This window comes from Myxococcus sp. RHSTA-1-4 (assembly GCF_020037125.1).
Classification (GTDB): domain Bacteria; phylum Myxococcota; class Myxococcia; order Myxococcales; family Myxococcaceae; genus Myxococcus.
The window spans coordinates 1-42686 of the sequence record NZ_JAIQDG010000058.1 but is presented as its reverse complement, the minus strand read 5'-3'; the positions used below and the strand labels follow the sequence as shown (position 1 = coordinate 42686).

The window sequence follows — 42686 nt, the reverse complement described above, 5'->3', positions numbered from 1 at the left end:
CATGGGTAGGCAAGCGCATCACGCCCTTGCCTACGCCTCAAGTAGGTTCTTGCCGTTACTCCAACACGCTCCTAGCGGTTGCGGCGGACGATTTCGGCGTTCAGCACGTTGGCGAAGCCCACCCAGGCCAGGTAGGGCACCATCATCCGGGCCGCGGGCCGGTCCACCTTCCGCGCGTTGGCGGTGTAGGCGCCGATGCTCCCCAGCAGCGCCACGATGTCCACGAGCGCGCGGCGCGGCTGGTGGCGGTTGAAGAAGAGCCAGGACCAGGCGGCGTTGAGGCCCATCTGTACGCCCCACCAGCCCAGCGCCTTGGAGCGGGCCGGCCCCGCGGGTGCCGTCCACACGCGCCAGCCAGAGATGGCGATGAGGCCGTACAGCACCGTCCACACCGGGGCGAACACCTTCGCCGGCGGCTGGAAGGGCGGCTTGTGCAGGCGCCGGTACCACAGCTGGTCCGCGGGGCGCTGCCGGCCTCCCGCCACCGCCGTGCCGAGGGTGAGCGCGCTGAAGGCGCCCAGCGCCGCCACGGACTCCTTGCGCAGCGTGGGGTTGAGGGCCGTGCGCTTCACGGGGCCCGGCACTGTCCGCGTCGTCGGCTCCATCGTCGTCCTCCCGTGGCCCGCCCCCCCCTGGGGCTCCGCCACTGTCTTCTGGAAGGTGGTGTCCGCTCCGCCCCGCCGCCAGTCCGGCGGCTGGCGGTGTAGAAAAAGCAGGTCCCCCATCAAGGACCTGGAGGTCCGTCATGGCGAGCGCGGAGGAAGTCCTCGGCTTCTGGTTCGGCCAACCGCCGGACCCCATCCTCAACCCCGCCAGCGCCCACCCCCGCGAGCGGTGGTTCCTGCGGAACGCGGCCTTCGACGAGGAGTGCCAGCGCCGCTTCCTGGACGCCCACGAGGCCGCCGCGGCCGGGCTGCTGCGCGACTGGCGCGAGGAGCCGCGAAGCTGCGTGGCGCTGCTGCTGCTGCTGGACCAGATACCGCGCAACGTCTTCCGGGGCACGCCGCGCGCCTTCGCCACGGACGCGCTGGCGCGCGAGGTGGCGCGCTACGCGCTGGCGCGGGGGCTGGACGTGACGCTGCCGCCGGTATGGCGGTGGTTCATGTACCTGCCCTTCGAGCACAGCGAGGAGGTCCACGACCAGCGGCTGGCCGTGGCCCTCTTCGAGATGCTCGCGCTGTACCACCCGGACAGCCGCGAGTCGCTCGACTATGCCCGGCGGCACCGGGACGTCATCGAGCGCTTCGGCCGCTTCCCCCACCGCAACGCCGCGCTGGGGCGCCCGTCCACCCCGGAGGAGGAGCGCTTCCTCCAGGAGCCGGGCTCGTCCTTCTGAGCTACACCAGCGGAGCGGGGCGGGTGGCCTCGGCCTGGGGCATGGGCGCCGCGCGCGCTTCCAGGGTGACACCCGAGGACAGCCAGCCGCGCACCATGGACAGGTGCTGCGCCTCCGCGTCCAGCGCGAGCTGGAAGCGGTCGGCGAGGGTGTCATGGCCCACGCCACGCGCCAGCTCGATGAGCATCTCCCAGCAGGCGTTGTCCGTCAGCTCCGCCACCAGCAGCGCCGACAGTGTGTCGCGCAGATTCATGCGCGGGTCGCTGACCACGGCGGGAATGCCCATGGACGCCACCGCCACCACGTCCGCGCTGGGCGTCACCGCCGTGGGGTCCGCGCCGAGCTTCGTCAGGGCCTCCGTCACCAGGCCGAAGTGGGACAGCTCGTCGTTGAGGATGCGCTCCAGCCCCTCGCGGGTGGGGCCTCCCTCCCAGCTCCCGAGCGCCTCGAGCTTGCCGAGCGCGCCCTGGTAGAGCCGGACGCCGGTGCGCTCGAAGGCGGCGCGCTCCCCGAGCTTGTCGATGAAGACGGTGGGCTTGGAGCCCTTGAGCATGTCCACCGCCGTCTTCGCCACGCCCTTGAGGCTGACCGGAGGCGGCACGCTGCCCACGCCTTCCGACTCCAGCGCGTACTGCTGGCGCACCTTGAGGATGAGGGACTCGTCACCCAGGTGGCTCGGCTGCCGCGCCAGGGCCGCCTGGGTGATGTCCGCGCTGTCGATGGGCGAGGTGGCGATGCCCGTCCTGTTCATGCCGATGTCGCTGGTCGTCTTCTTCATGTCAGTGAACCTTCTTTCCCTCGTACACGGAGCCCATGCGCGCCGCGCGCGCGGCGAGCTCCGTCCCGGGAATCCATTGGTAGCCGGCCGCCACCGTCTCGGAGGGCGAGCCGTCGGAGTTGAGCTGGTCGCGGTACACGAACGAGCGGTGGTCCCTCGGCACCTCCGCCAGGCGCACGTAGTCCGTGCCGATGGAGGTCAGGTCCTCCTCCTCGTTCAGCGTCTTGCGGACGAACTCGCGGTGCTCCTTGAAGCCGATGGGCTCCGGCAGCGTCTTCGGCAGGATTTCCGCCGCGTCCCGGCCCTCGGCCTTCTGGAAGAGCTGAATCACGTGGTGGAGCTGGCCCAGCTCGTAGTCCAGGAAGCGCTGCCATATCTCCTTGATGCGGGGGTTCTTCTCGTACGCGAGGCAGGAGTAGAAGTTGTAGACCTGCATCGCTTCATGCAGCACGCACCGCTCCAGCAGCGTCTCGTCCGGGTCCAGCAGCGACTCGTACATGGAGGTGTGCTGCTCCTCGATGGCGGCGATTTCCGCGTAGAGCTGGCGCGCCACCGGGTCGGAGAAGAACGGCCCCACCGTCATGTAGTAGTCGTGCGTCTGGTTCTCCGCGGCGGTGATGCTCATCGCGTGAATCTTGGTGAGCGGGTGCGCGGTGCGCCTGTCATACGGGCGGCGCAGGTCATCCACCGGGTAGCGGTGCTCCACCGACGTGGGCCGGCCGACGAGGATGTCCGTATAGGACTGGGTGATGTTGTTGGGGTCCTTGCCCTCGAGCCTGTCGTAGAGCGCGCCGTAGCGGTACAGGTGGTCGAAGTCCTCGAGCAGGCCGAAGCGGTACGTCTGGGCCAGGTACGGGTCCGGCTCGCGCAGGGCGACGCTGGCCGTCACCTCGATGGCCACCTGCTCGAAGCCGAGCGTGGTCTCCAGCGGTGTCTGGTCCGGCGGGTTCAGCCAGTTGATGAGCGTCTGCTCGAACTGCTCCACGCGGCGGATGATGGCGAGCTGCTCGCGCAGCTCCCGGTTCATGCGGGACATGGCGTGCTTGGTGCGCAGCGCGTCCGACAAGATGCCGTTCATGTAGATGACGCAGACGCGGGTGAAGGCGTCATCGTCCAGCTTGCTGTAGGGACGTCTGACGAGGTCCTTCCACGTAAAGACCTGGCGGTCGAGTGGGACTCCTTTTTCTTGGAAGATATCCAGGGCCACGTCTGACTCCTTTGCGCGGGGCGTGAGCGGTGGAAGGCGGTGTGCCTCCCGCATCGGCGCTAAAGGTCCGGTCGCCCATGGAGACCGGCAAACCCCGGGCGTGCCGCCGCCCGGGTGCCGCCAGGGGCTGCGGCGGCTCGGCTGGCCAGCCGCATCCGGTGGACTCCCCGCGGAAGGACTTCATGGCGGGTGGAGGCATCGAGGCGCCGGGAGCGCGCCCGCCCGCCCGGCTGGAGGACAGGCAACGGCTCTAGAAGGTTTTGCGGGAGTGTCAGGGCGCGGCGTGACGCCGCTCCGAGGCACGGGTGCCGGGCAGGACGGGGACTGAGGTAGTGTGAAACACCGTACGCTTCGCAAGAGGGGGCCGTGGCAGGCGAGCGCTGGAAACTCATCCGGTTGCGATGGCGCAACCATTGGCGGCTGATGCTGGGCGTGGCGGTGCTGGCCACCGCGCTGGCGGCGGCCTGCGAGCTGTTGGGTGATTCGCTGGGAGGCTGGCTGGAGGAAGCCGAGCGCGACGCCTACGACAAGATGGTCACCACCTTCACGAACGGGCGCGGCAAGTCGGCGCACGTGGTGGTGCTGGCCATCGACCAGCCGAGCCTGGACGCCATCCGCGCCAACCCGCAGTACGCGCGCAACTTCGGCAACTGGCCCTACAGCCGGAACCTGTGGGCGCGGGTGGTGGAGCAGCTCGAGGCCGAGGGCGCGCGCGCCATCGTCTTCGACGCGGTGATGGACGAGCGCTCCACGGACCCGGCCATGGACCTGGCCTTCGCGCAGGCGCTGCGCGATTCACCGGTGCCCTTCTTCCTGGGCATGTCCACCAATGCGAGCGCCGCGCCCCTGCCCCGCGCGGACTTCAGCGCTCCGCCCGCCGCGCCCGTGGCCTCCGCCCAGGAAGCGCTGCCCGCGGAAGCCCTCCCCCCTCCCGGCGAGGCGCCACCTTCCGAGGAGACGTTCCCCGAGTCCGGCGCGGAGGACACGTTCGAGGACGTGGAGGACGGGGAGCTGCTCCCGCCCGTCACGCCCGAGCAGATGGCCCGCGCGGTGGCCTTCCCGGTGCGCGCCGAGAGCCATGTGCTGCCGGTGCTGTCGCACGAGGTGGACGGACGGCGCGAGCCCCAGTACCCGGTGACGCCCATCCCGGTGCTGGTGGACGCGGTGGACGGCTTCGGGCTGGTGGACCCGGAAGCGGACCCGGACGGCTTCATGCGGCGCACGCACTTCGCGTACACGGACGGCGTCAACACGTACGCGACGCTGCCGGTGCGTGTGGCGGCGGGACTGCTGGGCGCGAGCGAGGTGGTGCTGTCCGGGGGAGCGCTGCGGCTGGGCGGGCGCACGTACGCGGTGGACGCGGAAGGGGGCACGCGCATCGACTTCGGCGGCGACTTCCACGACCGCTTCCAGGTGGTGTCACTCATCCAGGTGCTGGACGCGTGGGCGCTGCGCAACCAGGGCCAGCCCACGGGCCTGACGCCGGGCCTCTTCCGGGACAAGGTGGTGGTCATCGGCGGCAACGCGGTGGGCCTCAACGACGTGAAGGCCACGTCCTTCTCCCCCGCCGCGCCCGGCGTGGTGAAGCAGGCGGCGGTGCTGGACTCGCTGCTGGGCGACGGCCGCTTCTTCGTCCAGGCGCCGCTGTGGATGAGCCTGGTGCTCGTCTTCGCCGTGGCGCTCGCGTCCGTGGTGCTGCTGATGACCACGCGGTGGACGCCGCTGGAAATCGCGTGGCCGCTGGCCCTCTACCTGGGCATGCATTGGGTGACGGGCCCCGTCCTCGCCAAGACGGGCACGTACCTGCTCACCGCCCTGCCCTCGCTGGCGGGCATGCTGGCCAGCGTGGCCGCGGTGGCCTTCAACCACCTGGTGGCCAACAAGGAAGCGGAGTTCATCCGCCAGGCCTTCAGCCGCTTCATGGAGCCGAAGCTGGTGGAACAGATGATTTCCGAGCGCCAGCTCCCGAAGCTGGACGGGGAGAACGTCGAAATCTCCGCCTTCTTCAGCGACATCAAGGGCTTCTCCACCTTCAGCGAGCGCTTCAAGGAGGACCCGCGCAGCCTGGTCCGCATCCTCAACACGTATCTGACCCGGGTGAGCGGCGCGTTGCTGAAGGAGGGCGGTTGCCTGGACAAGTACATCGGCGACGCGGTGGTGTGCCTCTTCGGAGCTCCCATGCGGCAGCCGGACCATGCACTGCGAGCCTGCCGCGGGGCGCTGGCGGCGAAGGCGGAGGTGGACCGGATGCGCGAGGAGTTCCGCGCGAAGGGGATGCCGGACGTCTATACGCGCATCGGCGTCAACAGCGCGGTGAACTTCGTGGGCAACTTCGGCAGCGAGCAGCTCTTCAGCTACACGGCCATCGGCGACGGGATGAACCTGGCCGCGCGGCTGGAGGGCGCGAACAAGGCGTACGGCTCGGTCATCATGATTGGCCCGCGCACGTACGAGCTGGCGAAGGAGCACATCGAGGTGCGGGAGCTGGACCGTGTGCGGGTGGCGGGCAAGACGGAGGCCGTCACCGTGTACGAGCTGCTGGCGCTCAAGGGCGGCCTGGACGTGCGCAAGCGGGTGACGGTGGAGCGCTACCACGCGGCGCTGGCGCTCTACCGCGAGGCGCGCTTCGCGGAGGCCGCGGCGGTGCTGGAGGCGCGAAGGCTGGAGGACCCGGAGGACGGGCCCACGCAGGCGCTGCTGGAGCGCTGCCACAAATACGCCAAGGCGCCCCCTCCGGAGTTCGACGGGGTGGCCAACCTGGACAAGTGAGCTGAAAGGAGTCGGGGAGACATGGGGATGAAAACGAGCGCGGCGCTGGCGGCCGCGATGCTGGCGCTGGGCCTGCCGGGTATGGCGGGGGCCGCGAAGGTCGGCGACCCGCTGTACGTGAAGGCGAAGAACACGCGGGTGATGAAGAGTCCGTCCCCCACGGCCGACGCGGTGGTCATCCTCCAGCCCGGGGAGCAGGTGAAGTGGGAGGGCGCGGACCCGAAGCAGAAGCAGTGGCACCGGGTGACGGCGCCAGGCGGGAAGAAGGGCTTCGTGTTCCAGACGAACCTGTCCACCACCCCGCCCAAGATGGAGCTGGTGACGGACCCCGGCGGCAAGCGCCAGGTGGACCCGAAGAAGTTCGTCGCGAGCGGCGCCGCGGTGAAGGCGCTCAGCCCCGGGGCCGAGAAGTACGGCAACGGCAAGAAGGGTGACTACGCGAAGGCCGTCGCGTCCATCAAGGCAATGGAGGCGCGGAGCAAGACGGTGACGCCCGAGCGAATCGCGGCGCACGTGAAGGAGGCCGGGCTCTTCCCGGTGGTGGGGCCCAGGGACTCGGTGGCGAAGACGAAGGGGGGCCGGTGATGGACGCGCGGTTGAAGGTATTCGCGGTGCTGGGCCTGGGCGTGCTGGCATCGTCCTGCCGCGGCATGGACCTCAACACCATCGCCAGGGGTGTGACCACGGCGGGGGGCGTGGCGGAGACAGTGGGGGGCGGCGTGGCGAAGGTGAAGGAGTGCGGGAAGCTGGATGTCGAGCCGAGCGTGGCGGAGGAGTACGCCCTGGGTGGCGCGCTGACCATCCACTTCGTGCAGCGCGGCAACGGGCTGATGTTCGCGACCGAGGGCGACAAGAAGCTGCACGACTACCTCAACATCGTGGGCAAGAACCTGGCGGCGCAGTCGCTCCGGCCCACGCTGGAGTGGACGTTCGGCGTGCTCAACGACACGGAGCAGTTCAACGCGCTGTCCGCGCCCGGCGGCTACGTCCTCGTCACGCGGCGGTTGCTCATGGAGCTGGACAACGAGGGACAGCTCGCCGGTGTGCTGGCGCACGAAATCGCCCACGGCGTGCTCAAGCACGCCATCCACAAGTACACCGCCCAGAAGGTCAAGACGTGCCGGTTGGTTGCGGGGGGAGAGACCCTCCTCTCCGCCCTCGGGGCGAAGGCCCTGCTCGCCGCCCTGGACGGTGATGGCACGCTGGACCTGGACAACGAGCCAGAGTTGCTCGCCCACCTCGCGGAAAAGACCGTGAACTCCTTCGACGACGGCAACGGGCCGGAGCTGGAGTTCGAGGCGGACCAGATGGCTGCGCGGCTCATGTTGTCCGCGGGGTACGACCCGAAGGACTACCTCGGCCTCATCGACAAGATGACCGACGTCAAGAACCAGAAGAACCACCCGAAGAAGGAGACGCGGAAGAAGAAGCTCGTCGCCTACCTCGAGACGCTGAAGGGCGACGAGGGCGAGTTCCCGGAGTACGCCTCCGAGGGCCTGCGCTCGCCGCCGCTGAAGCAGCCGGACTACGCCGTCATCAAGTCCACCACCGGCGTGGCGAAGGACACTCCGTAGCAGCAGTGCGGCCGGGGCGCGTGGCTACAGCAGGCCGCCGCCCCCGCCCGTCCCGGGCTCGAAGTGCTTCACCTTGAGCACCGGGTCCAGCTTGTAGGCGCACGTGGCGCCATCCAGCTTCGCCGAGTCCTTGATGTTGAGGTTGATGAGCGCGCGGTGATGGCCGCCGGACTCGATGCGCATCGCCTCGACGGAGCCGGAGAGCTTCAGGCCCGGGTCGAAGGCGCTCGCCGACAGGTTCAGGTCGCACACCGAGCCGTCCTGCTCCACCACGGCGCCCGGGAGGTACGCCCGCCCTCCCGTCAGCGCGACGTCGGGCTTCAGCTTGAGGCGGATCTGCGTCACCTTCCCCGCGGGCAGGGAGAAGTCTCCGAGCGACAGGGTGGCGCCGTTGCGCACCGTCATCAGGTCGAGGGACTGGTCCACTTCCGTCAGCCGCAGCCACCCCTCCGAGCCCTCCTCCACGTCCGCGCCCTGCACCACGGCCGGGGCGTCGCCATCCGCCAGGTGGACCCAGACTTCATCCACCGTGAGCTTCAGCGACCTCACGGTGGTGAGGTCCGTGTGCTCGTCCAGTGCCAGGACGCTCGCGCCCAGGTCATCGCTGGTGATGGACAGGCCGAGTTGCCCTCCGCCACAGGCGGTGAGCAACAGCGGAGCGATGAGGAACAGGCGCTTCATGGGGACCCCCAGGGCATCGCGAGGTCGCGATACGGGGGAGACCCCGGGCCTGGTGCGCCGGCCACCCGGGCGGGTACTGCCTGGGGGGGCTTCAGGGACCCGGGCTCCGGCGGTGAGACGCTCAGCGCACCGTGGCCTGGCTGAGCGCGCGGTGCACGGACTCCAGGGCCTTGCGGGCCTCCAGCAACTCGGCGCGCTCGGCGGTGAGCGAGGCCACCTGCTGCGCGAGCACGTCGCGCTCGCCCTGGAGCGCCTCCACGGTGCGGCGCAGCGAGGCGGACTCGTCCTTGGCGGCCTCCAGCTCCCCGGCGAGCCGCTCCTCCTCCGCGAGGCTGTCCACCAGGGCCTGCTTGCCCCGGGCCACCTCGTCCTCCAGCGCCTCGCGCTCGCGGGCCGCGGCCTGCAGCGCCTGCCGCGTCTCCTGGAGGGACAGGAGCGCCTCGTCGCGCTCACCCTCCAGCGCGGACAGCTCGCGCTCCAGGTCGGCCAGGAGCTTCACCCGGCCCTCCATCTCCGAGGACAGGCGGCGCGCCTCGTCCATGCGCAGCCGGGCTTCCTCGGTGGCCTTCTCCGCCTGACGGCGCGAGACCTCGAGCTCCTGGGTGAGCGAGAGGTTGAGCGCCTTCACCTTCACCAGCTCCCCCTGGAGGTGGGTGATGCGCTCCACCGCGCGCTGGCCCGCCTCGGCCACGGTGGCCGGCAGCGGCTCCGGGCGCGGATTCTCCCGCACCGCCTTGAGGCGCGCCTTCAGCCGCTCGCGGCGGGCCGCGGAGTCGTGCGCCTCCTCGCGAGGCGGAGCCGGCGTCTGCACCTCCACCTCCGCGGGCGGCGCCTCCACGCGGGCCACGGTGGGCTCGGTGATGGCGGCGGTGACGTGGGGAGGCGCGGCGTGGGCGGAGGCCTGCGTCATGGGGTGCGCCTCCGGCGTGTGCGCGGCCGCGAGGCCGTCCAGGTGCAGCGCCGTGGGCGGCGCGGCGAAGGTGACGGGCGTGGCGGCGGGCGCCGGTGCCTCGAGCTGGGCCTCCGGGGCCGGCGACGCGTAGGTGACGGGCGCGCGCGCCACGGCCGGCTCGGAGTGCGCGGGCTCGGCGGTACGCAGGGCCGCGTCCATGGCCTCGGCGGCGGTGGGGCGCGGGGCGCGGGCGCGCTCGATGCGGGCACGCACCTCGGTGGACAGGTCGGGCGCCTCGGCGGCGGGGGCCGGCGGGGCCTCGGCGGTGACCTGCGGCTCCTCGGGGGCGGGCTCGGCCGCGGGGTCGATGAGGCCGGTCAGCGCACCCAGGCGGAGGCGGGGCTTGGCGCGGGACACGTTCTGTTCGAAGGCTTTCTTCATGGCGGTTCTCAGCCGGCCTGCTGGGTGCCCTTCTTCTGGGCGGCGGCTGCCGCGGCGACGAGGCGCGGCAGGATGTTGTCAATCATGGCCTGGATGTCGTTGGCGCCCTTGGAGGTGGGGTCCGCGACGAACACCGGGCGGCCCTCGCTGGAGGCCTGCGCGAACTTGGTGCACTGCCGGATGATGGTGGGCAGCAGGAACTCCGGGTAGTGCGTCTGCAGCGCCTCCAGCGCCTCCTTCGCCAGCTTGAAGGTGGCGTTGAAGGAGTTGACCACGATGAAGACGTGGTCGAGCACGTGATTCAGGTCCTCCTCCAGGCTCTGGACGGTCTCGAACAGCAGCTTGAGGCCGTGGAACGACAGGAAGTCCGCGAGCACGGGGACGAACAAGTCGTTCGCCGCCATCAGCGCGTTGAGGTTGAGCAGGCCGAAGGACGGCGGCGCGTCGAAGACGATGATGTCGTACTGCGCCTCCACGTCCTTGAGGGCATTGCGCAGCTTGAACTCGCGGCCGGCCATGGGCATCAGCGCGAGGTCCACCGTGGACATCGTCAGGTTGGAGGGGATGAAGTCCAGGTTGGGCAGGGTGGACTTCTGGATGACCTTGGCCAGGGGCGTCTTGCGGACGAGGACGTCCAGGAGGGTCTTCTCGAAGTCCTCGCCCTCGTAGCCCAGGCACTTGGTGGCGTGGCCCTGGCTGTCGAGGTCGATGAGGAGGACCGCGTAGCCCAGCTCCGCCAGGCGCCAGGCGTAGGAGGTGGACAGGGACGTCTTGCCGGTGCCGCCCTTGAAGTTGAGGAAGAGCTGCCGGCGGTGGCCCACGCGCGCGGGGAACGCGTTCAGCGTCGTGCGCAGTTCCCAGATGTCATCCGGGGTGTAGGCCTCCTTCCGCGCGTCCTCCGGAATCTGCTTCGGGGACACGCCGAGCATCTCGGCCACCTGCTTGGAGCTGTACGTCGGCGCTTCCATGGACGACCCTTCGAAAGACCTGCGGAACGGCTACCTTGCCTCAAGCGGCGAAGTATTTGTGCCCCCTTCGGACGATGGCACCCCGGGCGGACAGGAGGGTGAGTGCTTCCTGGGCGAGCTCCGCGGGGGCCGACAGGGCGACCGCCAGCTCGACGAGCGAGCGGCCCCGGACGGCGGACCGGACCTCCGCCAGCATCTGCGAGCACAGCGCTTCCACCGGGGAAGCGGCGGGCCGGGACTGGGTGGCACGCGGCTCCACGGGCGCGGGCACGGAGGCCCGGGGCGCGGGCGCGGCCTGCCCGGGCACGGCGCCCATGGCCACCAGCGCCGCCTGGACGGGAGACAGGCGTGAGGCCGCGGGCTGGGCCGCCGGAGGAGCGGCGCGGGCCACGGGCGGCGGAGACGCGGGACGGGCACTCGGGGCGGCGGGCGCGGAGGCCGCGACCATGGCATGAGCCGAAGCGCCCACGGCGACCAGGGCGGGCGCCGCGACCTGCACGAGCTCGGCGGCGGCCGGAGCCACGGCCTGCACCTGGGCCACGGCCTGCACCGGCGCGGCGGCCACGGGACGGGGCTGGTCCAGGCGGGCGCGCACCGGCTTGATGGGCAACGTCGCCAGCCGGCGAATCTCCCGGCGGCGGTGCGTCTCGTCCAGCTCCACCACGGAGGACACGTCCTGCCCGAGGATGCGCGACAGGCTCTGCGCCGCCGCCTTGCGCACGCGCGGCTCGCGGTCCGCCAGCGCGCCCAGCAGCAGCGTGCGCGCGTTCTCTCCACTGCCGGCCCCGAGCGCCAGCGCCGCCAGCGCGCGCACCTCCGAGTCCGAGTCGTGGATGGCCTCCTCGCCCAGCCGGCGCGCCGTCTCACCCTCCAGCCCCAGCGCCAGCAGCGACGCGCGCCGTCGCACGGAGCGGTCCGGGTCCTTCATCGCCTGCGCCAGGTGCGGCGCCGCGTCCGTCGGCGCCAGCGTCAACAGCGCCTTGAGCGCCGCGATGCGCACCTCCGGCACCGGCGACGACAGGAGCGGCGACACCACCGAAGCCCCCTGCTCCCGGCACAGCGAGGCGAAGGCCTGCAAGAGCGCCACCTGCGCCGTGGCATCCGTCTCCGCGTGCAGCGCGGCGGCCAGCGCGGGCGCGGCGGCCGGCTGGGCCAGCGCCTTCAGCCGCTCGGCGGCGCGCACCCGGGCGGCCGCGTCCGGCGCGGACAGCTCACGCACGGAGAAGCCGAACAACGACTCATCCGCGGCCCCAAAGCCCGCGTGCGCGGACAGCTCCGCGTGCTGCGCCGCGCTCACGCCCAGCCGGCCCGCCTGGAGGAAGCGCTGCGCCTCTCGCGCCACCGGGGACAGGTTGTCCTCCGGCACCTTCTCCGCGAGGGATGGGACGGGCGGCTCGCTGTCGGAGACGGCGCTGGCCGCCTCGCGCAGCGGCACGGCCGGGCCACGCGCCGGAGGCACCACCACGCCCTGCGCCACCGGGCCCGCCTCGCCGCGCAGCAGCACCTCGCTGCGAAGCTGGGAAATGAAGGAGGCCAGGTCCAGCCCGAGGTCGTCGTCCTCGTCGTCGCGCTCCTGCCCCGTCGCATGGATGCGGCTGGCGTCCAGCAGCTTGTCCATGAGCTGGTTGCGCTCGCCGCGCAGCGCCTGGTTGAGCCGCGTCAGCTCCTCGCGCTCCGTCTGCATGCGGCTGATGCGGACTTCCAGCTCCGCCACCTCGCGCCGCAGCTCCAGCTCGCGCTGGTGCGTCTCCGCCAGCTCGCGCCTCAGGTGCGCCATCTCCTCGCGCGTCGAGTCCAGCTCACTGTGGAGCTGCTCCGCACGAGCCTCGAAGTAGACGATCTTCTCGAGTGCGCTCTTGAGCAGCGCGTCCGGACGCTCGTCGCTCACGACCTCAACAGCCCTCCCCGCGAGGCGCGTTGCACCCCCGGTTCCGAGTCACCGGAAGCGGATGCACCGGTATCCCGGTACCCACCGGGGGGCCCAACCTACGCCAGACGTCCCGCCTTCGTAAACCCCGGAAACACCAGGGCTTTTCCCAACCCCGCCCAGCACGCCATTGACAACGCCGCCCAGGCCGATTTTTCGGGCCCCCGCGCCGCTCCGCGCCACGCGCTCCGAGTGTCCTCGCGAGGCGGCAAACCCGGCCGACTCCGGACGCTTCCGCACGCCCTTCCGGGAACGCCGGAATGTCAGACCCGACTCGTAGTCTGTGTTCCACGAGGCAGCCGACGGTTGTCACTTCTCCCCGGAGCCTCTCCGCCCGAAGGCGGGGGGTGAAGCCCTCTTTTCGACAGGTTTCCGCACGCCATGGAACAACGACTGGCAACCATCATTGGCAACGCAGTGCGCACGGCGCGGCAGCGGCTGGAGCTGACCCAGGCCGACGTGGCCGAGCGCGTGGGCATCGCGACCGAGGTGTACGGCCGGCTGGAACGCGGCCACATGCTCCCCAGTGTCCGCACGCTGCGCAAGCTGTGCCTGGTCCTCAACTGCTCCTCGGACGTCCTGCTCGGCATGGCCGGCGTCGAGGCCGCGCCCGCGCTGGCGGAGGACCCGCCCGAGTACCGCGAGCGTCCCGAGGTCCGCCGCCTGCTGCGCACGGTGCGCAAGCTGGACGCGCCGCAGCTGCGGCTGTTGGGGCAGGTCGCGCACGCGCTCGAGAACTGACGTCCCGGCTCCGGGACGCCACCGCCCACTGCTTCCGCCGCGCGCGGAAGAGCGGGAGCCGCAACGGACCGGGTATGGGGTGAAGGGGACCCCTTCCGGCCCACCAAGGGGGAAACAGGGGGCGGCTTTCGTCTTTGCGCAAGCGCTTGGCGCGTGGAGTGAAGCAGCGGGTGACGGGCAGGCGTACTTAGAGTCTTCATGACTCGCGCCCGCCCCCCGCCGCCCACCTTCGACCTGCCGCAGCTCGCGGTTCTCGCGTTGTGGTGGGTGTGGTTCCCCACCTTCATCCTGAGCTGGGAGCACCTGGGCTGGGCGGGGCGCGTGGGGATGAGCGTGCTGGGCTGGGCGGTGCTGTTCTGGAACTACGCCGTCCTGCACAACCACATGCACGTCTCCATCGCCCGGCCGAAGCTGGCGCACTGGGTGGTGTCGCGGACGCTGGGCATGGCCTGTGGCTTCCCGTACCGCGGCTACTACATCCACCACTTCAACCACCACCGGTACAACGACGGCCCGGGGGACTGGGGCCAGCGGCGCAGGGGCGAGGGAGCCCTCCGCTACTGCCTGCGCGCGGCGCTGTCCCCCTGGTTCTGGCCCTTCGAGACGGTGCCCCAGGTGTGGCGCTGGGCGAAGAAGCGCAACCAGCGGCTGGAGCTGGTGCTCGACTTCCTCTTCGTGGACGGCACGCTGCTGGCGCTCGTCCTCTGGAGGCCGGCGCTGGGGCTGGCGTGGTGGGCCATCCTGCTGGTGGGGCAGGTGTGCATCCTCTGGCTCAACCTGGCGGCCCACTTCGAGACGGACTCCACCCAGCGTGACGCGCTGGGCAACACCTCCACCTCGCGCCTGTACAACCTCTTCTTCTTCAATGCCGGCTACCACCAGGCCCACCACCTGAAGCCCCAGGCCCCCTGGTACGAGCTGCCGGAGCTCACCCGGGAGCTCGCCGCCTCGTCCCTGGTCCGGCCTGCCCTCATCACCCCACTTTCACCCATCAATCCCTACTGGGTGGCCCGCGTGGTGAAGCGCTATTCTGCCGAGCCGTGCGATCGGCAGACGGAGTCGACGATTACCTCCGGGACCCCCTCGGCCGTTACCTAGTCGGGGAGGGCTACCTCCACTGGTACGCCTCGGAGGACCTGTGTGGCTTCATCCTCTGGGGACGCCCCGGAGAGACACAGGTGCGCCGGCTCGTGCAGGTGCTGGACGTGGAGCTGGCCCCCGCGAAGCCACATGCCTCGCTGGTGGACGCGCGCCGGCTGGAGGCCGCGGACCCGTCCGCCTTCACGGTGCTGGTGAAGTACATGCAGCCCCGGGAGAAGTCCTTCGGCACCTCCGTGCTGCGGCAGGCGCTGGTGCGCCCGGAGGGCGTCGTCGGCGCGGTGGTGGGCGGCTTCTACACGCTGCTGTCGGGGGCCTACCCCAGCCGTGCCTTCTCGGACCCGGCGCAGGCGCTGGAGTGGCTGGGCCAGCCGGACACCCTGGCGGCGCCGCTCCTGTCGAAGCTGAATGACCTGGTGGCGGAGGCCACCGGCCAGTCACCGCTGCTGCGCGAGCTGCACCAGGTGATGAAGGGCAAGCTGCCGGAGGTGAACCTGTCGGACGTGGCCCGGGAGATGGGCATGTCCGAGCGGACGATGCAGCGGCGGCTGAAGGAGGCGGGCACGTCCTTCCAGGCGGAGCTGAATGCCGTGCAGGTGCGCATGGCGCAGTCGCTGCTCCTGGAGACGAACATGAAGCTCACCGCGGTGGCGGTGGAGGTGGGCTGCGCCTCGCTCCAGCACTTCAGCAGCCTCTTCCGGAAGATGGTGGGCGAGTCCCCCAGCGCGTGGCGGGACAGGCAGCAGGGCAAGACGCCCTCGGAGCCCGAGGCCGGAGAGAGCGGCCATGGCCACGCCGAGGAGGGAAGCCTGGAGCCCGCGGGCGCCGCGCCTCACGCGTCCGCCCAGGGCGGTGACGAGGTCGTCGGGGATTGAACCCCGGCGGACGCCGGGACACCTAACGCCGAATCATCCGCGGGACTCGGAGGTGTGGCGCCGCAGCCGGCGGGCCTTGCCCAGCCGCGCCTCGCCCCGGGTGCCCCGCTTGGGTGACACCCGCTTGCTGGCGGGCAGGATGGGGTCCGGGCACACCGCTCGCAGCTTGCACGTCCGGCACTCGGCGCCGCTCCACACCGCCTCGTAGAGGGCCGTCACCCGGTCGATGACGTCGAAGTCCTCGGTGACGAAGCCCAGCTCGAAGTTGCGCGCCGTGTCGCCCTTGGCGCCCAGCCCCGCGCCGGTGAGGTTGGCGCTGCCCAGGTAGGCCCACGCCCCGTCCACCACCACCGCCTTGAAGTGCACGCGCGGGCAGACCTTGAGCCCCAGCCCTCCCTCGACGAGCCGCGCCCGCGCGTCGAACGCGGCGCGAAAGGGGCGGCTCGGCAGCTCCGCGTGCAGCAGCCGCAGCGCCACGCCTCGCGCGGCCAGCCCGTCCAGCACCTCCACCAGCGGCACGAAGCGGCCCTTGTGCTCCACGTACATGGCCTTCACGTTGGCCGTGGCCATCCACACCGACTCGCGCGCGTGGAGCAGCTTCTCCAACACCACCTCCCGGTACAGCGCGCTGCCCGACAGGAGCTCGGCTTCAATGGGACGCATACGCCCGAGCCTCGCACACCCACCCACACCCAGCCAATCACCGGCCGCCCAGCCCTGCGCAGCAAGTGACTCAAAGTCATTTGACGGGTGACTCCGGGTCACCTATATCTGACTCATGGTCAGCCACACAGCGGCGAAGGCGAAGCGGGCGCTGCCCCAGCGGGCGCGGAAGGACGAGGACAAGGAGGCGCGGCGGCGCGTCATCCTGGACGAGGCGCTGAAGCTCTACGAGGCCACCTCGTACGCGGCCGTGAAGATGGCGGATGTGGCGGAGCGGGCGGAGCTGGCGAAGGGGACGGTGTTCCTCTACTTCCCCACGAAGGAGGCGCTGTTCCTGGCGCTGCTGGAGGACCTGCTCTTCGCGTGGTTCGCGAAGCTGGACGGGCTCCTGGAGCACGGCGAGGGCCGGTGGACGGGCCCCCGGCTGGCGCGCACGGTGGCCGAGTCGCTGGAGGGCCAGGAGTCGTTGACGCGGCTGTTGGCGCTCTTGCAGACGGTGCTGGAACAGAACGTCACCGTGGAGCAGGTGCGGAAGTTCAAGGAGCACCTGCTGGAGGCCCTGCTCCACACCGGCGCGACGGTGGAGCGGCGGCTGCCCTTCCTGAAGGAGGGCGAGGGCCCCCGCGTCCTCATGCACCTGCACGCGCTGGTGACGGGCCTGCGGCAGATGGCGGACCTGGCGCCGGTGACGCGCGAGGTGCTGGCGCTGCCGCACATGGCCCCGCTGAGGGTGGACTTCACCGGCGAGCTGACCGCCGCCCTCACCACCCTGCTGCGCGGGCTGGAAGCGCGCTGATTCCCCGCTGTCCGAACACCCCTGTCCTTCCCTTTCGAAGCCGGAGCATCCCCATGCTTGAAGCCCTCTCCTCCCCTGTCGAGACGACGCCCACCGCCGACGTCGCGCGCATCCGCGCCGCGTTCGAGGCCCAGCGCGCGCACCGCTGGACGATGTCGCGCACCACCGCCGCCGAGCGCATTGCCCGGCTGAAGCGGCTGCGCGAGGCCATCCTGGCCCGGCGCCTGGAGCTGGCCGAGGCCATCCACCAGGACTTCCGCAAGCCCGCCATGGAGGTGGAGCTGACGGAGGTGCACCCCACGCTGGAGGAGCTGAACCACACGGTGAAGCACCTCAAGTCGTGGATGAAGCCCACGCGGGTGGGCACGCCGCTCTTGCTGGCGGGCTCCTCCAGCCACGTGCGCTACGAGGCGCGGGGCGTGGTGCTGGTGCTGTCGCCGTGGAACTACCCGTTCCAGCTCCTGATGGCGCCGCTGGTGGCCGCCATCGCCGCGGGCAACACCGTCATCTGCAAGCCCAGTGAGAAGACGCCGCACACCTCGCGCTTCCTGGCGCGGCTGGTGAAGGACGTCTTCCCGGAGAACGAGGTGGCCCTGTTCGAGGGCGGCGCGGAGGTGGCGGAGGCGCTGCTGGAGCTGCCCTTCGACCACATCTTCTTCACGGGCAACCCGCGCATCGGCCGGAAGGTGATGGAGGCCGCGGCGAAGCACCTGGCCAGCGTGACGCTGGAGCTGGGCGGCAAGTCGCCGGCCATCATCGACCCGTCCGCGGACCTCGCCGCCACCGCCGAGACGCTCGCGTGGGGCAAGTTCCTCAACGGCGGCCAGACGTGCGTGGCGCCGGACTACGTCTTCGTCCATGAGTCCCGGCAGCAGGCCTTCCTGGACGCGCTGAGGGCCGTCATCTCCCGCTTCTACGGCGCCACGGAGGCGGAGCGGCAGGCGAGCCCGGACCTCGCGCGGCTGGTGGACCCGGTGGCCTGGAAGCGGGTGAAGGACCTGGTCGACCGCTCGGTGGCCGCGGGGGCGAAGCTGGAGGTGGGCGGGGTGGCGGACGGGGCCTCGCGCTACATCGCCCCCACCGTGCTGTCGGGCGTGACGCCGGACATGCCCATCATGGAAGGGGAGATTTTCGGCCCGGTGCTGCCGGTGATGACGTACCGGACGCGGGAGGAAATCTACGCCCACATCCAGGCGGGCGGGAAGCCGCTGGCGCTCTACCTCTTCAGCGAGGACAAGCGCATGGTGGAGGAGGTGTTCCAGAACACCACGTCCGGCGGGGCGGTGGTGAACAACGTCCTCATCCACGTGGCCAACCCCAACCTGCCCTTCGGCGGGGTGGGAATGAGCGGCCTGGGCCACTACCACGGCGTGTACGGCTTCCGGACCTTCAGCCACGAGCGGGCCGTGACGGTGCAGTGGATGAAATCGCTGGCCGCCGTGTTCTTCCCGCCGTATCGCGGAAAGGCCCAGGAATGGGCCTCCCGCGCGACCCGGCTGTTGGAGTAGGCAAGGACACCCCCGGGAGGAGCCGGTCCATGCGCGTCGTCAAGCTGGTCGAGGGACAGATTCCCAAGGGCGTGCAGGAGGCGTTCGACCGCCTCCAGGCGCGCCGCTGGGACGTGGCACGGCGCGGAGCGAAGGAACGGCTGGCCCGGCTGGAGAAGCTCAAGGAGCTCATCGTCGCCCGGCGCGAGGCGCTGGCGGACGCCATCCACCAGGACTTCCGCAAGCCCCGCGCCGAGGTGGAGGCCACCGAGGTGCTGCCGGTGCTGCAGGAGCTGGCGTACGCACGGAAGCACCTCAAGGCGTGGATGAAGCCCCGGAAGGTGACGACGCCCATGCTGCTCGCCGGCACCTCCAGCCACGTGCAATACGAGCCGAAGGGCGTGGTGCTCGTCATGGCGCCGTGGAACTTCCCCTTCAACCTGATGGTGTCGCCGCTGGTGGCGGCGGTGGCCGCGGGCAACACCGTCCTGTGCAAGCCCAGCGAGAAGACGCCGAACACGGCGCGCTTCCTGGCGGAGCTGGTGAGGGACGCCTTTCCCGAGGACGAGGTGGCGCTGGTGGAGGGCGGCCCCGAGGTGGGCGACGCGCTGCTGCGGCTGCCGTTCGACCACATCTTCTTCACGGGCGGCGCGCGCGTGGGGCGGCGGGTGATGGAGGCGGCGGCGAAGCACCTGGCGGGGGTGACGCTGGAGCTGGGAGGCAAGTCGCCCGTGGTGGTGGACGCGACGGCGGACCTGCGGACCACCGCCGAGCGCGTGGTGTGGGGCAAGTTCCTCAACGCGGGGCAGACGTGCATCGCCCCGGACCACGTGTGGGTGCACGCGTCGAAGGAGGAGGCGCTGCTCGCGGCGATGCGGGAGACGCTGGAGCGCTTCTACGGCAAATCCGAGGAGGCGCGGCGGGCGAGCCTGGACTTCTGCCGGCTGGTGGATGACGCGGCCTTCACGCGGGTGCGCGGATTGATGGACCGCGCGGTGACGGCGGGGGCTCGGGTGGTGGTGGGCGGCGGAGTGGACGCGGAGACACGCTACATCGCGCCCACGGTGCTGGCGGACGTGACGCCGGAGTCTCCCATCATGGAGGAGGAGATTTTCGGGCCGGTGCTGCCGGTGCTCCGCTACGAGTCGCTGGACGAGGTGGTGGCGCACATGCGCGCGGAGGGCACGCCGCTGGCGCTCTACGTGTTCAGCCAGGACGAGGCCGCGGTGGAGCGGCTGCTGCGCGAGACACGCGCGGGCGGCACGTGCATCAACACGGCGCTGTGGCACTTCGCGAACCCCAACCTGCCCTTCGGGGGCGTGGGGCCCAGCGGCCTGGGCGCATACCACGGCGAGACGGGCTTCAGGACGTTCAGCCACGAGCGCGCGGTGCTGCGCCAGGGGCGCACGTCGCTGGCACACCTGTTCTTCCCGCCGTACTCGGACAAGGCGCGGAAGCTGGCGCGGCTGGCGAGCCGGTTGTTCGAGTAGGACGGTGCAATGGGCGCCCCCTGGCGGCGTAGAGTCGGGGTGGACTCTCTCGACATGACCAACGCGCGCCTGCCCTCGCCAGCTCCGGTGTCGTCCTCCACGGACGTGGCGTTCCTGTCGCGGCTTCCCACCGTGCTGCACCCGCACCGGAACCTGCTCACCTACTACGTCCTCACCTCGTTCCTGGCCGGGCCCGGCTTCCCCATCCTCCTGCTGCTGCACGTCTTCAAGTTCCAGACGCTGCGCTACGAACTGGACGAGGAGGGCATCACCGTCCGTTGGGGCATCCTCTTCCGGCGCGAGGTCTCCCTCACCTACGCCCGCATCCAGGACATCCACCTGAGCAGCAACGTGGTGGAGCGCTGGCTCGGGCTCGCGAAGGTCCAGGTGCAGACGGCCAGCGGCAACGCCCAGGCCGAAATCACCATCGAGGGCGTGCAGGCCTTCGAGGCCATGCGGGACTTCCTCTACTCGAAGATGCGTGGGAGCCGGGGCCGGCCCGCCACGCACGCGCTCGCGCCGGCCGGGGAGGATGCGCTGGCGTCCACACTTCGCGAGGTCGCCGCGGAGGTGCGCGCGCTCCGGCTCGGGCTGGGCGGCGGCGAGGCCGTGACTCCGGAGAAGAAGGATGGCTGAGCTCCCGCACGCGTGGCTCCTGCGACTGCTGAAGGTGCCTCCTCCACCCCAGCTTCCCTCGGGCGACGAGGGGCGCGTCTTCCGCTCCGCGCCGGGTTACCAGCGCTACCAGTTGCTCATCTGGGGCTTGAGACAGCTCGGTGTGGCGGCGGGTCTGGTGGCCGGCGCGCTGTTCATCGAAATGTTCATCTTCCGGGTGAACTACCCCCTGGCGGACGAAATCGCCTGGGCCATCGAAGGGCTCGCCTGGGCGGGCTTCCTCGTGCAGCTCCCCATCGGCTTCCTCGTCCGGCGCCTGGACTACGCGTTCCGCTGGTACATCCTCTCCGACCGGAGCCTGCGCGTCCGGGAAGGCCTCGTCTCCCTCCAGGAGAAGACGATGACCTTCGCCAACGTCCAGCAGGTCTCCCTCCAGCAGAACCCCCTCCAGCGCCTGTTCGGCATCTCGGACGTGAAGGTGGAGACGGCCGGAGGCGGCGGCTCCGGCGGAGGGAAGGGCTCGGACGGCGCCACCCGTGAGCACATGCACGAGGCGTACTTCCGTGGCGTGAGCAATGCCTCGGAGATTCGCGACGCCATCCTCGCCCGCGTGCGGCTGCACCGAGATACGGGCCTGGGCGAGCCCCAGGCGCCGGAGCCTGTCGAGCCGGGCAGGACGTCCGCCGCCGCGCTGGAGGCCGCGAGGGAGCTGCTCACCGAGATGCGAGCGCTCCGACAGGCGCTGCCGCCGCGCCAGGGGCAGAAGTAGCCGGGCCCCACCGCCCCGCGCGGCGACGAGGCGTCCCCTCGCGGTGGCTCTCCCGGCGGAGGCGCGGCGGGAACGCACTGTCGCCGCGCCGGAGACGAACACGGGCGCGGCGGGAACGCACTGTCGCCGTGCCGGAGACGAACACGGGCACGGCGGGAACATGCCTCGCCGTGCCGGAGACGAACACGGGCGCGGCGGGGAACGTGCCTCGCCGCGCCGGTACGGCGTCTCAGCTCCGCAGGCCGGGGGCCTCGTGGCCCGTGCGCGCCACGTACTCCGTGTAGCCGCCGCCGTACTGGTGGATGCCCTCCGGCGTCAGCTCCAGCACGCGGTTGGACAGCGCGCCCAGGAAGTGCCGGTCGTGCGAGACGAACAGCATGGTGCCCTCGTACCGGGAGAGCGCCGTAATCAGCATCTCCTTCGTCGCCATGTCCAGGTGGTTGGTGGGCTCGTCCAGCACCAGGAAGTTCGGCGGGTCGTAGAGCATCTTCGCCATGACGAGCCGCGCCTTCTCACCACCGGACAGCACGCGGCACTTCTTCTCCACCTCGTCGCCGGAGAAGCCGAAGCAGCCGGCCAGCGCCCGCAGCGAGCCCTGCCCGGCGCGGGGGAACGCGTCCTCCAGCGACTGGAACACGGTGCGCTCGCCGTCCAGCAGGTCCATGGCGTGCTGCGCGAAGTAGCCCATCTTCACGCTGCCGCCCAGCGCCACCGTGCCGTCGTCCGGCTGCGTGGAGCCCGTCACCAGCTTCAGCAGCGTGGACTTGCCCGCGCCGTTGACGCCCATGACGGCCCAGCGCTCCGTGCGGCGCACCAGGAAGTCCAGCCCATCGTAGATGGTCCGCTTGCCGTAGGCCTTGCACACACTCTTCAGGCTGACCACGTCCTCGCCCGAGCGCGGCGCCGGCAGGAACTCGAACAGCACCGTCTGCCGGCGCTTGGGCGGCTCCACCCGCTCAATCTTCTCCAGCTTCTTCACGCGGCTCTGCACCTGCGCCGCGTGCGAGGCGCGCGCCTTGAACCGCTCGATGAACTTCAGCTCCTTGGCGAGCATCGCCTGCTGGCGCTCGAACTGCGCCTGCTGCTGCTTCTCGTTCATCGCCCGCTGCTGCTCGTAGAAGTCGTAGTTGCCCGTGTACGTCGTGAGCGAGCCGGCGTCGATTTCGATGACCTTGTTGACGATGCGGTTCATGAACTCGCGGTCGTGCGAGGTCATCAGCAGCGCGCCCTCGTAGCCCTTGAGGAACTCCTCCAGCCAGATGAGGCTCTCCAGGTCCAGGTGGTTGCTGGGCTCGTCGAGGAGCATCGCGTCCGGACGCATCAGGAGGATGCGGGCCAGCGCCACACGCATCTTCCAGCCGCCCGACAGCGCGCCCACGTCGCCGTCCATCATCTCCTGGCTGAAGCCCAGGCCCGCGAGGATTTCCCGCGCCCGGCCCTCCAGGGCGTAGCCACCCAGCTCCTCGAAGCGCCCCTGCACCACGCCGTAGCGCTCGACGAGCTTCTCCATGTTGTCCGCCTGGTCCGGGTCCCCCATGGCGGCCTCGAGCTCCTTCAGCTCCGCGGCCACGGTGCTCACCGGGCCCGCGCCGTCCATCACCTCGGAGGCGGCGCTGCGGCCCTTCATCTCGCCCACGTCCTGGCTGAAGTAGCCGATGGTGACGCCCCGGTCGACGGCCACCTGGCCCTCGTCCGGCTGCTCCTGGCCCGTAATCATCCGGAACAACGTCGTCTTGCCAGCGCCGTTGGGGCCGACGAGGCCCACCTTCTCCCCCTTGTGGAGCGCCGCGGAGGCCTCGATGAAGAGAATCTGCTGGCCATTCTGCTTGCCGATGTTGTCGAGACGAATCATGTGCGTGCCAAGGGAGCCCGGGTGCGGTTGCGGCGCCCTTATGCCATGGGAGGCGCCCCGGGAAGAGTGTTCCGAACCATCAGGGAGCGGGCTTTCTTGCATGAGGGGAGGCCGGCAAGGGCCCGCCCGCCCGCCAGTGCCAGCGTAGGTGTCCTACTCCCGCGTACTTCCAAGGAGCCCCTGCTCACGGGCCCAGGGAATGAACTCGCCCGGACGGAAGGGGAAACGAGCGCCGGCACGAATGAGGTCATCCGCGAGGAGCTGCGCCTCGGCATCGTTCAGCATGCCTCGCTTGACCCCGCGTGCCACCAACGCGAGCGTGCGCAGGACCCGGACGCCCCTGTTACGCGCAATCTGGACCGCGACGTTGTCGTCCGTGAACGCGATGCCGCCATGAGCCTCTGCCCAGGCCATCACGCTGGCCTCCCCCACGTTACGCCGTCCCGCCCCCAGCGGCTGCACATACTGGGCAAAGAGGCTCAGCACCTCCAGCGTGTCCACCGGCTCAACCCGGAGCCACTGCAGGTCGAGAACGGCTTGAAGCTCGGGATGTTCACGCACGCCGGCACCGAGCTCATCCCGCACGGCGCGCGTCGTGACCCGCTCATCGCCCTGCGTGAGCAACTCCAGCAGCGGGAGCCGCTTCGCCCTGGCAAAGCAACTCAGGGGCGCGCTGTCGAATACCAGGATGGCCATGCCTTCAGTCCAGGTCGAACTGCGAGCGCATCGACTCGAGCGGTATCCGATCCTGGGGGGGCAGATCACCAGCGCTGAGTGCGCCATGGAGCAGCTCCAGGGCCCGCTCTGCACTCACCTTGTGGCGCTTGTAGGCCCGTACCACGGCCTGCGCGAAGCGTGGAGGAATGGATGGGGGAGCCAGTTCCTCGCGCAAGGTGACGCCCCCATCGAGGTAGTCGGCCTTCCGTGGACGTTCGGCGTCAAGCCGGTCACGCATGCCACTGTCGATGAGGTCGAGATTGCAAAGATGCCCGAGGACTGCCGTCCAGCTCACGCCGTATTCGGCTCCGAGGACGATGGCCGCCGCTCGTGCGTTGGCACGACCCTCAAGCTCCTGCCACCGTGAGCGGATGGACTCCCTCGGCATCAGGAAGTGGATGGCGAATGCATTGATGAGACGCTCACGGTCATCACCATCCGCGCCGACAATCCACTCCGACGAGAAGTCGTCGGCGAAGATGTGGTGCCCCAGCTCGTGGACCAGGGTGAACCGGCGGCGCCCTGTCTGGGCACGCCCGTTCACGAGCGCGACGCCCCCCTGGTCGAGCCGCAGATACGACCCATCGAGTGCGTCGTCTTGAAGGTCCAGGGCAAAGGCATAGAGCCCCACCTTCTCAGCGAGGGCCTGGACCTCCCAGATGGGCCCGAGCGGAAGCCCCAGGTTCTTGCGCAGCTCGCGTGCCGCAGCCTCCGCGCTCGTGACGGAGTCGATGCTCCTGGTGCGCGGGGGCAGCGGAGGTTCAAGAACCTTCAGCTCAACCAGCAGGTTGACATCCCGAGCAAGACCTTCCAGCAGAACATCCGCTCGCGAGTCATCCGCCAGGTCTCGGCTCTTCCGGCGGCTAACGACGGCGGGCGGTGACGGAACAAGGAACCAGTCGAGGGGCCGATTCAGCCGCTCGGCGATGCGCGTCAGTTCGATAGCGTCGAGCTTCCGCTCACCAGCCTCAAGCTTCGTGATGACTGTCCGGTCGAGGTTCAGCGCAGCGGCCAGTTCGGCCTGACTCAGGCCCGCGGCCTTGCGCGCTTCAGCAAGGCGTGCCCCGAGCTGCTGCCATGTCGTGACCATTCCCTGACCCATGGTGCGAAAATAGCACATGCACCAGCGACAGGCCACTTGATGGCGTGTGTTTCGCCTGTCATTCCAGGCTCTTGAGACGAAAACACCACACTCGACCTCCTTCTCTTCCACCGCGCCAACCGGGGTGGCGAGTGCCCGCTCCTCGGCTGCGATAACCGCTTCGAGTCCCGGCGCTCCGGCCTGTCCAGCCCTCCAGACCGACGTTGCTCACGCCGCCACTCCGGGCCCCGCGCCTCACGCCCTGGCACGCCGCGTGTCGTAGAGTCACCGTCGTGCTGACCGTCGACCCGCATCCGTCCCTGGATACCCTCGCCTTCACCACCACGTTCCCCGCCCCGCTGGGCTCGCTGCCCTCACCGGAGTGGCTGGTGGCCCTGCTCCAGCCGGGCGCCACCGCGCCCCTGTCCAGCGACGACACCGTGCGCGGCACCGTGCGCGACATGCTCCGCCACGGCGGCTACAAACCCACCGGGCGCGGCAAGCCCGCCTCCGAGTACCTCGTGCGCGCCTCGGGGGACGGCTCGCTCGGCTCCATCAACACCGCCGTGGATGCCTGCAACGCCGTGTCCCTGCACAGCGGCCTGCCCATCAGCGTGGTGGACCTGGACCGCGCGAAGGCGCCCTTCCGCATCGGCATCGCCCCCGCCGGCTCGCAGTACGTCTTCAACGCCTCCGGTCAGAGCATCGACCTGGAGGGGCTGCTGTGCCTCTTCGACGCGGAGGGGCCCTGCGCCAACGCCGTGAAGGACGCGCAGCGCACCAAGACGAACGCCGAGACGCGGCGCACCCTCACCGTGCTCTGGGGCGCGAAGGGCCTCGGGGACCGCACCGCCCGCGCCTTCGACTGGTACCGCGAACTGCTGGAGCGCGCGGGCGCCACCGTGGAGCGGCTCCCCTGAGCACACCGGACCTGGCGCTGCTCCTCGCGGACCGGTAGGGCCTCAACCGCCAGAAGGCGCGGGCTGCCTGCCCGGCGCCAGCATCAGGTTCGCGCTGCCGTAGAGCGTGTAGACGAGCCCCAGCGGGTTGTACCGGGCCAGGAGCGCGCGGCGCGCCTCCAGCAGCGACTCGCCCGCGGGCTTCCGCTTCAGGAAGTGCTGGAAGAACAGGCGCGCCATCTCCGCCGCGAGCCCCTCCCAGATGGCCACCTCGGTCCCGATGACGCCTCCGGCCCGGGCCGCCATCAGGCTGAGGATGATTTGCGCCGGCCGCGTGGAGTCGAAGGCCGCCGTGCCGCACCCGTTCAGGAAGAACAGCGGCTGGTGGCTCAAGGGCGGGAGGCTCGCCAGCTGCGAGGCCGTAATCCATCCCACCGCGCTCGCGGGCCCCAGGGCGAGGTGGGGCTCGTCCGGCTCGGCGGCCCTGGCGTTGGGCGGCCGCCGCGCGTACGCGTGGCAGTAGAGGTAGACGATGTCCGGCGCCCCCTGCGCCCCTTCCAGGAGGTCCAGCAGGTCGTCCCGCCCCTTCGCGGCGCGGAGCACCGCCAGGGGCGGAGTCGTTCCGAGCAGGCTCGCCAGCTCCGTGAAGTGCTGCACGGCCAGCCCCAGGCCCTCGTGCCGTCCCGTGAGCACCGTGACGGGGTCTCCGCTGGTGATGACCGGAGGGAGCGCACGCGGGGGCTCATCCAGGCGAGCCACCTGCTGCGGTGGGACCTCCACCATGTGCCGGAAGCCCCAGAAGTGACGCGGGCAGGCCACGGTCTTCTCCGTGTGCCCCGTCGTGGCCCGGTTCGTCTCGTGCAGCGGACAGCGCTCGGAGGCGCCGCACTGCTTCGCCCCGGGGCTCCCGTCCGCGCCGGGGAGCGGCGCATCACACGTCACGGGCGCGGGAGTCTGGCGGTCGGCGTCGAAGGGCCGGTCGTAGACGAGCGCCCAGGGGATGACGCGCTCCAGGTCCATGTGCGCCGCGTTGATGACCTGTCCGTCCTCGGTGAGCCGCTTCCGGACCTCCGCCCTGCCGTCGAAAGAAGGGACGAGCTGGGTGAACAGGCTCCAGCCGTGCCGGGCCAGCTCCAGCAGCATCTTCTTGAACTGCGCGGGGTCGCCGCGGTTCGCCTCGCCCTGGAAGTTGAACAGGTACTGGCCCTGCGGGCCCCTCGATGAATCCAGGAGCGTCTTGCGGACGTCCTCCACCACCTTGCCCAGGTTGCCGCCGACCTTCACCTCGAAGAGGTCCTGCCCCTTGACGGTCACCACGTCCTGACCGGCGCTCTGGTTGACGGCGAAGCTCAGCGCGCGCGGGGGCGCGTCGGGCCGCTCCGACAGCTCCGCCACCGCGCTGTATTCGAGCCGGATGAGCGAGCCCGTCTCACCCGACTGGAGCACCTGCGCCACGTCCACGCCGAGCGCGTCCGCCAGCCTCCGCGCGCGTGCCTCCCACCCCTCGTCCTCACCCGGGCGCCGCACCCGCACCGCGAGCCGGAACGACTGCAACAGATTGTCGCGCTGGTAGAGGCACAGGCGCAGTCGGGCCACGCCCTCGATGCGGGTGCTCGAGCGCAGCGCGAGGGCGAAGAACACGGCGTCGCTCGCGCCCTTCCTCGGCAGCCAGAGCTGCTGGACGGGAGCGCCCAGGACGTCGAAGTCCATCCCCGTCACCCCGACGTCGAGGAACAGCCCTTCCTCCCCCAGCGTCCAGTGGAGCCGCTCCTCCAGGAGGGCCATGGAGCCGAGGCTGGGAATGCCCCCACGCTTCGAGTCGATGCGCACGCTCAGGTGCACCACCTGCGCCGGTTCGAGCGCGGTGGACGTCGCCTCCAGCTCACGGAGCCCGCCGTCCTCCGCTTCGACGTGCAGCAGCGTGTTGACCTGCCGGGGTCCCGGTCGGGGCTCCGGGGCCGGGGCGGACTCGAGCGACGTGCCTCCAGGACTGGCGAAGCTGAAGAGGACCGGCGGCCGGGGGCTCGGAACCATCAACTGGTCCCGCAGGTTCCCCAGCTTCTGGGACAGCGGCAGCATGCCTCCTGACTCGTGGTCGAAGTTGAGCGTGGTCAGCAGGTCGGCCATGCCGTGGAGCTCCGTCCGCAGCGCCTCCTCCACCTTCGGGTTCGCGAGGATGAGCTCCTCCTCCACGGCGGGCCGCGCCAGCGCCGCGGCGATGGTGGACGCGCGCAGCAGCTCCTCCCGTCCCGCGCCCCCGAGGAGCACGCACCCGGGCTCCCCCCACGCGTCGAGGGGCCGGTCGTGGACGAGCTCGTCATAGAGCCGCGCGCGCCAGGCGGAGGCCCCCGCCGGCCCGAGCAGCACCGCCGGCCCGCCTCGCCCCACCAGCGCGTGCGCGAGACGGCGCAGCATGCGCGCATCCCCCTCGTGCTCATACTCGAGCACCACCAGCCGCGTCTGCCACGCGTCCGCCATCCGGAAGAGCCAGCCCAGCGTTCCCGGCGCGTCGGGAGCGGCCGTCGAGAACAGCCTCCCCGCCTCTGCCTCCCGACGGAAGAACGCCGGGTCGGAGAAGTGGAGCACCTCGGCGGTGGGCCAGCCCCGCAGCCGGAGAAAAGGTTCGAGCACCTCGGGCTCACAGGCGTCCACGTCCATGGCGTCCTTCCAGCCCGGCAGTGAGCCGAAGACCGCGGACACGAGTCCGGAGACGGCGCCTCGCGTGCCACCGCGGGCGTCCAGGGCCAACACGCGCACCGGAAGCGTGAGCGGGATGAGCCCGATTCGCGGACGCACCGGAGAGGCCCTGACGACGGAGACCGGAATGGAAAGGTCGGGCGCCTCCTCGCGGAGCACGACCTCCGCCGGTGCCCGCACCGCCTCCAGGTCGAAGGCCTCCCACCGCGAGTCCCGGACCTCGAACGCCACGCGCGCCAGGAAGCGCTCCGAGTCCTCAGGGGCGCGCTCCCGCTTCAGGAAGGCCGAGAGCCGCTCGACCGCTCCCGGCAGCCGGAGCGCCGTGGACAGTTCGTCCGCCGTGGGCCCCGCGCCGGAGCACCACCGCTCGACCTCCTCCGGCGTGAAGGCGTGCCGGAGGGAGACACCCCAGACCCGGGTCTCTCCCACGGTGCCGCCGTCCTCCGAGCGCTGGAGGACGACGCGGATGTCGAAGCGGCGGTAGCGGGTGATGGCCATGTCTCAGCTCCTTCCCGCCGGAGGCGCGGGCGTGGCCGGCTGTGGCGTGGCCTGCGCCGGACCGAGGATGCGCTGGATGAGGGGCGCGAGCCCGGGATGGGCAATCTGGTGGAGCCCGAATCCCCAGAGCAGGGCGACGAGCCAGTCACCCCATCCGCCCCACAGCGGGTCATTCACCCAGAGGAGGTTCAAGCCCACCACCGAGGCCACCAGGAGCGTGATGAGCATGATGAGGAAGTCCGCGACCAGGAGCCGCTTGCCAATCCAGGCCATGACCTCCGCCGGGGCCCGCCGCTCCAGCACCGGGGTCATCACCAGCCGCAGGCTCTGCGACAGCGCATCGGGCAGCGCCCCCAGGGACACGCCGGCCGGAGGCGCTCCGGGGGCGGGCACGGCGGGAGCCTCGGCCCCCATCCACGACAACTGGCCCGCCTTCGTCAGGTCCTTCACCCTGTCCTCGTACCGGGCCCGGACCTCCTCGTACGCGACCTGTGCGTCCGCGAGCTTGCCTTCCGTCGCGAGCCGCACCGCGGCGTCGGCCGCGTCGCGGAACTTCGTCATGTCCGTCTTCGTCTTCTCCGCGTCTGGAGGCACGGGCTGCCCGGCCTCCTTTGCCTTCTTCAGGGACTCCTCCGCCTTCGCCACGAGCTCGCCCGTCGTCTTGGAGAGCGCCTGCGCCGCGGTCAGCACGTAGTGCTTCAGCGCCTGCTCGTAGGCCAGGACCGCCGCCTCCGTATCAACGAGCACCGAGCGCTCGCGAACCGGGGCCAGGAAGCCATTGACGCTCTTGCCGAGCGCGGTCCACTCGTCCTGGCTCATGAAGGCCGGTGGAGCGCCGTCGAATCGCCTGCCCAGGTCGTCCGCCACGAGGCTCGTATAGCCCCCGCGTGCCTTGTCGAGCGCCTGGGCCGCCGCCCCGGGGTCGCGGTCCAGGTTCCTCTCCACGAGGTCCAGGCTCGGCACCACGAGGCGCGCCAGCTCGAAGGCCGTGCTCGACGTGGGCGAAGCCCGTGTGAACGCCGCCACGCGCTCCCGGAGCCCCTGGAGACCCGTGACGAGGTGCTGCCGGACCGCGGCCTGGATTTCAGCCGGCAGGGCGCGGAGCCTGGCCTCGACACCGTCCATGTCCGAGGCCGAGGTGCCCGTAGTGGACAGCGTGGCCTTCACCTCGGCGAGCTTGTCCAGGAGCGTCTTCTGGAGCTGCACGGGGCTCATGGCCAGGACGGCCTTGCGCAGCCGGACCCAGTTCCAGGCCGCCGTCACCTTCCGCTCCAGCACGCTCAGCTTCTGGCCGAGGGTGTCCAGATTCCCGGGGGCCCACTTCTGCGAGGCCTCCCGCAGGAGGCTGTCGACCTCCGCCCGGAGGCTCTTGACCAGGTCCTGTCCCTCGACGTCGCAATCGGGGTGGGCCGCCAGGTCATTCAGGGACTGGAGCTGGGTCTGCGCCCGGTGCTCGATGAGCAGCCGGGGGCGCTCCACCGTCTGGTAGGTGCGGATGCCGTAGGAGACGAGGACGCCCAGCAGGATGAGCAGGAACGCCATGCCCCAGGACTCCCGCAGGTAGAGGGTGAAGGTCGCATCCAGCGGTGGCCCTCCGGGCGAGACGATGCTCACCGTGCCCTTGTAGAGCCCCGCGCCCGGCAGCTCGGAGTCGATGTCGAGCTGCACCGGCAGCACCTGCCCGCGACCGAGGACGAAGGGACCTTCCAGGGCCGCCGTTCCCCCATCCACTTCCACCAGGGCCCTCGCCTTGACTGGCACGTCATACGCGGTGGCCGTGTCCGCGGCGTCCTCCTGGACGGTGAGGCTGGAGAGCACGGGCGGGCTGAGCGTCACGGGGAGGCCCGCCGTCTCGCGCAGGGTGAGCGGGATGCGCACGGAGGGCTCGCTCGACCAGGGAGGCGTGGTGCCCCGCACGCGGGTCACCGCGTCGACGAGCCCCACGTTCAGCACCGACCTCGGCCAGGTGATGACGACCTCGGTGGAGCCCTGCTCGCGCCCCCCGTAGAGAATCGTGAGCCGGCTCCGGTAGGTGCCCGGATGGTCGATGCGTGCCCGGAGCATGACGGGGATGGAGTCCAGCGCGCCCAGCGCCACACCGGCGTCGCTCTCGTCCAGCAGCTCCACCGGACTGGCGCTCACCCCCGACTCGTCCAGGAGCCCGGTGGCCCGGACCCGCACGTCGTCGACCCGGGCGTTCCACATCTCGTCGAGGTGGAGCGTGTGCGTCACCACGCCGCCGTCGCTCCAGAGCTGGATGGGCTGCCCCGGAGGGAAATCTCGGAAGACGACCTGCATGGCCGCGAGGCCCGCGTCGGTGCCTCCGTCGCGTCGCTCGGCGGCGCCCGCGTCGAGGCCCGCGTCCACTCCGGCATCCATGACCGGGGGACGCCCGGCGTCCTGGGCCGCCGCGGGTAATGCCAGCAGCAGCGCCAGCATGGCCATGCAAAGGCAAACGCTTCCCCGCGGACTCCTGAAATGCTCACGCATCACAGCCCCCTCGCACCGGATGCCGCACCGTGTGCTCGGCCGCGCAGCATACGCGAGTCGCGGCGAGTGAAGACGAGTGGCTCTCCAACGACGGCTTCCACCCGAGCCCCGAGGGCTCCCAGAAGCTCGCCGACCTCACGCACGAGGCCATGCGGCGCGCCGGGTGGCTGCCGCCCGCGACCTCCCAGGCACGGCACTGACTCCTGGCCGGTGGGTCACTTCATCCACCGCGCGCGAATCCTTCCGTTGACGACCTCGACGGACAGCCAGTCGTCCGCGAAGGCGGCGGAGCAGTCACACCGGACCACCTTGAGGTACTCGCGAATCAGGCGGAGCTTGAACCCGCGCGGCGTCTTCAGGATGGCCACGGAGTCGTCCTTGGACGCGCCCAGGCTCTGCTTCACGTCGAGGACCTTCCCCGTCGCCGCGTCGATGAGCGCCACGCCCACGTGCTCGTAACCGGGCCGGTCGTCCTTCGTGAAGAACACCAGCGCGCGCCGGGCGTCCACCGCGAAGGCGGACACCTCGCTGTTCGGAACCACGGCGCCGGAGCGCCGGCAGATGGACTCACCATCCGCGAGGTTCGAGATGGAGCCATACCAGTCCGGCTCCAGCGGAAGCTCACTCCTCCCTCCCGCCGGAGTCTCCACGAAGGCCCGCATGTCGTCCTCGGTGCACTCCCCCGAGGCGGAGTCGAAGCGCACCGAGAACGCATGCGCCCCGAGCTGGCACTCCAGGCGGAAGTCACAGTCCGGAGGCGCGGGCTCGGCGGCGTCCGCAGCGAGCGCGCCCCCGGTGAGCACTCCGCATAGCATCACCGCCATCAGCTTCCGGCCGGACATCATCGGGTTCGGGTCCTCTCCAGGGATGACCCGGCCCACTGTAGTCCAGCGCGGACCGCTCACCTGCCCGCGAGCCGCCCCGTCACTTGATGAACGGCGTGAGCGCCTTCAGCCAGACCACCACCGCCGCGGCGCCAGCGTCGGGCACTCCGAGGGCGCGCTTGCCCAGGTAGCTCGCGCGGCCCAGGCGCGGCTGCATGCGCGAGGTCGCCTCCGCGCCCTGCTCGGCTTCGCGGACACACGCGGCCCACGCATCGGCGGGTGACTTGCCCGCCTTCACCGCCCCGGCGAAGGCCTCCGCCCCGGGCTTCAGTGCGTCCAGCATGGTGCGGTCCCCGGGACGCGCGCCGCCCAGTTCCGACACCGCGTCCACGGCAATGCTGAACGCCTCGGCCCACGCGGCGGCATCCGGCGTCCCCTCCTTCTCCGCCAGGTGGCGGGCGGCGCGCAGCAGCGCGGTGGCATAGAACGGCCCCGAGCTGCCGCCAATGGCGCGACGCAGGGCATTGCCCATCGCCGTCAGCGCGCGCGACGGGCTCATCCAGGACGACTCGGGCAGTGCGCGAATGGCCTCCGCGCCACGCGCGAGGCTGAGCCCCAGGTCCCCATCCCCCGCCGCGCTGTCCAGCGCCGTCAGCCGCGGCTCGGCCAGGTCGAACGCATCGGCGACCGCCAGGGCCGCCTTCCTGAAGTGCTCCATCCCCGGCCGCACCTCACCCGCCTCCACCGGCCTCACCTGCGCGGGCGACACATGACGGGCAGCCCGCTCCGCCGCCACCCGGCCCGCGCCCGGCCACGCGGGCGCGGAGGTCGCCGCGTCCAGCCGCTCCAGCCGCGCGTCATCCACCTTCAGCAGCGACAGCGAGCAGCCCGGCATCTCCAGCGCGGAGAGGAACGTCCCGCACCAGGCCCGCTCCACCCGCACGCCCGCCCCGCGCAGCACCGCCAGGGCCCGGCGCGCGACGATGGCCAGCTCCATGGGCGGCGTGCCGCCAAGTCCGTTGACGAGCAGCACCACCCTGTCTCCAGAGTTGATGCGCCGGTCCTCGACAATCGTGGTCAGCAGCGTGTCCACCAGCGCGTCCGCGGACTGCATCGGCACGCGCCGCACGCCCTGCTCGCCGTGGATGCCCAGGCCCAGCTCCAGCTCGTCCTCGCCCAGCGTGAAGCCGGGCCGCCCCGCCGCCGGCACCGTGCAGGGCCCCAGGGCGACGCCCATGGTGCCCAGCTCCGCCGCGGCCGCCGCCGCCTCTCGCGCCACCTCCGACAGCGGAGCCCCCGTGGCGGCCACCGCGCCCGCCACCTTGTGCACCAGCACCGTCCCCGCGATGCCCCGGCGCCGCGCGGGCTCCACGGTGTCGTGCAGGGCCACGTCGTCCGCCACCACCACCGTCTCCACCGGAATCCCCTCCGCCCGCGCCAGCTCCGCGGCGAGGCCGAAGTTCAGCCGGTCCCCCGTGTAGTTCTTCACCACCAGGAGCGCCCCCGCCGGCCCGGCCACCGCCCGGATGGCGGCCAGCACCGCGTCCGCGCTCGGCGAGGTGAACACGTCCCCCGCCACCGCCGCGTCCAGCATGCCCGCGCCCACGTAGCCCGCGTGCGCCGGCTCGTGCCCGCTGCCGCCCCCGGAGATGACCGCCACCTTGCGCTGCTGGACGTCCGCCGGAGTGTCGGCGCGCACCACCACCGTCTCCTCCTCCAGCAGGGCCTGCCCCGGCGCGAGCGCGACGAAGCCTTCGAGCATCTCGCGCACCACGGCGCGTGGCGAATTGACGAGCTTCTTCACCGGGCTGTTCTCCTCGCGGGGGTTGAGCAGGCGCCAAGAAGGTGGACGCGCCGCATGGGCACGTCAAGCACGAGGCGGTGGTAGGGTCGCGCCCATGGTCAGGTCCCCCTGCCCCGTGTCCCTGTCGCAGTTCCTCGAGAAGGCCGAGCCGCTGAAGGTCGTCATCAACGGCCAGGAGCAGCTCGCCGAGGTGAAGTCGTTCTCCACCGGCTCGTTCGGCTGGTACATCAACGGGAAGATTCCCGTCACCGTGGACGGAAAGCCGCTGTCGGTGCAGATCGGAATGAATCTCACCGTCGTCGGTTCGAAGGAAGCCGACCGTGACACCCCGGCGGCGCTTGTAGGATGGGGCCGCCTCGCCTCTTCACCCGGAAGTCATCATGTCCCTGCTGGAGCGCCTCCGGTCCCTGTTCTCCTCCCCTCCGTCGCCCACCGCCGGAGAAGCGGCGGCACCACCGCCCGCGCCCGCCGGTGGAGCCCAGGCCCCGGAGCCCCCACCCGTCGTCACGCGCTTCCTCCAGGCGGGGGAAGTCGTGGTGAAGGAGGGAGACCCCGGCCGCTCCATGTTCGTCGTCCTGGAGGGCCGCGTCGCCGTGGCTCGCAAGTCGGAGGGCGGTGAGCCCAAGGTGGTAGGACAGCTCGGGGCCGGCGAGTTCTTCGGCGAGCTGGCGCTGCTCACCGGCACCGCGCGCACGGCCACCGTGGTGGCGGTGGAGGACGCCGTCGTCCTGGAGCTCTCCCCGTCCGCGAGCCGCGAGGCCTGGACGGACTATGGCGTGGAGGGCGACAAGCTGGAGCGGGCCGCCCGGGAGCGGTTGATGGCGGATGCCATCCGCAGCAACCCGCTGCTCGCCACGCTGTCCCCGGAGCTGCAGGCACAGCTCGGCGCCGCCTTCGTCCCCGTCACGGTGCCGGCGGGCGAGACGCTCCTCACCCGCGGCAAGCCGGGCGACGCCCTGTACCTGCTGCTGCGCGGCGAGTGTGAGGTATTCCACACTCACGAGGACGGCCGGCACTCGCCGCTCGCGACGCTGAAGGAGGGCGCCCTGTTCGGGGAAATCTCCCTGCTGCGCAGCCGGCTGGCCACCGCCACCGTGCGGACGCTCACCCCCTGCACCCTGATGAAGCTGGACCGCGAGGTGTTCGAGAAGTCCTTCATCATCCAGCCCAACCTGCGCGGCGCCCTGGTGCGGTTGGGCCTGGAGCGGCTGAAGCAGACGGTGAAGGTGATGGCCGAGCCGAACCACTCCTCCGACAACAACGACACCTGAAGTGCCCGGTGCCCACATGAGCGAGACACGGAGCAGCAAGACGGAAGCGGTGCGCAGGCTGGGCGTGCGGTATCCCATCGTCCAGGGGCCGTTCGGCGGGGGGCTGTCCTCCACCCGGCTGGCGGCAACGGTGTCCAACCTGGGCGGGCTCGGTTCCTACGGCGCGTACAGCCTGACCCCGGACGAAATCTTCCAGGTGGCGAAGGAGCTGCGCTCCCTCACGTCGAACCCGTTCGCGTTGAACCTGTGGGTGTCGGACCATGACCCGGGCGGGTTGGAGCTGAGCCCCGAGGAGTTCGACCGCGTCTACGCCCTCTTCGAGCCCTACTACCGCGAGCTGGGCGTGGAGAAGCCCGAGCGGCCCCAGCGCTACGCCCAGAAGTTCGAGGAGCAGGTGGAGGCCCTCCTGGAGGCGCGGCCTCCGGTGTTCAGCTTCGTGTTCGGCGTGCCCTCCGCCCCCCTCCTCGCGGAGTGCCGCAGGCGCGGCATCGTCACCATCGGCGCCGCCACGTCCATCGCGGAGGCGCAGGCGCTCGACGGCGCGGGCGTGGACCTCATCGTGGCCACGGGCTTCGAGGCGGGCGGCCACCGGCCGTCGTTCCTCGCGCGGGCGGAGGACTCGCTGATGGGGACGCTCGCGCTCACGCCGCTCGTCGCGGACCGCGTGAAGGCGCCGGTCATCGCCGCCGGCGGCATCGGCGACGGGCGCGGCATCCGCGCGGTGCTCACGCTGGGCGCCCAGGCCGCGCAGCTCGGCACCGCCTTCCTCGCCTGCGAGGAATCCGGAGCCTCTCCCGAGCACCGCGCCGCCCTCTTCAGCGACCAGTCCCAGCGCACGGCCCTGACTCGCGCCTTCTCCGGCCGGCTGGCGCGAGGCCTGCGCAACCGCTGGAGCGACGAGATGGGCCCTCGCGTCCCGGAGCTTCCGCCCTTCCCCATCCTGGGCTGGTTCGCGTCGAAGCTGAAGCCCGCGGCCCTCGCGGCGGGACGCACGGACCTCGTCTCGCTGTGGAGTGGGCAGATTGCGCCCAACCTGCGCCACCGGACGGCACCGGCGCTGATGGAGTCGCTGGTGCGAGAGCTGGAGCAGCCTTGAAGAACGTGCCCCCGCTGAGCGGGTCGCACGCGCTCACGGGAATACCTCCATCCGGCAAGCAATGCCGGACGGAGGCAATGAGGCCGGGCGCCCGGCGTTGAGAGTCCATCCGGACTTTTCCGGAGCATTCGAACAGGGACTCTCGACACCATGCGGAAGCTCTTTCGACGTCCACTCACCGCGCTGACGTGTGCGATTGCATTGGGACTCCAGGCCTGTGGCGAAGGCCCGCCACCCGAGGAGGGGCAGGCACCGCTGGCACAGGCCTCCGCCGCGGCCACCCTGGCGCGGACCTCCGCCGACGCGGAGACGGACATCCTCGTCGCGCTGCAAGCCATTCCCGGCCTCACGGTGGTGCGCGAAGGCCCGAGCCGCTTTCCCGGCACGCGCTTCTTCGTCCTCACCTATGACCAGCCGGTGGACCACCAGCACCCCGAGGGCCAGCGCTTCCAGCAGCGCATGACGCTGCTGCACCGCGCCACGCAGGCCCCCGTGGTGCTGGCCAGCTCGGGCTACAGCATCGGCACGAGCGCCGGACAGTTCGAGCCCACCGCGCTCCTCCAGGCCAACCAGCTCCTCGTCGAGCACCGCTTCTTCGGCGACTCCACGCCCGCGCCCGCCAACTTCGAGCACCTCACGCTGGAGCAGGCCGCGGCGGACCACCACCGCATCGTCACCGCCTTCAAGTCCCTCTACGGCGCGAAGTGGGTGAGCACCGGCGGCAGCAAGGGCGGAATGACGTCCCTCTACCACCGCGCCTTCTACCCGGACGACGTGGACGCCACCGTGGCCTACGTGGCACCCAACAGCCACGGCCCCAAGGACCCGCGCTACATCCAGTTCCTCAGCCGCGTGGGCGACGCCGGGTGCCGCGAGCGCATCCGGGACTTCCAGCGTGACGCGCTGTCGCGGCGCGAGGAGTTGGTGCCGCTCGTCGCCGCGGACGCGACGGCCCAGGGCCTGACGCTCGACTTCCTCGGCGCGGACAAGACCTTCGAGTTCATGATGCTCGAGCTGCCCTTCTCCTTCTGGCAGTACGGCAACCCCGCGACGTGCCCCGCCATCCCCGCGCCCGGCGCGCCGGCGGAGCAGGTGCTGGACGCGCTGGACGGCATCGTCGGCTACGTCGCCTTCAGCGACCTCGGCATCCACTTCTTCTCGCCCTACTACTTCCAGGCGGGCACGCAGCTCGGCAGCTACCGCTCCGACGAGCGGCACCTGCACGGCCTGGTGCGCTACCCCGGCGAGTACGGGCCGGCCGCCCTCGTGACCTTCCCGATTGAACCCTACGGGTTCGACCGCCGCGCCATTCCCCGCATCGAGGCCTGGGTGAAGGCGCGCGGCGAGCGCATCCTGCTCGTCTACGGGGAGCTCGACCCCTGGTCCACCAACGCCTTCGAGGTGCGTGAGCGCAACGACTCGTACCGCTTCTTCGTGCCCGGCGGAAACCACGGCTCCTCCATCTCCAAGCTCCCCGAGGCCGAGCGCACCGTGGCCCTGGAGCGGCTCAGCACGTGGATGGGCCTCCAGCCCACCGAGTCGGGCCGCGTCGCGATGAAGGCGTCCGCCCTCGCCACCGGCGAGGAGCCCGTGGAGCCGCTCGTCCTCGACCGCCGCCGTCTGCCTCCCCAGGAGTAGCCGTCCCGGAGTCTCACACTTCGCGAACATCTGAGTTGCGAGAGACCTGCCTGAAGGGGCACGGGCCCTGAGCCCGTGCCTCTTTTGCAGTGGCAATCCTGTTTCTTCTGCACTTCGTTGAATTCCGGACGCGCTCCTCCGTCGGGACCTCCTTCCCTTCCTCGCCGTGCCGGGCTGTGCCGGCGGTTTTCAGCGAGGACACCGTATGAGGAAGCAAAGAAGCGCAGGCTTGAGATGTATCACCGGGCTTGCGGCCTGGACGATTCTGTCCGCCTGCGGCGAGTCATCCATGGCGCCCGAGGCGGCGCCGCCCGAGGCCGCGGCGCAGGCCCTGAGCACGGGGCCGGACTTCGTGGTGACGTCCGTGACGAACCCCACGAGCATGAAGCCCGACCAGATGCTCGCCGTCACGGTGAGCGTGTGCAACCAGGGCACGGAGCCGGGCGGCGCCTTCGTGGAGCTGTACCTGTCACCCGATTCCAGCATCGGCCTCCCACCTGCCCCCTCCGAAATCCCCCTGGGGAGCACCTACCTGTACCTGGGCGCGGGAGATTGCCGCACGCAGTGGGCCTACGGGCGGTCCGCCGTCAGCATCGCGGGGACGTACACCGTGGCCGCCATCGCGGACCCGGCGAACCAGCTCGCCGAGACGAACGAGAGCAACAACACCCGGCTGGGGACCCGCATCGGCGTGGGGTACCTGCCGGACCTGGTGGTGTCCACCCTCAAGCGTCCCACCACCGCGATGCTGAACCAGCGGTTCACCGCCAGCGTGCTGGTGTGCAACCAGGGCACGGAACCGGGCGACGCCTTCCTGGAGCTGTACCTGTCGAAGGACCCAATCATCACCCCGCCAGTACCTCCCAGCACGTCCACCGACGTGCCCGTGGGCGGAGTGAGCCTCCAGCCGCTCCTCCCGGGCGAGTGCCGGACGGAGCCGGTGGAAGCCTGGGCGAACGTGCCCACGGAGGGAGTCTGGTACTTGGGGGCCGCGGTGGACCCCACCCAGGCCGTCCCCGAGCTCTTCGAGAACAACAACATCTCCCAGATGGGCCTCCGCATGAGCATGGGGAGCATGCCGGACCTCGCGATGAAGTCCGTCACCGCGCCCACGGGCGTGCTCCCGGGCCGGACGTTCACCGTCACCGCGACGGTGTGCAACGAGGGCACGCAGCCGGGCAGTGCTCCGGTGGAGTGGTACCTGTCCGAGGACAGCCAGCTCACCCTACCGCCCAGTGCGAATCCGGACGTGCTCCTGGGCACCGCGCCCACCCCGCTCCTGCAGCCGGGTGAGTGCCAGACGCTGACGCACCCGGCGTCCACCGACGTCCAGAATGGCGTGCGCTACGTCATCGCCGTGGTGGACGGGGCCAACGGCCTGCCCGAGCTGATTGAGTACAACAACCGCCGCACGGGCGACCGCCTGGGCTTCGGAGAGCGGCCTGACTTCGTGGTGACGTCCGTCACCCGGTCCGGGACCTCACCGGCCACCGGTCTCATCCACACCTCGGTGCGGGTGTGCAACCAGGGGACGACGGAGGACTCCACCGAGGTGGAGCTGTACCTGTCCACGGACACCACCATCACCCAGCCCGTGCCTCCCGGCACGGGTCCGGACCTCCTCATGGGCAGGGAGCATGTCGACCCGCTCGGGCCCGGGCAGTGCCGCACGGTGACGGTCAACGGCGCGCCGCCGGACGGTCCGGAGGGCACGTACTCCCTGGGCGCCATCGTGGACCCGTACGACATGGACACCGAGCTCATCGAGAACAACAACACCCTCGCGGGCGAGCGCATCGGCGTGGGCTACCGGCCGGACTTCGTGGTGACGTCCATCACCGGGCCGGCCAGCGCGCTGAACGGCCAGTCCGTCGACTACACCGCGACGGTGTGCAACCAGGGTTCGAGGGAGGGCCACGCCGAGGTGTCGGTGTACCTCTCCGCGGACACGGTCATCACCCCGGCCTTCGCCTCCGGCGATGGCCCGGACATCCTCTCGGGCCACAGTCCCCTCGACAGGCTCGAACCGGGACAGTGCCAGACGGTGACCATTCCCGGCTTCATGGGAGTACCGATGGAAGGCACGTACTACCTGGGCGCCGCCGTGGACACCCGCCAGTTCGAGACCGAGCAGCGCGAGGACAACAACACCTGGGTGGGCAATCGCATCGGCGTGGGGTACCGGCCGGACTTCGTGGTGACGTCCGTCACCGGGCCCGGGGGCGTCGAGCCCCACCAGCAGTTCAACGCGTCGGTGACGGTGTGCAACCAGGGCACGGAGCCGGGCTACACCGAGGTGGAGCTGTTCCTGTCCGCGGACGAGGTCATCACCCCGGCGTATTCGTACTCCGCGGGGTCGGACCGCCCCCTGGGCCACGCGATGCTCGACATGCTCGCACCGGGGCAGTGCCAGACGGTGTTGATTCCCGTCCAGACCGGGGAGGAGGGCGCGTGGTACCTGGGCGCCGCCGTGGACCCGCGTGGCATGGCCACCGAGCTCATCAAGGACAACAACACCCGGGTGGGCTACCGCATCGGCCTCGGGTACCGGCCGGACTTCGTGGTGACGTCCGTCACCGGGCCCGCGAGCATCCAGCGGGACGAGTCCTTCAGCAGCGAGGTCCAGGTGTGCAACCAGGGCACGATGGGAGGCCACACCAGCGTGGGGCTGTACCTGTCGGAGGACTCCGTCATCAGCGCGAGCGTGCCGTCCGGCTACCCGTCCCCGGACCCGCTCCTGTTCCGGCAGAACACCGACCCCCTCTCCCCGGGCCAGTGCCAGACGCTGACCCTCTACGGTCAGGCGGAGTGGACCCTGTACCTGTATGGCCCGCTCTACCTGGGCGCCGTCGTGGACCCCGAGGGCTACGACTGGGAACTGCGCAAGGACAACAACACCGGCCTGGGCCGCATCAACGTCCTGCCCTGATTCGCTTGCGCTGCCGGTGAGTGATGAACGGCCCTCCTCTCTCTCTTCTCGTGGAGGGGAGGGCCGGAGCCTGGCCAGCCCGGCAGTGGCCACGCGGTGCTTCAGGGCCCCACGGGGCCGCGAATCCGCCCGCACCCGGCGTCGTACGCGCCATCCGGGATATTGATGGCATGCCCGTTACGCTTGCGCTCCGCCCACGGGGATGGACACCAGGGCGCCGCAGGCCCCGGCTTCCCGGCCGGGCTGGCCGGAGCCACCGCCCCGCCCTCCCAGCCTGCTGTAGGACCCATCTTCGGAGTAATCGCCGGCCTTGCACCCCTCGCCGCCGGACAGGCCTCCCGGAAGCCTCCCGGGCACCCAGCACGCGCTTCCCGGTCGCGCACACCCTCCGGGAATTGGCGTAGGGCTGGCGCAGGGTCGCCGGGGCCATGGGCGCCATGGTGACGAGCCCGGAGGGAATGCCCGTCACCACGGGCTGCGTGCTGTAGCCCGTCACGTGAACGGCGGTGATGTTGCCCACGTACGGGGCCGTCAGCGCCACCGTGGACGGTGCGTAGGAAATGATTCCAATCTGGATGTCGGGGAGGTCCTGGTCGACGACGAGGGTGTAGTTGCCGCCATCGCAGTTGCTGAGGATGAAGATGTTCCGCGGGGTAGGCGTGGCCTCGGAACCGGGAGCCGGCGCTGGCCTGGGCTGCTCGCAATCCGCACTGGCGCCCGGCGCAGCCGGCCCGGCCGTTTCGGGCCGGGTCACATCGGGTGGCGACTCCGCAGGAGGCGCGAGAGCGTGGACGGGAGGGTGACCCGCGGTGGTCCCTCGCTCACATGCGCCTCCGAAGATGAGGATGATTCCCACCAGGGCCCACGAAGCCGCCCCATGACACCTGTGCATACGCGTTCCTTGCCCCCGCGGTGGTGGCATCACGTTCCACGTATCAGTCGATGTGAGGGAATCGCCCGCCGGTCACGGGCTCGCGGCACCCGGGCCGCCCATTGCATGGAAAGGAGTGTCCATTCCGTGTGGCCTGCCAGACCCGCACCGGTGGTGGGCCTTGCCTTCCTGGCATTCCAGCCCCCGAACCACCCGTGCCTGGAACGGAGCGCCCATTCCGTGTGGATTGGCACGCCCTCACCCGTGGTGTCCCTTGTCTGCAAGGCATTCCAGTCCCCGGACCGCCCGTGCCCGAAATGGAACGTCCGTTCCGCATGGCCGACAGACGACCCCCATCATGGGCCGTCTGCCATCCCGCCATGTCCCGCCCCCGCTCAGCCCTGTGCTGAATGGAGCCTCCGTTCCGCGTGGCCCAGCAGGCGCGCACCTCCCATGGGCCCCGCCCCTCCGCCTTGTCAGCCTCTCGAGCGGCCCAGGTCCGGAATGGAAGTTCCATTCCGCGTGGCCCAGCAAGCGCGCACCTCCCATGGCCCCGCCCCTCCGCCTTGTCAGCCTCTCGAGCGGCCCAGGTCCGGAATGGAAGTTCCATTCCGCGTGGCCCGCGAAACACGCGCCGCTCCTCGGCCTACCTCTCCTCCTTGCCAGTTGCCCCGGGCCGCCCTGCTCGGAATGGAGCCTCCGTTCCGCATGACCCACCAGGTCCTCGCCGGTGGCGGGCCCCAGCCTCCCCGCCATGTCAGACCCCTGGGGTAGACATCATGCTGCGGGAGGAGCGCTCCTTTCAGTGGAGCGTCGTCCCAGGGGCGAGAGGGAAGGGAAGGGGTATGTGGACGGCGGAGCAGCTGTACCTCATGAGCATGCGGGACTCGGCGGCGGTGATGGCGCTGCGGG

34 protein-coding genes are annotated in these 42686 nt (G+C 70.7%); 18 read left to right on the top strand and 16 right to left on the bottom strand.

All coding sequences use genetic code 11. The features are described 5' to 3' along the window. Nucleotides 1–71: 71 nt before the first annotated feature. Entirely contained in the window at nucleotides 72–605 is a 534-nt protein-coding gene (locus tag K8638_RS42145) for a TspO/MBR family protein (protein ID WP_223760442.1), read from the bottom strand. Nucleotides 606–745: 140 nt separating this feature from the next. Between K8638_RS42145 and K8638_RS42140 the strand changes: the two genes are divergently transcribed. Continuing rightward, nucleotides 746–1336, top strand: a complete 591-nt coding sequence (locus tag K8638_RS42140; RefSeq protein WP_223760441.1) for a DUF924 family protein — start codon at nucleotides 746–748, stop codon at nucleotides 1334–1336. 1 nt (nucleotide 1337) lies between these two features. Here K8638_RS42140 and K8638_RS42135 read toward each other — a convergent pair whose 3' ends face one another. Then, nucleotides 1338–2114: a ferritin-like domain-containing protein gene (locus K8638_RS42135; RefSeq protein ID WP_223760440.1), complete on the bottom strand. Its 777-nt coding sequence runs from the start codon at nucleotides 2112–2114 to the stop codon at nucleotides 1338–1340. A gap of 1 nt (nucleotide 2115) precedes the next feature. Then, entirely contained in the window at nucleotides 2116–3321 is a 1206-nt protein-coding gene (locus K8638_RS42130; protein WP_223760439.1) for a hypothetical protein, read from the bottom strand. 366 nt (nucleotides 3322–3687) lie between these two features. On the opposite strand from K8638_RS42130, the gene K8638_RS42125 reads away from it, so the two are divergent. The 3 genes from K8638_RS42125 to K8638_RS42115 are packed head-to-tail and all read left to right on the top strand — an operon-like array spanning nucleotide 3688 to nucleotide 7664. Next, on the top strand, nucleotides 3688–6090 hold the full coding sequence (locus K8638_RS42125) for an adenylate/guanylate cyclase domain-containing protein (protein ID WP_223760438.1): 2403 nt from the start codon (nucleotides 3688–3690) through the stop codon (nucleotides 6088–6090). A 21-nt stretch (nucleotides 6091–6111) separates the two neighbouring features. Continuing rightward, nucleotides 6112–6675 carry an SH3 domain-containing protein gene (locus K8638_RS42120; protein ID WP_223760437.1) on the top strand — a complete coding sequence of 188 codons (564 nt, stop codon included), beginning with the start codon at nucleotides 6112–6114 and terminating at the stop codon, nucleotides 6673–6675. Then, entirely contained in the window at nucleotides 6675–7664 is a 990-nt protein-coding gene (locus tag K8638_RS42115) for a M48 family metalloprotease (protein WP_223760436.1), read from the top strand. The genes K8638_RS42120 and K8638_RS42115 overlap by 1 nt, the downstream gene beginning before the upstream one ends. Before the next feature lie 24 nt (nucleotides 7665–7688). On the opposite strand, the gene K8638_RS42110 is transcribed toward K8638_RS42115, so the two are convergent. The 4 genes from K8638_RS42110 to K8638_RS42095 all read right to left on the bottom strand — a co-directional run bounded on the left by K8638_RS42110 (nucleotide 7689) and on the right by K8638_RS42095 (nucleotide 12534). Continuing rightward, the gene (locus tag K8638_RS42110) at nucleotides 7689–8345 is read right to left on the bottom strand and encodes a DUF4382 domain-containing protein (protein WP_223760435.1); all 657 of its coding nucleotides are present in this window, start codon (nucleotides 8343–8345) and stop codon (nucleotides 7689–7691) included. A gap of 121 nt (nucleotides 8346–8466) precedes the next feature. Further along, a complete protein-coding gene (locus tag K8638_RS42105; protein WP_223760434.1) occupies nucleotides 8467–9678 on the bottom strand; it encodes an extensin-like protein in 1212 nt (403 codons plus the stop codon). A gap of 8 nt (nucleotides 9679–9686) precedes the next feature. After that, nucleotides 9687–10646 (bottom strand): ParA family protein, encoded by a 960-nt coding sequence (locus K8638_RS42100; RefSeq protein ID WP_223760433.1) that lies wholly within the window; start codon nucleotides 10644–10646, stop codon nucleotides 9687–9689. A 40-nt stretch (nucleotides 10647–10686) separates the two neighbouring features. After that, nucleotides 10687–12534, bottom strand: a complete 1848-nt coding sequence (locus K8638_RS42095; protein ID WP_223760432.1) for a HEAT repeat domain-containing protein — start codon at nucleotides 12532–12534, stop codon at nucleotides 10687–10689. Between the two features lie 420 nt (nucleotides 12535–12954). Between K8638_RS42095 and K8638_RS42090 the strand changes: the two genes are divergently transcribed. From K8638_RS42090 to K8638_RS42080, 3 genes are all read left to right on the top strand, one after another. Next, on the top strand, nucleotides 12955–13314 hold the full coding sequence (locus K8638_RS42090; protein WP_223760431.1) for a helix-turn-helix domain-containing protein: 360 nt from the start codon (nucleotides 12955–12957) through the stop codon (nucleotides 13312–13314). Between the two features lie 198 nt (nucleotides 13315–13512). Beyond that, the gene (locus K8638_RS42085) at nucleotides 13513–14412 is read left to right on the top strand and encodes a fatty acid desaturase (RefSeq protein ID WP_223760430.1); all 900 of its coding nucleotides are present in this window, start codon (nucleotides 13513–13515) and stop codon (nucleotides 14410–14412) included. 80 nt (nucleotides 14413–14492) lie between these two features. Beyond that, on the top strand, nucleotides 14493–15287 hold the full coding sequence (locus K8638_RS42080) for a helix-turn-helix transcriptional regulator (protein ID WP_223760429.1): 795 nt from the start codon (nucleotides 14493–14495) through the stop codon (nucleotides 15285–15287). 33 nt (nucleotides 15288–15320) lie between these two features. On the opposite strand, the gene K8638_RS42075 is transcribed toward K8638_RS42080, so the two are convergent. Next, nucleotides 15321–15950, bottom strand: coding sequence for a phospholipase D-like domain-containing protein (locus K8638_RS42075; protein WP_223760428.1), 630 nt, complete (start codon nucleotides 15948–15950; stop codon nucleotides 15321–15323). Nucleotides 15951–16065: 115 nt separating this feature from the next. Between K8638_RS42075 and K8638_RS42070 the strand changes: the two genes are divergently transcribed. From K8638_RS42070 to K8638_RS42050, 5 genes are read left to right on the top strand one after another with little or no spacing between them, the layout of a single operon-like run. Continuing rightward, nucleotides 16066–16746 carry a TetR/AcrR family transcriptional regulator gene (locus tag K8638_RS42070; protein WP_223760427.1) on the top strand — a complete coding sequence of 227 codons (681 nt, stop codon included), beginning with the start codon at nucleotides 16066–16068 and terminating at the stop codon, nucleotides 16744–16746. A 53-nt stretch (nucleotides 16747–16799) separates the two neighbouring features. After that, nucleotides 16800–18254: an aldehyde dehydrogenase family protein gene (locus K8638_RS42065; RefSeq protein ID WP_223760426.1), complete on the top strand. Its 1455-nt coding sequence runs from the start codon at nucleotides 16800–16802 to the stop codon at nucleotides 18252–18254. Nucleotides 18255–18283: 29 nt separating this feature from the next. After that, the gene (locus K8638_RS42060) at nucleotides 18284–19723 is read left to right on the top strand and encodes an aldehyde dehydrogenase family protein (protein WP_223760425.1); all 1440 of its coding nucleotides are present in this window, start codon (nucleotides 18284–18286) and stop codon (nucleotides 19721–19723) included. Nucleotides 19724–19762: 39 nt separating this feature from the next. Next, entirely contained in the window at nucleotides 19763–20359 is a 597-nt protein-coding gene (locus K8638_RS42055) for a PH domain-containing protein (RefSeq protein WP_223760424.1), read from the top strand. Further along, complete coding sequence (locus tag K8638_RS42050) at nucleotides 20352–21107, top strand: PH domain-containing protein (RefSeq protein WP_223760423.1); 756 nt, start codon at nucleotides 20352–20354, stop codon at nucleotides 21105–21107. The genes K8638_RS42055 and K8638_RS42050 overlap by 8 nt, the downstream gene beginning before the upstream one ends. Before the next feature lie 229 nt (nucleotides 21108–21336). Here K8638_RS42050 and K8638_RS42045 read toward each other — a convergent pair whose 3' ends face one another. The 3 genes from K8638_RS42045 to K8638_RS42035 form a co-directional block, all read right to left on the bottom strand. Continuing rightward, nucleotides 21337–22959, bottom strand: coding sequence for an ABC-F family ATP-binding cassette domain-containing protein (locus K8638_RS42045; RefSeq protein WP_223760422.1), 1623 nt, complete (start codon nucleotides 22957–22959; stop codon nucleotides 21337–21339). A 153-nt stretch (nucleotides 22960–23112) separates the two neighbouring features. Next, the gene (locus K8638_RS42040) at nucleotides 23113–23655 is read right to left on the bottom strand and encodes a hypothetical protein (RefSeq protein WP_223760421.1); all 543 of its coding nucleotides are present in this window, start codon (nucleotides 23653–23655) and stop codon (nucleotides 23113–23115) included. A gap of 4 nt (nucleotides 23656–23659) precedes the next feature. Beyond that, complete coding sequence (locus K8638_RS42035; RefSeq protein WP_223760420.1) at nucleotides 23660–24766, bottom strand: ImmA/IrrE family metallo-endopeptidase; 1107 nt, start codon at nucleotides 24764–24766, stop codon at nucleotides 23660–23662. A 284-nt stretch (nucleotides 24767–25050) separates the two neighbouring features. Between K8638_RS42035 and K8638_RS42030 the strand changes: the two genes are divergently transcribed. Continuing rightward, the gene (locus K8638_RS42030) at nucleotides 25051–25677 is read left to right on the top strand and encodes a phenylalanine--tRNA ligase beta subunit-related protein (RefSeq protein WP_223760419.1); all 627 of its coding nucleotides are present in this window, start codon (nucleotides 25051–25053) and stop codon (nucleotides 25675–25677) included. Nucleotides 25678–25719: 42 nt separating this feature from the next. Here the strand turns inward: K8638_RS42030 and K8638_RS42025 are convergent, their stop codons facing one another. Both K8638_RS42025 and K8638_RS42020 read right to left on the bottom strand, forming a co-directional pair. Further along, nucleotides 25720–28851 (bottom strand): CHAT domain-containing protein, encoded by a 3132-nt coding sequence (locus tag K8638_RS42025; protein WP_223760418.1) that lies wholly within the window; start codon nucleotides 28849–28851, stop codon nucleotides 25720–25722. 3 nt (nucleotides 28852–28854) lie between these two features. After that, the gene (locus K8638_RS42020; RefSeq protein WP_223760417.1) at nucleotides 28855–31296 is read right to left on the bottom strand and encodes a hypothetical protein; all 2442 of its coding nucleotides are present in this window, start codon (nucleotides 31294–31296) and stop codon (nucleotides 28855–28857) included. A 74-nt stretch (nucleotides 31297–31370) separates the two neighbouring features. Between K8638_RS42020 and K8638_RS42015 the strand changes: the two genes are divergently transcribed. Continuing rightward, complete coding sequence (locus K8638_RS42015; RefSeq protein WP_223760416.1) at nucleotides 31371–31541, top strand: hypothetical protein; 171 nt, start codon at nucleotides 31371–31373, stop codon at nucleotides 31539–31541. 15 nt (nucleotides 31542–31556) lie between these two features. On the opposite strand, the gene K8638_RS42010 is transcribed toward K8638_RS42015, so the two are convergent. The 3 genes from K8638_RS42010 to K8638_RS42000 all read right to left on the bottom strand — a co-directional run bounded on the left by K8638_RS42010 (nucleotide 31557) and on the right by K8638_RS42000 (nucleotide 34263). After that, the gene (locus tag K8638_RS42010; protein ID WP_223760415.1) at nucleotides 31557–32186 is read right to left on the bottom strand and encodes a hypothetical protein; all 630 of its coding nucleotides are present in this window, start codon (nucleotides 32184–32186) and stop codon (nucleotides 31557–31559) included. Between the two features lie 79 nt (nucleotides 32187–32265). Then, nucleotides 32266–33969, bottom strand: a complete 1704-nt coding sequence (locus K8638_RS42005; protein WP_223760414.1) for a dihydroxyacetone kinase family protein — start codon at nucleotides 33967–33969, stop codon at nucleotides 32266–32268. 63 nt (nucleotides 33970–34032) lie between these two features. Then, on the bottom strand, nucleotides 34033–34263 hold the full coding sequence (locus K8638_RS42000; RefSeq protein WP_223760413.1) for a hypothetical protein: 231 nt from the start codon (nucleotides 34261–34263) through the stop codon (nucleotides 34033–34035). A gap of 86 nt (nucleotides 34264–34349) precedes the next feature. On the opposite strand from K8638_RS42000, the gene K8638_RS41995 reads away from it, so the two are divergent. From K8638_RS41995 to K8638_RS41980, 4 genes are all read left to right on the top strand, one after another. Beyond that, nucleotides 34350–35240: a cyclic nucleotide-binding domain-containing protein gene (locus K8638_RS41995; RefSeq protein ID WP_223760412.1), complete on the top strand. Its 891-nt coding sequence runs from the start codon at nucleotides 34350–34352 to the stop codon at nucleotides 35238–35240. 16 nt (nucleotides 35241–35256) lie between these two features. Beyond that, complete coding sequence (locus tag K8638_RS41990) at nucleotides 35257–36336, top strand: nitronate monooxygenase family protein (protein WP_223760411.1); 1080 nt, start codon at nucleotides 35257–35259, stop codon at nucleotides 36334–36336. A 150-nt stretch (nucleotides 36337–36486) separates the two neighbouring features. Next, nucleotides 36487–37974 (top strand): S28 family serine protease, encoded by a 1488-nt coding sequence (locus tag K8638_RS41985; protein ID WP_223760410.1) that lies wholly within the window; start codon nucleotides 36487–36489, stop codon nucleotides 37972–37974. 229 nt (nucleotides 37975–38203) lie between these two features. Then, nucleotides 38204–40903, top strand: coding sequence for a CARDB domain-containing protein (locus tag K8638_RS41980; RefSeq protein WP_223760409.1), 2700 nt, complete (start codon nucleotides 38204–38206; stop codon nucleotides 40901–40903). Nucleotides 40904–42686: the final 1783 nt, after the last annotated feature.

Excerpts from the sequence above, each read along its gene's own strand:
- K8638_RS42145 (WP_223760442.1), bottom strand. The coding sequence starts at position 605 with ATGGAGCCGACGACGCGGACAGTGCCGGGCCCCGTGAAGCGCACGGCC.
- K8638_RS42045 (WP_223760422.1), bottom strand. The coding sequence starts at position 22,959 with ATGATTCGTCTCGACAACATCGGCAAGCAGAATGGCCAGCAGATTCTC.
- K8638_RS42085 (WP_223760430.1), top strand. The coding sequence starts at position 13,513 with ATGACTCGCGCCCGCCCCCCGCCGCCCACCTTCGACCTGCCGCAGCTC.
- K8638_RS42065 (WP_223760426.1), top strand. The coding sequence starts at position 16,800 with ATGCTTGAAGCCCTCTCCTCCCCTGTCGAGACGACGCCCACCGCCGAC.
- K8638_RS42075 (WP_223760428.1), bottom strand. The coding sequence starts at position 15,950 with ATGCGTCCCATTGAAGCCGAGCTCCTGTCGGGCAGCGCGCTGTACCGG.
- K8638_RS42050 (WP_223760423.1), top strand. The coding sequence starts at position 20,352 with ATGGCTGAGCTCCCGCACGCGTGGCTCCTGCGACTGCTGAAGGTGCCT.
- K8638_RS42110 (WP_223760435.1), bottom strand. The coding sequence starts at position 8,345 with ATGAAGCGCCTGTTCCTCATCGCTCCGCTGTTGCTCACCGCCTGTGGC.
- K8638_RS42135 (WP_223760440.1), bottom strand. The coding sequence starts at position 2,114 with ATGAAGAAGACGACCAGCGACATCGGCATGAACAGGACGGGCATCGCC.
- K8638_RS42070 (WP_223760427.1), top strand. The coding sequence starts at position 16,066 with ATGGTCAGCCACACAGCGGCGAAGGCGAAGCGGGCGCTGCCCCAGCGG.
- K8638_RS41995 (WP_223760412.1), top strand. The coding sequence starts at position 34,350 with ATGTCCCTGCTGGAGCGCCTCCGGTCCCTGTTCTCCTCCCCTCCGTCG.
- K8638_RS42010 (WP_223760415.1), bottom strand. The coding sequence starts at position 32,186 with ATGATGTCCGGCCGGAAGCTGATGGCGGTGATGCTATGCGGAGTGCTC.
- K8638_RS42100 (WP_223760433.1), bottom strand. The coding sequence starts at position 10,646 with ATGGAAGCGCCGACGTACAGCTCCAAGCAGGTGGCCGAGATGCTCGGC.
- K8638_RS42115 (WP_223760436.1), top strand. The coding sequence starts at position 6,675 with ATGGACGCGCGGTTGAAGGTATTCGCGGTGCTGGGCCTGGGCGTGCTG.
- K8638_RS42105 (WP_223760434.1), bottom strand. The coding sequence starts at position 9,678 with ATGAAGAAAGCCTTCGAACAGAACGTGTCCCGCGCCAAGCCCCGCCTC.
- K8638_RS42140 (WP_223760441.1), top strand. The coding sequence starts at position 746 with ATGGCGAGCGCGGAGGAAGTCCTCGGCTTCTGGTTCGGCCAACCGCCG.
- K8638_RS42120 (WP_223760437.1), top strand. The coding sequence starts at position 6,112 with ATGGGGATGAAAACGAGCGCGGCGCTGGCGGCCGCGATGCTGGCGCTG.
- K8638_RS42025 (WP_223760418.1), bottom strand. The coding sequence starts at position 28,851 with ATGGCCATCACCCGCTACCGCCGCTTCGACATCCGCGTCGTCCTCCAG.
- K8638_RS42035 (WP_223760420.1), bottom strand. The coding sequence starts at position 24,766 with ATGGTCACGACATGGCAGCAGCTCGGGGCACGCCTTGCTGAAGCGCGC.
- K8638_RS42090 (WP_223760431.1), top strand. The coding sequence starts at position 12,955 with ATGGAACAACGACTGGCAACCATCATTGGCAACGCAGTGCGCACGGCG.
- K8638_RS41985 (WP_223760410.1), top strand. The coding sequence starts at position 36,487 with ATGCGGAAGCTCTTTCGACGTCCACTCACCGCGCTGACGTGTGCGATT.
- K8638_RS42020 (WP_223760417.1), bottom strand. The coding sequence starts at position 31,296 with ATGGCCATGCTGGCGCTGCTGCTGGCATTACCCGCGGCGGCCCAGGAC.
- K8638_RS42040 (WP_223760421.1), bottom strand. The coding sequence starts at position 23,655 with ATGGCCATCCTGGTATTCGACAGCGCGCCCCTGAGTTGCTTTGCCAGG.
- K8638_RS41990 (WP_223760411.1), top strand. The coding sequence starts at position 35,257 with ATGAGCGAGACACGGAGCAGCAAGACGGAAGCGGTGCGCAGGCTGGGC.
- K8638_RS42060 (WP_223760425.1), top strand. The coding sequence starts at position 18,284 with ATGCGCGTCGTCAAGCTGGTCGAGGGACAGATTCCCAAGGGCGTGCAG.